Annotated in this window: 53 protein-coding genes and 6 pseudogenes (2 of these 59 only partly in view); 31 read left to right on the top strand and 28 right to left on the bottom strand. The window is 66.2% G+C overall.

Annotated features, from left to right (window positions below):
* On the bottom strand, positions 1-290 hold the 5' portion of the coding sequence (locus FHS55_RS03880; RefSeq protein WP_183188320.1) for a DUF3280 domain-containing protein. It extends 232 nt beyond the left edge of the window; the window shows 290 of its 522 coding nt (coding positions 1-290); its start codon is at positions 288-290; its stop codon lies off the left edge, out of view.
* Between the two features lie 254 nt (positions 291-544).
* Between FHS55_RS03880 and FHS55_RS03875 the strand changes: the two genes are divergently transcribed.
* The 6 genes from FHS55_RS03875 to FHS55_RS03850 all read left to right on the top strand — a co-directional run bounded on the left by FHS55_RS03875 (position 545) and on the right by FHS55_RS03850 (position 5,685).
* Complete coding sequence (locus FHS55_RS03875) at positions 545-1,771, top strand: ABC transporter substrate-binding protein (RefSeq protein ID WP_183188319.1); 1,227 nt, start codon at positions 545-547, stop codon at positions 1,769-1,771.
* 25 nt (positions 1,772-1,796) lie between these two features.
* The gene (locus tag FHS55_RS03870) at positions 1,797-2,783 is read left to right on the top strand and encodes a PQQ-dependent catabolism-associated beta-propeller protein (protein ID WP_183188318.1); all 987 of its coding nucleotides are present in this window, start codon (positions 1,797-1,799) and stop codon (positions 2,781-2,783) included.
* A gap of 48 nt (positions 2,784-2,831) precedes the next feature.
* Positions 2,832-3,269, top strand: a complete 438-nt coding sequence (locus FHS55_RS03865; protein ID WP_183188317.1) for a cupredoxin domain-containing protein — start codon at positions 2,832-2,834, stop codon at positions 3,267-3,269.
* Positions 3,270-3,346: 77 nt separating this feature from the next.
* Complete coding sequence (locus tag FHS55_RS03860) at positions 3,347-4,138, top strand: ABC transporter ATP-binding protein (protein WP_183188316.1); 792 nt, start codon at positions 3,347-3,349, stop codon at positions 4,136-4,138.
* Positions 4,138-4,980, top strand: coding sequence for an ABC transporter permease (locus tag FHS55_RS03855; protein WP_183188315.1), 843 nt, complete (start codon positions 4,138-4,140; stop codon positions 4,978-4,980). The genes FHS55_RS03860 and FHS55_RS03855 overlap by 1 nt, the downstream gene beginning before the upstream one ends.
* A gap of 84 nt (positions 4,981-5,064) precedes the next feature.
* The gene (locus FHS55_RS03850) at positions 5,065-5,685 is read left to right on the top strand and encodes a hypothetical protein (protein WP_183188314.1); all 621 of its coding nucleotides are present in this window, start codon (positions 5,065-5,067) and stop codon (positions 5,683-5,685) included.
* Positions 5,686-5,770: 85 nt separating this feature from the next.
* On the opposite strand, the gene FHS55_RS03845 is transcribed toward FHS55_RS03850, so the two are convergent.
* The 11 genes from FHS55_RS03845 to FHS55_RS03795 all read right to left on the bottom strand — a co-directional run bounded on the left by FHS55_RS03845 (position 5,771) and on the right by FHS55_RS03795 (position 15,896).
* Positions 5,771-6,388 carry a PQQ-dependent catabolism-associated CXXCW motif protein gene (locus tag FHS55_RS03845; protein ID WP_183188313.1) on the bottom strand — a complete coding sequence of 206 codons (618 nt, stop codon included), beginning with the start codon at positions 6,386-6,388 and terminating at the stop codon, positions 5,771-5,773.
* 32 nt (positions 6,389-6,420) lie between these two features.
* A complete protein-coding gene (locus tag FHS55_RS03840; RefSeq protein ID WP_246339798.1) occupies positions 6,421-7,278 on the bottom strand; it encodes a substrate-binding domain-containing protein in 858 nt (285 codons plus the stop codon).
* Position 7,279: 1 nt separating this feature from the next.
* Positions 7,280-7,882, bottom strand: coding sequence for a c-type cytochrome, methanol metabolism-related (locus tag FHS55_RS03835; RefSeq protein ID WP_183188311.1), 603 nt, complete (start codon positions 7,880-7,882; stop codon positions 7,280-7,282).
* 216 nt (positions 7,883-8,098) lie between these two features.
* On the bottom strand, positions 8,099-9,904 hold the full coding sequence (gene xoxF5 / locus FHS55_RS03830; protein WP_183188310.1) for a lanthanide-dependent methanol dehydrogenase XoxF5: 1,806 nt from the start codon (positions 9,902-9,904) through the stop codon (positions 8,099-8,101).
* 404 nt (positions 9,905-10,308) lie between these two features.
* Positions 10,309-11,283 carry a quinoprotein relay system zinc metallohydrolase 2 gene (locus FHS55_RS03825; protein WP_183188309.1) on the bottom strand — a complete coding sequence of 325 codons (975 nt, stop codon included), beginning with the start codon at positions 11,281-11,283 and terminating at the stop codon, positions 10,309-10,311.
* Between the two features lie 41 nt (positions 11,284-11,324).
* Positions 11,325-11,729: a c-type cytochrome gene (locus tag FHS55_RS03820; protein ID WP_183188308.1), complete on the bottom strand. Its 405-nt coding sequence runs from the start codon at positions 11,727-11,729 to the stop codon at positions 11,325-11,327.
* 385 nt (positions 11,730-12,114) lie between these two features.
* A complete protein-coding gene (locus FHS55_RS03815; protein ID WP_183188307.1) occupies positions 12,115-12,804 on the bottom strand; it encodes a TetR/AcrR family transcriptional regulator in 690 nt (229 codons plus the stop codon).
* 127 nt (positions 12,805-12,931) lie between these two features.
* The gene (locus FHS55_RS03810) at positions 12,932-13,768 is read right to left on the bottom strand and encodes a substrate-binding periplasmic protein (protein ID WP_183188306.1); all 837 of its coding nucleotides are present in this window, start codon (positions 13,766-13,768) and stop codon (positions 12,932-12,934) included.
* A gap of 39 nt (positions 13,769-13,807) precedes the next feature.
* Positions 13,808-14,464 carry an amino acid ABC transporter permease gene (locus FHS55_RS03805; RefSeq protein ID WP_183188305.1) on the bottom strand — a complete coding sequence of 219 codons (657 nt, stop codon included), beginning with the start codon at positions 14,462-14,464 and terminating at the stop codon, positions 13,808-13,810.
* Entirely contained in the window at positions 14,461-15,105 is a 645-nt protein-coding gene (locus tag FHS55_RS03800) for an amino acid ABC transporter permease (RefSeq protein WP_183188304.1), read from the bottom strand. The genes FHS55_RS03805 and FHS55_RS03800 overlap by 4 nt, the downstream gene beginning before the upstream one ends.
* Positions 15,102-15,896, bottom strand: coding sequence for an amino acid ABC transporter ATP-binding protein (locus FHS55_RS03795; protein ID WP_281379537.1), 795 nt, complete (start codon positions 15,894-15,896; stop codon positions 15,102-15,104). The genes FHS55_RS03800 and FHS55_RS03795 overlap by 4 nt, the downstream gene beginning before the upstream one ends.
* Positions 15,897-16,197: 301 nt before the next feature.
* Between FHS55_RS03795 and FHS55_RS03790 the strand changes: the two genes are divergently transcribed.
* Complete coding sequence (locus FHS55_RS03790) at positions 16,198-18,183, top strand: oxidoreductase (RefSeq protein WP_183188303.1); 1,986 nt, start codon at positions 16,198-16,200, stop codon at positions 18,181-18,183.
* Between the two features lie 2 nt (positions 18,184-18,185).
* Positions 18,186-19,193, top strand: a complete 1,008-nt coding sequence (locus tag FHS55_RS03785) for an Ldh family oxidoreductase (protein ID WP_183188302.1) — start codon at positions 18,186-18,188, stop codon at positions 19,191-19,193.
* A 6-nt stretch (positions 19,194-19,199) separates the two neighbouring features.
* On the opposite strand, the gene FHS55_RS03780 is transcribed toward FHS55_RS03785, so the two are convergent.
* Complete coding sequence (locus FHS55_RS03780; RefSeq protein WP_183188301.1) at positions 19,200-20,018, bottom strand: pyrroline-5-carboxylate reductase family protein; 819 nt, start codon at positions 20,016-20,018, stop codon at positions 19,200-19,202.
* Between the two features lie 155 nt (positions 20,019-20,173).
* Between FHS55_RS03780 and FHS55_RS03775 the strand changes: the two genes are divergently transcribed.
* Entirely contained in the window at positions 20,174-22,213 is a 2,040-nt protein-coding gene (locus tag FHS55_RS03775; RefSeq protein ID WP_183188300.1) for an NADH:flavin oxidoreductase, read from the top strand.
* Between the two features lie 56 nt (positions 22,214-22,269).
* Here FHS55_RS03775 and FHS55_RS03770 read toward each other — a convergent pair whose 3' ends face one another.
* Positions 22,270-22,845 carry a TetR/AcrR family transcriptional regulator gene (locus FHS55_RS03770; protein WP_183188299.1) on the bottom strand — a complete coding sequence of 192 codons (576 nt, stop codon included), beginning with the start codon at positions 22,843-22,845 and terminating at the stop codon, positions 22,270-22,272.
* A gap of 182 nt (positions 22,846-23,027) precedes the next feature.
* Between FHS55_RS03770 and FHS55_RS03765 the strand changes: the two genes are divergently transcribed.
* On the top strand, positions 23,028-24,260 hold the full coding sequence (locus FHS55_RS03765) for a YbfB/YjiJ family MFS transporter (RefSeq protein ID WP_183188298.1): 1,233 nt from the start codon (positions 23,028-23,030) through the stop codon (positions 24,258-24,260).
* 312 nt (positions 24,261-24,572) lie between these two features.
* A complete protein-coding gene (locus FHS55_RS03760; protein WP_183188297.1) occupies positions 24,573-25,391 on the top strand; it encodes a transglutaminase-like domain-containing protein in 819 nt (272 codons plus the stop codon).
* Positions 25,392-25,827: 436 nt separating this feature from the next.
* Here FHS55_RS03760 and FHS55_RS03755 read toward each other — a convergent pair.
* Positions 25,828-26,395, bottom strand: a pseudogene (locus FHS55_RS03755) (DDE-type integrase/transposase/recombinase); the annotation flags it as partial.
* Positions 26,396-26,536: 141 nt separating this feature from the next.
* Here FHS55_RS03755 and FHS55_RS03750 point away from each other — a divergent pair.
* From FHS55_RS03750 to FHS55_RS03710, 10 genes and pseudogenes are all read left to right on the top strand, one after another.
* A complete protein-coding gene (locus FHS55_RS03750; RefSeq protein WP_183188295.1) occupies positions 26,537-26,830 on the top strand; it encodes a DUF2285 domain-containing protein in 294 nt (97 codons plus the stop codon).
* 113 nt (positions 26,831-26,943) lie between these two features.
* Entirely contained in the window at positions 26,944-27,408 is a 465-nt protein-coding gene (locus FHS55_RS03745; RefSeq protein ID WP_183188294.1) for a GNAT family N-acetyltransferase, read from the top strand.
* Between the two features lie 146 nt (positions 27,409-27,554).
* Positions 27,555-27,959, top strand: a pseudogene (locus FHS55_RS03740) (conjugal transfer protein TraG); the annotation flags it as partial.
* Between the two features lie 101 nt (positions 27,960-28,060).
* Positions 28,061-28,785, top strand: a pseudogene (locus FHS55_RS03735) (transposase); the annotation flags it as partial.
* Positions 28,771-31,278: a Ti-type conjugative transfer relaxase TraA gene (traA, locus tag FHS55_RS03730; protein ID WP_246339865.1), complete on the top strand. Its 2,508-nt coding sequence runs from the start codon at positions 28,771-28,773 to the stop codon at positions 31,276-31,278. The pseudogene FHS55_RS03735 and the gene traA, both read left to right, overlap by 15 nt.
* Positions 31,248-31,450: pseudogene (locus tag FHS55_RS03725) on the top strand (helix-turn-helix transcriptional regulator). The gene traA and the pseudogene FHS55_RS03725 overlap by 31 nt, the downstream one beginning before the upstream one ends.
* A 50-nt stretch (positions 31,451-31,500) precedes the next feature.
* Complete coding sequence (locus FHS55_RS03720; protein WP_183188293.1) at positions 31,501-32,121, top strand: type IV toxin-antitoxin system AbiEi family antitoxin domain-containing protein; 621 nt, start codon at positions 31,501-31,503, stop codon at positions 32,119-32,121.
* Positions 32,114-32,718: pseudogene (locus FHS55_RS23345) on the top strand (nucleotidyl transferase AbiEii/AbiGii toxin family protein). The gene FHS55_RS03720 and the pseudogene FHS55_RS23345 overlap by 8 nt, the downstream one beginning before the upstream one ends.
* Before the next feature lie 12 nt (positions 32,719-32,730).
* On the top strand, positions 32,731-32,991 hold the full coding sequence (locus tag FHS55_RS23340) for a hypothetical protein (protein ID WP_246339793.1): 261 nt from the start codon (positions 32,731-32,733) through the stop codon (positions 32,989-32,991).
* A gap of 575 nt (positions 32,992-33,566) precedes the next feature.
* A complete protein-coding gene (locus FHS55_RS03710) occupies positions 33,567-34,226 on the top strand; it encodes an HAD family hydrolase (RefSeq protein WP_183188292.1) in 660 nt (219 codons plus the stop codon).
* Between the two features lie 6 nt (positions 34,227-34,232).
* Here FHS55_RS03710 and FHS55_RS03705 read toward each other — a convergent pair whose 3' ends face one another.
* The 7 genes from FHS55_RS03705 to FHS55_RS03675 form a co-directional block, all read right to left on the bottom strand.
* Complete coding sequence (locus FHS55_RS03705) at positions 34,233-35,003, bottom strand: SDR family NAD(P)-dependent oxidoreductase (RefSeq protein WP_183188291.1); 771 nt, start codon at positions 35,001-35,003, stop codon at positions 34,233-34,235.
* 13 nt (positions 35,004-35,016) lie between these two features.
* Positions 35,017-35,697, bottom strand: a complete 681-nt coding sequence (locus FHS55_RS03700; protein ID WP_183188290.1) for an ATP-binding cassette domain-containing protein — start codon at positions 35,695-35,697, stop codon at positions 35,017-35,019.
* Positions 35,669-36,508, bottom strand: a complete 840-nt coding sequence (locus FHS55_RS03695) for an ABC transporter ATP-binding protein (protein ID WP_183188289.1) — start codon at positions 36,506-36,508, stop codon at positions 35,669-35,671. The genes FHS55_RS03700 and FHS55_RS03695 overlap by 29 nt, the downstream gene beginning before the upstream one ends.
* Positions 36,502-37,536, bottom strand: a complete 1,035-nt coding sequence (locus tag FHS55_RS03690; protein WP_343055955.1) for a branched-chain amino acid ABC transporter permease — start codon at positions 37,534-37,536, stop codon at positions 36,502-36,504. The genes FHS55_RS03695 and FHS55_RS03690 overlap by 7 nt, the downstream gene beginning before the upstream one ends.
* A complete protein-coding gene (locus FHS55_RS03685; protein WP_018390235.1) occupies positions 37,526-38,467 on the bottom strand; it encodes a branched-chain amino acid ABC transporter permease in 942 nt (313 codons plus the stop codon). Before FHS55_RS03685 ends, FHS55_RS03690 begins: the two co-directional genes overlap by 11 nt.
* A gap of 147 nt (positions 38,468-38,614) precedes the next feature.
* Positions 38,615-39,721: a branched-chain amino acid ABC transporter substrate-binding protein gene (locus tag FHS55_RS03680; protein ID WP_183188288.1), complete on the bottom strand. Its 1,107-nt coding sequence runs from the start codon at positions 39,719-39,721 to the stop codon at positions 38,615-38,617.
* A 73-nt stretch (positions 39,722-39,794) separates the two neighbouring features.
* The gene (locus tag FHS55_RS03675; protein ID WP_246339792.1) at positions 39,795-40,442 is read right to left on the bottom strand and encodes a GntR family transcriptional regulator; all 648 of its coding nucleotides are present in this window, start codon (positions 40,440-40,442) and stop codon (positions 39,795-39,797) included.
* Between the two features lie 194 nt (positions 40,443-40,636).
* On the opposite strand from FHS55_RS03675, the gene FHS55_RS03670 reads away from it, so the two are divergent.
* Genes FHS55_RS03670 through FHS55_RS03625 form a run of 10 tightly spaced genes read left to right on the top strand, consistent with a single transcriptional unit; the run spans position 40,637 to position 49,932 of the window.
* A complete protein-coding gene (locus FHS55_RS03670) occupies positions 40,637-41,179 on the top strand; it encodes a cupin domain-containing protein (protein WP_183188286.1) in 543 nt (180 codons plus the stop codon).
* A gap of 46 nt (positions 41,180-41,225) precedes the next feature.
* Complete coding sequence (locus tag FHS55_RS03665; protein WP_183188285.1) at positions 41,226-41,978, top strand: SDR family oxidoreductase; 753 nt, start codon at positions 41,226-41,228, stop codon at positions 41,976-41,978.
* 4 nt (positions 41,979-41,982) lie between these two features.
* On the top strand, positions 41,983-42,768 hold the full coding sequence (locus tag FHS55_RS03660) for an aspartate dehydrogenase (protein ID WP_183188284.1): 786 nt from the start codon (positions 41,983-41,985) through the stop codon (positions 42,766-42,768).
* A gap of 14 nt (positions 42,769-42,782) precedes the next feature.
* Entirely contained in the window at positions 42,783-44,009 is a 1,227-nt protein-coding gene (locus tag FHS55_RS03655) for an NAD(P)/FAD-dependent oxidoreductase (RefSeq protein ID WP_183188283.1), read from the top strand.
* A gap of 15 nt (positions 44,010-44,024) precedes the next feature.
* Positions 44,025-45,026 (top strand): 4-hydroxyproline epimerase, encoded by a 1,002-nt coding sequence (locus FHS55_RS03650; protein ID WP_183188282.1) that lies wholly within the window; start codon positions 44,025-44,027, stop codon positions 45,024-45,026.
* 7 nt (positions 45,027-45,033) lie between these two features.
* A complete protein-coding gene (locus FHS55_RS03645; protein WP_183188281.1) occupies positions 45,034-45,348 on the top strand; it encodes an NIPSNAP family protein in 315 nt (104 codons plus the stop codon).
* Between the two features lie 12 nt (positions 45,349-45,360).
* Positions 45,361-47,163 carry a cobalamin-dependent protein gene (locus FHS55_RS03640; RefSeq protein ID WP_183188280.1) on the top strand — a complete coding sequence of 601 codons (1,803 nt, stop codon included), beginning with the start codon at positions 45,361-45,363 and terminating at the stop codon, positions 47,161-47,163.
* On the top strand, positions 47,160-48,068 hold the full coding sequence (locus FHS55_RS03635) for a dihydrodipicolinate synthase family protein (RefSeq protein ID WP_183188279.1): 909 nt from the start codon (positions 47,160-47,162) through the stop codon (positions 48,066-48,068). Before FHS55_RS03640 ends, FHS55_RS03635 begins: the two co-directional genes overlap by 4 nt.
* A gap of 10 nt (positions 48,069-48,078) precedes the next feature.
* Positions 48,079-49,128 (top strand): proline racemase family protein, encoded by a 1,050-nt coding sequence (locus FHS55_RS03630; RefSeq protein ID WP_183188278.1) that lies wholly within the window; start codon positions 48,079-48,081, stop codon positions 49,126-49,128.
* A 9-nt stretch (positions 49,129-49,137) separates the two neighbouring features.
* Complete coding sequence (locus FHS55_RS03625) at positions 49,138-49,932, top strand: alpha/beta fold hydrolase (RefSeq protein WP_183188277.1); 795 nt, start codon at positions 49,138-49,140, stop codon at positions 49,930-49,932.
* 275 nt (positions 49,933-50,207) lie between these two features.
* Here the strand turns inward: FHS55_RS03625 and FHS55_RS23335 are convergent.
* The 6 genes and pseudogenes from FHS55_RS23335 to guaB all read right to left on the bottom strand — a co-directional run.
* Positions 50,208-50,882: pseudogene (locus FHS55_RS23335) on the bottom strand (tyrosine-type recombinase/integrase).
* A 232-nt stretch (positions 50,883-51,114) separates the two neighbouring features.
* Complete coding sequence (locus FHS55_RS23225) at positions 51,115-51,507, bottom strand: Arm DNA-binding domain-containing protein (RefSeq protein WP_246339791.1); 393 nt, start codon at positions 51,505-51,507, stop codon at positions 51,115-51,117.
* Between the two features lie 220 nt (positions 51,508-51,727).
* Positions 51,728-53,299: a glutamine-hydrolyzing GMP synthase gene (gene guaA / locus FHS55_RS03615; RefSeq protein WP_183188633.1), complete on the bottom strand. Its 1,572-nt coding sequence runs from the start codon at positions 53,297-53,299 to the stop codon at positions 51,728-51,730.
* Between the two features lie 53 nt (positions 53,300-53,352).
* Complete coding sequence (locus FHS55_RS03610) at positions 53,353-54,678, bottom strand: RsmB/NOP family class I SAM-dependent RNA methyltransferase (protein WP_183188276.1); 1,326 nt, start codon at positions 54,676-54,678, stop codon at positions 53,353-53,355.
* A gap of 10 nt (positions 54,679-54,688) precedes the next feature.
* Positions 54,689-55,120: an MAPEG family protein gene (locus FHS55_RS03605; protein WP_183188275.1), complete on the bottom strand. Its 432-nt coding sequence runs from the start codon at positions 55,118-55,120 to the stop codon at positions 54,689-54,691.
* Positions 55,121-55,170: 50 nt separating this feature from the next.
* A protein-coding gene (guaB, locus tag FHS55_RS03600; protein WP_183188632.1) for an IMP dehydrogenase crosses the window boundary here: on the bottom strand, positions 55,171-55,900 show its end. Its footprint extends 761 nt past the window's final position; the window shows 730 of its 1,491 coding nt (coding positions 762-1,491); its start codon lies beyond the right edge, outside the window — the gene reads right to left on this strand; the stop codon is at positions 55,171-55,173.

The following is a 55,900-nucleotide window of genomic DNA, read 5'->3' as shown; positions in this document are numbered from 1 at the left end:
GCAAGTTCGCAGCTATTGCAATTGCGCAGCGGAGAGGCCTCCTCGATTTCGGCCTTCCGCGAGGCGAGATCCACCAGCTCATAGCCGGCTTTGGTCAGCCGCTCGCGCAGATCGGCCGAAATCAACGCGAGCCGGTGCGCCTCCTCCGGCTTGGGGCCGTTGAGGCTGGCCTCGCCGCTCGTGTCGAACAGCTCAAAGTCGAACACCGCCACGCGGGTCGCCGCCGCGCCGGCGCCGGTGAGACAGAGAAAGGCCCCCAGCACGGCGCCGATACGAGCAAGAGCGGACATGGCGGTTTCTCCCGGACGACGCGCTCAGCGGCACGCTGGCGTGATCATAGGCGCAACAATGGCACCTGCAACTGCCCGGGGAAAAGTTCCCGATATCAAGACATCGTGTGCCCGCCCAATATAGTCATGACCAATATAGCTTATTAGTTTCTTATGTTTTCTATTGTGTTGAATACTTAGATCTCATTGCTTAGTGTTCCGGTACGGCGACGGGCAACAGTTCCAACAAATAGAGCCGTGGGATGGAAATGCCGATGAGATTGAAAGCAGGCGCGACTGGCGCGGCGCTGCTGGCTATGGCTTGCCTCGCGCTTCCCGCCGTCGCGCAGGAGGCTGCCCCGCCGCTCGCCGCCCCCAAGGCAGCGGCGCCGATTGCGCCCGGGCAGACATTCAATATCGGCGTGGTCCGCCAGCTTCCCGAGCCGCCACCCTGGGTGGCGCCGCTGCAGATGCCGCCGGACGATCTCGGCATTGCCGGCGCCCAGCTGGGCCTGCGCGACAACCTCACCAGCGGGCGCTTCCTCAAGCTGGACTACAAGCTCACCAGCGAGACCGTGCCGACCGAGGGCGATCCCCTCGCCGCCGCGCAGAAGCTGGTCGAGGCGGGCAACCGCTTCATCCTGCTCGACGTGCCGCCCGACCAGTTGCTCCGCATCGCCGACGCGCTGAAGGACACCGACACCATCCTCGTCAATGTCGGGGCCACGGACGATCGGCTGCGACAGCAGGATTGCCGCGCCAACGTGTTCCACATCGCCCCGAGCCGGGCCATGCTGACGGATGCGCTGGCGCAGTTCCTCATCAGCAAGCGCTGGCGCAACTGGTTCCTGATGGTCGGGCGCACCGATAACGACAAGCTCTATGCCGACGCCGTGCGCCACTCCGCCACCAAGTTCGGGGCGAAGATCGTCGCGGAGAAGACCTGGGATTACGGGCCGGACGCGCGCGCCACCGCGCAGTCGGAAGTGCCGCGCGGCACGCAGGTGGGCGAATACGACATGCTGATCGTTGCCGACGAACTCGGCGAGTTCGGCGATATCCTGCCCTATAATACCTGGCTCTCGCGCCCCATCGCCGGCACGCAGGGGCTGATGCCGCTGTCCTGGCATCCGACCATGGAAAACTGGGGCGCCTCGCAGTTGCAGAGCCGGTTCTTCAAGCAGTCCGGCCGGCTGATGCAGCCGCTCGATTTCCAGATGTGGGAAGGCGTGTTCGCCATCGGCTCGGCCGGGCTGAAGACGCGCTCCAGCGATCCCGCCAAGGTGCGCGCGCAAATGCTCTCGCCCGATTACGACCTGCCGGTATTCAAAGGCGTCGCCGCCTCGTTCCGCCCATGGGACCACCAGTTGCGCCAGCCGATCCTGCTCACGCACGCCACCAATACCGTGACGCTCTCGCCGCAGCAGGGCTTCCTGCACCAGGTCACGCCGCTCGACACGCTGGGCGTCGACAAGCCCGAGACGCTCTGCAAATTCCAATAAAATCAAACGCTTCCAGGAGGAACTGATGAAACGCCAGACCTTGCTGTCCGCCAGCCTTGCCGCCCTCGCCGGGCTGGCGGTGGCAGACGCACTGCCGGCGCAGGCAAGCCCGCGGGCCTTTGTCTCGAACGAGCGCGACCACACGATGAGCGTGGTCGACATGGAGAGCCTCAAGGTCCTGCAGACGGTGAAGACCGGTCGCCGCCCGCGCGGCATCACCGCCAGCCCGGACGGCAAGCTGATCTATGTCTGCGCCTCCGACGACAATCGCGTCGAGGTCTATGATGCCGCGACGCTGAAGCTGGTGAAGACGCTGCGCTCGGGCCCGGACCCGGAACTGTTCGTGCTGCACCCCTCGGGCAATCCGCTCTATATCGCCAACGAAGACGACAATATGGTCACGGTGGTGAATGTCGAGAATAACGACCTGATCGCCGAGATCCCGGTCGGCGTCGAGCCGGAAGGCATGGGCATCAGCCCGGACGGCAAGTACATGGTCAACACCTCCGAGACCACCAACATGGCCCATGTGGTGGACACGGCAACCAACGAGATCATCGAGAACATCCTCGTCGATTCACGCCCGCGCATCGCCGAATTCTCCAAGGACGGCAAGCAGTTGTGGGTTTCCTCCGAGGTCGGCGGCACCGTCGCGGTGATCGACCCGGCGACCTGGAAGATCGTCAAGAAGATCTCCTTCAAGATCCCCGGCGTGAACAATGATGCGATCCAGCCGGTTGGCGTGCGCATCACCAAGGACGGCTCCAAGGCCTTCATCGCCCTCGGCCCGGCCAACCGGGTCGCCGTGGTGAACACCAAGACGCTCGAGGTGGAGAAATATCTGCTGGTCGGCCAGCGCGTCTGGCAGCTCGGCTTCACGCCGGACGAGAAGTTCCTGGTGTCGACCAATGGCAACTCCAACGACGTCTCGATCATCGATGTCGCCAGCGAGAAAGTCACCAAATCGGTGCCGGTCGGCCGCGCGCCGTGGGGCGTCGTCATCGTCCCCTGAGACGGCCATCACCACCTGACGAACACAACGATATCTGGAGGATACGCCATGAAGCTGCCTTTCGCCGCCGCCTTTGCCGCCACGCTGGCCGCCACGCTCACCCTCGCCGGGGCTGCCCACGCCAAGGGCGACCTCACCGTCAAGCCGACCGAACTGCCGGAACTGACCGTCGGCCTCGGCGATTCCGGCTATGGGGTGTCGCAGAAGAAATACGAGCTGGAGACCGGCAAGTCCTATTCGCTCTCCATCAAGTCGACCGGCAAGAAGGAATGCGCCTTCCAGTCACCCGGCCTGTTCCAGAACATCTTCCTGCGCAAGGTCGAGTCCGGCGAGGCGGAAGTGAAGGCTCTGGCGCTGACCGAGATCGAATTCGAGGAAGCCGGCGACGCCGAGATCTTCTTCGTGCCGATCAAGCCCGGTACCTTTGCCTGGTATTGCAAGGGCATGGAGGAGCGCGGCATGTCCGGGGAATTCATCGTCAAATGAGCCGTGCGTTCCCTTTCGCCTCATGATCCCACTATCCCCGGCTCCCCGCCGGGGATATTTTTCCGACCGGATGATCGATGACGGCTCCGCCGAACCCGGCTTCCCGCGCGCCCGCCGCTCTCCCGGCCCTCGCCGTGACCCATGTCACCCATGCCTTCGGCACCCGCAAGGCGCTGGACGATGTGAGCCTCACCGTGCCCGCCGGCAGCTTCACCGCCCTGCTCGGGCCGAACGGCGCCGGCAAGACCACGCTTTTCTCCCTCATCACCCGGCTCTACGATAATCGCACCGGCCGCATCGAGGTGCTGGGCGAGGATGTGCGCCGCCGCCCCGCTGCCGCGCTGAGCCAGCTTGGCGTGGTGTTCCAGGCGCGCACGCTCGACCTCGAACTCACCGTCGCGCAGAATCTCGTCTATCACGCCACCCTGCACGGCATCGGCTTTCGCGCCGGTCGCCGGCGGGCCCTGGAGGTGCTGCAGCGGGCCGGCCTCGCGGATCGGGCGGACGAGCGGGTGCGCAACCTCTCCGGCGGGCAGATGCGCCGCGTCGAGATCGCCCGCGCGCTGATGCATCGCCCGCATCTGCTGCTGCTCGACGAGCCGACCGTGGGGCTCGATATCGCCTCCCGCGCCGCGCTGGTCGCGCAGGTGCGCGAACTGGTGGCGCAGGAGGGCATCGGCGTGTTGTGGGCCACCCATATCATCGAGGAGATCGCGCCCGACGACCGCGTGGTGGTGCTCCATCGCGGGCGCATCCGCGCCGAGGGCAGCCATGCCGAGGTGCTGGCGCAGGCCGGCGCCCACACGATCGCCGACGCGTTCCTCCATCTCGTGCGCGAGCCCGAGCCGATCCCCGGGGTAAGCACGTGATGAACACCCCGCCCGGCGGATTCCGGCTCTCCCTGTCCGGCTATCTCGTGTGCATGGCCGGCATCTGCTGGCGCGAGGGACTGCGCTTTCTCAACCAACGCGGGCGCTTTCTCTCGGCCTTGGTGCGCCCGCTGGTGTGGCTGTTCATCTTCGCGGCCGGATTTCGCTCCGTGCTCGGCGTTTCCATCATTCCGCCGTATGAGACCTATGTGCTCTACGAGGTTTATGTGACGCCGGGCCTCGTGGCGATGATCCAGCTGTTCAACGGGCTGCAATCCTCCCTTTCCATGGTCTATGACCGGGAAGTGGGCGCGATGCGCATCCTGCTGGTGAGCCCCTACCCGCGCTGGTTCCTGCTCGTCTCCAAGCTGCTGGCGGGCATCCTGGTGTCGGTGCTGCAGGTCTATACTTTCCTCGCCGTGGCGTGGTTCTGGGAGGTGGAACTGCCGCCGGTCGGCTATGTCGCGGTGCTGCCGGCGCTGCTGCTCAGCGGCTTCATGCTCGGCGCCATGGGGCTGGTGATGTCCTCGGTGTTCCGGCAGATGGAGAATTTCGCGAGCGTGATGAATTTCGTCATCTTCCCGATGTTCTTTGCCTCCTCCGCGCTCTATCCGCTCTGGCGCGTTCAGGAGAGTAGCCTCGTGCTCTGGTGGATCTGCACCCTCAACCCGTTCACCTATGCGGTGGAACTCATTCGCTTCGCGCTCTATGGCCAGTTCGAGCCGTTTGCCGCACTGGTTGTTGCCCTATGTGCGCTGGTGTTTCTCGCCGCCGCCATCCTCGCCTATGATCCGTCCGCCGGCATGATGGCGCGGCGCGGCGGGCCCGAGGATGCCCGATGACATGCGCTCGACATGGCCCGACATGACGCCTGCACGATGAGCCCCACGTCCCGTATTCCCGCCGTGATTTCAAGGACACGTTCCATGCCGATGCCCCGCACGCTCCGTTTCGGTGCGCCGATCGCCCTCCTCCTCGCGGCCTCGCCGGCCTTTGCCGCCTCCTCGGCGGACCCGCTCTGGCCGTGCATCCAGCCGAAGGTGGCGACTCTTGCGGCCGGGCAGATGTGGGCCGGCCCGCCGATCGAGAACCTCAAATGGCGCGAGGATCGCCAGGTGGCCGATGTGGTGCCTCTGTTGATCGCCCGCCGCGTGCCGCTGGAGCAGGCGGATGCGCTGATCGGCGACTTCGCCCAGCAGGCCGGCGCGCAGAAGAAGGAGCGCCTGACGCTGCTCTTCGCCGGCGTGTTCGACGAGATCAACGCGCTGCGCACGCGCATCCTCACCGGCATCGAGCGCTATTCGAAGCACCAGATCGCGCTATCCGACCGGATCAAGGATGAGAGCCTGGCGCTGGCCAAGGCGAAGAAGGCCGCCACGACCGACGACGAGAAGGCCAAGGCCGCCGACATGGAAAAGCAGGTTCTGTGGGACACGCGCATCTATGACACGCGGGCGCAGGCCGTGACCGCCGTGTGCGAAAGCCCGGTGATCCTCGAACAGCGCGCCTTCGCCCTCGCGCGCACCATCCAGGGCGCGATGGAGTGATATCCGCCAGCGCGGGGGCGTCTTTCCAGCGCCCTCGCCCGGTTCGTCGTGACGGACGCCTATTCGGGGAGCCCACCGCCTACCCTCACTCGCGCGGCGTGGCCGGCTCCAGCGGCAGGCCCGCCTTGGCCCAGCCATCGGCGCCGGCCGGATACCAGGCGACACCGGTATAGCCATAGGCCAGCGCCCGCCGGGCGGCGTTCCACGACATCCAGCAATCGGTCATGCAATAGAACACCAGCACGGCGTCCTTGCGGTCGGCGCTGAGTTCCGTGAGGCTACGGCGGAAATAGGCATCCATTTCCGGGCTGAGGGCACCATAGCCAACATTGGGTAGCCAAACACTGCCCGGCAGGTGATCGCGCTTCTTGTCGCGCCAGATCGTGCCGGCGGGAAGGTTCGCCGGCTTCACGTCGCGCGGCATCACATCGACAAACAACGCGGCCTTGTCGCGCCACAATGCCTGCGCGGCGGGCGTGTCGAGCACGACGGCGCCCTTGAGCGTCGCCGGGGTGGGAGCGCGGTAAGCGTCCATCCGGTAATCACCCGGCTCGGCGATCGGCGGCGGAGCCGCCGGGCCGGCAAGGGGTGCCGGGCTCGGCTGCTGGCCGACGGCGGGGGAGAGAAACAGCAGCGCCAGGGCGAGCCCGGCCATGCCGAGCCAGGCGAGCCGTGCCAGAGGCGGTTCGGGGCGGGTGCTCATCGCGTCCTCGCTCTGTCTGCCGCCCCCTGCCCTCAAGGGGCCCGCTCAAGGGGCCGATTGCGGGAATCGAGCAGCGGCACGCCATAGTCCAGCAGGATGCGGTCAATCGCGTCCTGCTCGTTCTGGATGAAGGTGTTGAGCTGGTGCTTCCAGTTCAGCTCCCCGGGCCGGATCCCCAGCGTTATGCGATAGACCAGCGAGGGATCGCCCTTCTCCTTCACCAGCGGCATGACGCTCAGCGGCTTCGCCGACGCGCGCGCGTAGTAGCCGCCAATGGGTCCCCACAGGATACCGGCATCGATCGAGCCATCATTGATGTCGGCGATCATCGCCTCGGCCGGGCTTTCGAAGCGCCGGTCGACCATCAGCGAATAGGGCCGTGCCGCGCCCATCAGCCCGTTGCGAGCCAAGAGGTCGCCCGGCGGGGTGCCGGCCACGACACCGATCCGCCGGCCCTTGAGCCGGGGATCCTCCAGCGTGTCGACGCCCGCGAGGTCGCCGTCTCGGGGCGTGACGAGCACCCAGGCCGAGCGGTAGTAGGGGTTGGTGTTCAGCACCGGATCGCCGCCAGCGACATAGCCCATCACCAGATCGCAGCGCTTGGAGCCGAGCGTCATGCGATAGAAGCCGGTCGCCTGCGGAAACCAAGTGTAGTCGAGTGTGAGGCCGAGCTTCTGCGCGAGCAGCTCGGCGATCTTGTTCTCGAAGCCCTCGCCCTTCTCGTTGGTGAAAGGCAGGTTGGCGGGATCGGCACAGACCCGCAGCGTCGAGCGGTCCACAAGGTCGGAGACCTGTGCCCGGGCCGCGGACAGGCCGCCGAGGCCGAGGCCCGCGACGGCGGCGAGGCCCGCAAGCCCTCGAACGGCGAAACCCGCGAGCCGACCCATCATGTCAGCCCGGACGTCCGAAGCACTGGTTCTCATTGGCGGTATATGCCTTCGTCTTGTCCTCGCGCTTGCTCGGCCGCTCGCGGCCCAGCGTGCCGTCGGCACGGGCCTTGAGATAGACGTAGATGTCGTCGAGGTAGCACATCACGTTCTTGTTCTCGCCGAAGGCAGGCATCACCTGGTCCGCCGTGCCGACGCCGATGTTTTTCTTGCCGTTGACCACGGTTTCCATGAACTGGGCGTAGGTCAGGGTCTTCAGCGAATCCGCGAGCGCGGGAGCGTAGGAGGAGCCCATGCCGTCGGGGCCATGGCAGACATGGCACTCGGCATGGTAGCGGCGATAGCCGCTATAGGTGTACCAGTCCAGCGTGCCGTCGGGGGCGATATTGTAGGTCGGATCGCCGTCCGGCAGCGTGTACTTGCCCAGATCGTCCTTCTCCTTCGCCTCGGTGGCCGGCTTGGCGGCGGTGGCGCCGGCATCCTGCGCGTGCGAGGGGGCCGGCAGGACGAGGGCGGCGGACACCACGGCGCCGAGCACCAGGGCGGACAGGCGGGCGGATGCCGGCAGGATGCCGGAAACAAGCCATCCGCGAGCGGAATTCGTCATGAAATCAGTCTCCTGAAGCCCCCCGGCGGGGCGATAATCCGGATTCCGCGCCCCGGAGAGACGCGAAGTCGGGACCAAGAATTTTTCTAAGATTCTCATAAAGACAGGTATCCCGAGACGGCTGGGCCTGGCGTACCGGACAAACCGGCAGCCAGGCCCCTCGTCGTCAGGGAAGATGCGGGACCGGTGACGCCGGACCCGCCCTCCGTCATCCGCTCAGTTCGGCAGCGCGAACACCGTCAGCTGGCCACCCAGGTTGGTGTAGCTGGACAGCGCCGCATAGCCGCCCACCGCGCCAAGGCCCGCATTCGGGTCGGTCAGACCGGCCGCAAGGCCGATGCCTGCCCAGCCACCGACACCCGACAGGATGGCGATGTACTGCTTGCCCTTGTGCTCATAGGTGGTGACGTTGCCGATGATGCCCGACGGGGTCTTGAACTTGTAGAGTTCCTTGCCCGTCTTGCTGTCGACCGCCTTCAGGTAGCCTTCCAGCGTGCCGTAGAACACGACGTCGCCAGCCGTGGCGAGAGCGCCCGACCACACCGAGAACGGCTCGGGGAGCGACCACACGATCTTGCCCTTGGTGTTGTCCCAGGCGATGAAGTTGCCCATGCCGCCATGGCTGTTGGGGGCAGGATACATCGACAGGGTCGCACCGACATAGGGCTGACCGGCCGTATAGCTGACGCGGAACGGCTCGTAGTCCATGCAGACATGGTTGGTCGGCACGTAGAACAGGCCGGTCTTGGGCGAGAAGGCCGCCGGCTGCTGGTCCTTGGTACCCAGAGCCGCCGGGCAGATGCCCTTGGTGTTCACGTCCTCGCCCTGCTGGGCCGTCGAGTACTTGGACACAACCTGCGGACGACCGAAGGTCGGGCTGCTGCGGTCCATATCGACCTTGGTCGCCCAGTTGACGGCGGGGTCGTATTTCTCGGCCACCAGCAGGTCGCCCGTCACGCGGTCCAGCGTATAGCCGAAGCCGTTGCGGTCGAAATGGGTGAGGAGCTTGCGATCCTTGCCGTCCATCTTCTGATCCGTGAGGATCATCTCGTTGACGCCGTCATAGTCCCACTCGTCGTGGGGGGTCATCTGGTAGACCCACTTGGCGACGCCGGTATCGGCGTCACGCGCCCAGATGGTCATCGACCACTTGTTGTCGCCGGGACGCTGCGACGGGTTCCAGGTGGAGGGGTTGCCGGAGCCGTAATAGACGAGGTTGGTCTCGGGATCGTAGGAATACCAGCCCCAGGTACAGCCGCCGCCGATCTTCCACTGATCGCCTTCCCAGCTCTTCAGCGAGGAATCCTTGCCGACCGGCTTGCCGAGATCAGTAGTCTTCTCGGGATCGACCAGGATGTCGCTGTCGGGGCCGATGGAATAGCCGCGCCAGACCTGCTTGCCGGTCTTGGTATCATAGGCGGTGACGTGGCAACGCACGCCGAATTCGCCGCCCGAGATGCCGACGATGACCTTGTCCTTGACCGGCATGACGGTCGCGGTGTTGGTCTCGCCCTTCTTCGGATCGCCGTTGACCACCGACCACTTCTTGGCGCCGGTCTTGGCGTCGAGCGCGACGAGCGTGGTGTCGGCCTGATGCAGGAAGATCGTGCCGTCGGAATAGGCAAGGCCGCGGTTCACGGTATCGCAGCACATAACCGGAATGACGTTCGGGTCCTGCTTCGGCTCGTATTTCCAGAGGATACGGCCGTCATTGTTCAGGTCGAGCGCATAGACGATGTTGGGGAACGGCGTATGCACGTACATCACGTCGCCGATGATCAGCGGGCCACCTTCATGGCCGCGCAAAACACCGGTCGAGAACGTCCACGCGACCTGGAGCTTGCCGACATTGCCAGCATTGACTTCGTCGAGCTTCGAATAACGGGTATTGGCGTAGTCACCAGTCTGGATGCCCCATTGTTTGGGGTCCTTGATAATGTTCATCAGCCCATCATTGGCCATGGCGGGCCAAGCATAGGCGGCCGCAGCCGTAACGAATGCTGCTGCAAGAACCTTGCGCATGCCTTTCTCCTCCTGAACGATCCTCCGGAACCACCCTACGGGCGGCCCCCTCGCGGCTTGTTGCCGTTCTGAGCTTATGTTTTCGGCAGCGTGTCACGACCGGCTGGGGGAGAGGCAGCCGGATCTTCACGGGGGCCCTCGCCCCAAGCTGGCCTACGAACCGGATCAAGGGATTTCCCCTTGAAAGCCGTTGAAGCCGAAAACATAACGAAGGCTAATCCGAATTGCAGCAACGCGCAATAAGAACTCTTATGAGAAGGAAGTCTTATTATGATCTTCTCGCAATTGCGGTCAGGTATAAAATATACCAGATTATTTTTCGCAGTGCAGCATATGATGGAGCCAAGAAAAAGCAGTGATCTTTGTGCCTATCCGGCGGAGTGAACCATGCGGCAGCGCAGCATTCACTCCCATTCCAGCTCGTGATAGGCGGCGATCGCGTTGCGCGGGTTGAATTCGTCGAACAGCGCCCAGCCTCCGCTCTCCTCCTGCGCCACCGCCTGCGGCGCTTCGCTCATCGCCCCGCCACGGGCGATGAGGGCGCGCGCGTCGGCGAGGAGCCGGCCAAGGTAGCGCCGCTCGTCGATGCTGGCCTGCGGCCACGGCACCTGCGCGGGCCCATGGCCGGGCACGGCGCGCGCCGCCGCTTCGCCGTCAAGCTGTTGCAGCAGGGCGAGCCATCCCTTGAGGCTGCCGTCGAGAGTCGGAACATGGCCGATGAACAGCAGATCACCCATCACCCAGGTGTCCGTCGTCTTGTCGCGAATCGTCAGGTCATTGTCGGTATGGGCGGTCGGGCGGGCCTCCAGAAGCAGCACCCGGTCGCCGAGGTCGAGTTCCATCCTTTCGGTGACGAGGAGGTCGGGCAGGACGATTCGCGTGCCTGCCGCCATGTCCCCAAGCAGCCGGCGGGCCTGGTCGAGATAGGTGTCGGTGCGCACCGAGAGCGCTCGCGGCAGCTTGTAATGGCCGACGAAACGCACCCCCTCGCCCTCGAAAGCGGCATTGCCCAGCGTGTGGTCGGGGTGCATGTGGGTGTTGATGACGTAGCGGATCGGCCGATCCGTCGCCGCACGGGCCGCGGCGAGCATGCGCGCGCCGGCCAGCCGGCTGTTGCCGGTGTCGATGATCGCCGCCGCGTCACGGCCGACGACCAGCGTCATGTTGGCGATCGCGCCCTGGTTTTCCGGCGCCACCAGCGCATAAGGCGCCCGGTAGACGAGAATGCCGGGCGCCACTTCCTCGAGCGGCAGGGGCTCGGCCTCCCCCGGCGCGGCGCCCGCCGCAACGGGCGCGCGCGCATCCATCACCGCCCCCGACGCCAAGGCGGCGCCGAGGAGGAGAACGCGACGACGATCCGGCACGTCTTCGACCGACATGGTCGGGCCTCCGCTTCCCTCAAGGGGGAAGCAGCCTCCGGCTACTTCTTGGTGCCGTCGGCGTTGAAGGTGCTGAGATAGGCGATCAGGTCGAGGCGATCGGTCTCCTTGGGCAGACCGGCGAACACCATCTTGATGCCCGGCAGGTAAGCCTTCGGGTTTTCCAGGTATTTATCGAGAACCTCAACGGTCCACGTATCGCCCTTGGCGTTGTGCTCCTTGAGCGTGTCGGAATAGTTGAACCCTTCGATCGCGCCCATCTTGCGATCGACGATGCCGTTCAGCTCGGGACCGACCTTGTTCTTGGCGCCCTCGCCGATGGCGTGGCACGCCATGCACTTCTTGAAGACGTTGGCACCCTTTGCAGGGTCGCCCGCCGGGCTCTGGGCAAGGGCGGCCGTGGTGCCGAGCACAATGAGGGCGGCGGAAATGGCGAAGCGATTCATGGCGTCCTTCCAGGCAGAGATCGTTTGAACGCGCCGTCACACGCGGCGCTTGGCAAGTGGCTTAATCCTCAGTCGCGAGCATAGCGCGCTCGTTAGAATGATCCTAGGGCCAGAAAGGTCCAGTCCGCCGCGCCGATTTGACCCACGCACTTCGTCGCGGCGCCACGGGTCCGCCGCCGGCAAAGCGGCGTGGATTTTGGCGTGGATCCTATCGGGCATAGACCGGAGAGCGCGACGGGCGGCATCGCCAGGCAGTGCTTGCGGCGAAATATCCCACCCCTCGGCCGATGATCGCGCGGGCATCGGATCGTCCGGCGAGCGGAGCGCTCCCAAGGGTCTCCCGCCCGCCGGCACAGCGATGCCCGCCGGTCGCGGCGGAGGGCGCTCAGCGGGCGCCGGGCAAAACCCGCATGCCGGCCGATTCGACGGCCGGCGCGTCGGCAAGGAGATTGTGCCGCGCGAAGAAACGGTCGAGTTCGCGCGTCTCCGGCGTCTGGCCGGTATAGATCGCGACATAATCGGGAATTCGGCGCACGCGGGTGCTGATGTCCTCGTCCGACTTCATCGAGATATAGCCGATCTGGACGAGGTAAATGGTGCGTGCGTGCACATCGGCCGGCAGTGGTTCGAGGCCGAAGCGCATGAACATCTCGGCCAGCGCGGCGATCCGTGCCTCGTCCGCCCGGCGTACCTCGACGGCGATTTCGGGGGATTGCAGGGCCCAGCTGCGGATGGCGAATTCAAACTGCGAATCGAACAGCTCACGGTCGAGCCAGCAGTCGAACACGTTGAGCACCGCCTCGACGAGGGTCTCGGCATAGGCGCGCGAGCGGGCGACCAGATTGTCGGTATTCTTGGCCCGCCACCGGTCGACCAGCGCATCGAGCAGTTGCTCGCGGTCCTTGAAGAACCAGTAGAAGCTGGTCCGCGAGAGCTTGAGCTTACGAGCCAGGGGCTGGATGCGCACAGCCTCGACGCCGCCCTCCACCAGGCTGGCATAGGCGGTTTCCAGCCAGACTTCCGGTGAGCCTCTCCAACCCGTTTCGTTCAAAATGGGCACTCCGCACCTCGACATCTGCCGGCCCGGCGAGGGCCGGCAGAGCGTCCGTTTCGTTTGCCCGCCGGCAGGGCCGACGCGGTATGCGTACGGCTATTCCCAGCCGATCGAGGCCGCAAGTAGCGGCGGCCCCGATCGGAATCGTTCAATTCACGACGCGCGGCTCGCCCACGTCGGTGCCCGACGGATCAAGGCCGTTGGCCTTGAGAATCTCCTTGAGCTCGCCGCTCTTGTGCAGTTCCTGAATGGACGCGTCGAGCGCCTTGCCGAGATCGGCATTGGCCTTGGTGTAGAGAAGATTCGCCTGCGCGGCCTGGATCGAGGACTGCACGCGCGGGTCGGGCTCGGCCACCTTGATGATGATGCCGGCATAGCCGCCCTTCTTCTGGGCGTAGGCACCGGTGCCGAAGCTGTCGACGGCCACATCGATGCGGCCGGCCTCAAGGTCCTGCGCCAGGGCGACGGGGTTCTGGTAGAGCTTGAGGTTCGAGCCGAGCAGCTTCTGCAGATCCGCGACCCAGAGGAAGCCGGAGACGGTGCCGACCTTCTTGCCGACCAGATCCTCGACCTTGGAATAGCCGGTCTTGGAATAGATGCCCATCTGGTCGAGATAGGTCGGCCAGGACAGGCCCAGCACCTTGGCGCGCTCGGCGGTGCGGTACCAGTCGCCCGCGGCAAGGTCCGCCTTGCCCGAGAGCACGTACTGGATGGTGGCGGCGGGATCGACCACCGCGGCAACGACCGTCAGGCAGTTCTTCTCGGCGAACTTCTTGGCGATTTCGCCATCGACGCCGCCGATCTTGCCGTCCGAGGACGCGGTCGAGAAGGGCGGATATTCATAGATCGCCACCGTCAGCTTGCCATCGGCGACGGTCTTGAACGTGTGCGCGGGCGTGCAGGCCTGCGCGGCGACGGCCGACGCCGTGAGGGCGACGGTCAGGGCGGCCAGCCCAACGATGCTGCGGATGCGGAGAGTCGTCATTTCTTGTTATCCCTCTGGAACGTAGTTTGGGAACGCGGTTCAGGCATGGGCACCCAGTTTGCGCTCGAGAGCGCTGACTGCGATGGTCGCGGGAATGCAGATGGCGGCGTAGAGCAGGCCCGCCAGGACCAGGATCGGCATGTAGCGGAAAGTCGTGGAGCCGATCAGATAGGCCTGGCTGACAAGCTCCGGCAGCGCGATGGCGAAGCACAGCGAGGAGGCTTGCAGCATCAGGATCGAAAAGCCGAGCAGCGCGGGCACCGAGACCCGCAGCGCCTGCGGCAGGATCACGTAGCGCAGCGCGTCGAGATGGTTGAGGCCGATCGCCTCCGCCGCCTCCTTCTGGCCGTGCGGCACCGCTTCCAGCCCGGCACGGATGATCTCGCTGGTATAGGCGCCGGTGCACCAGGCCAGCGCGATCACCGCCGAGGAGAAGCTGTCGAGGGACAGCCCCGCATTGGGCAGGCCGAAATAGGTGAACTGCAAGAGGATGAGCGCCGGCGCGCCGCGCCCCACCTCCACCACCACGATGGCGATGCCGCGCATGGGCTTCGACCGGGACTGCACCGCCAGCGCCAGCAGGAGGCCGAGCGGAACACCGATGGCGAGCGAGACGCCCGTCACCTGCACGCTGACCATGAGGCCGTCCAGCATGGCCGGCAGGTGTTCGAGCCAGAAGTCGACCAGATCGTTCATCGGGCAACCCTCGCGCGCAGGTGCAGGTCCGCCCAGCGCGAGGCCCAGGCTATGGGCAGGCTGAGCAGGATGTAGAGCAGGCCGGCCACGGCGTAGACATCGAGCCCGCGGAACGTGCGCTGCGAGACATGCGAAGCCTCGAAGGCGATTTCATGCACGCCGATGGTGGAGGCGATGGCGGAATCCTTCAGCAACCCGATCGCGTAGCTCGCCGCCGAAGGCAGCGCCACCCGGAAAAGTTGCGGCCCGAGGACATCGAAGAAGCGGTGATAGGTGGAGAGCCCCAGCGCCATGGAGGCTTCCGACTGGCCCGAGTGAATGGCCGACATGGCGCCGCGATAGATCTCCGCCATGTTGGCCGCCGTGATCAGGCCGAGGCCGATCGCCGCCGCCTGGAACGGGTTGAGCGAGACATAGCCGGTGTCGAGGCCGAAAAAGATGAAGAACAGCCAGACGATCGGCGGGATGGCGCGCAGCGTCAGGATCAGCGTGTTCGCCACCATGCGCAGCACGACCAGCTTCGACATGCGCATCGCGCAGAGCGGAATGCCCAGCACGACGCCGATCAGCAGCGCCACGGCCGTGAGCGCGATGGTCCATGGCACGCCCGATACCATGGTAAGGAGCATGTCCTGCGTCATCGATCTTTCACCGCATGCAGGAAGCGCTGGGCGCGTTCGGTCTGGGGATTGCGCATCACCGTGCCGCTCGGGCCCTGCTCGACGATACGCCCGTCGGCCATGATGATGACGCGGTCCGAGACGTTCTCGGCGAAGCGCATCTCGTGGGTGACGACGATCATCGTCATGCCGCCCTCGGCCAGCTCGCGCATGACCGACAGCACCTCGAGGCCAAGTTCGGGATCGAGCGCCGAGGTCGGCTCGTCGAACAGCATGATCTGCGGATCGAGCGCCAGCGCCCGCGCGATGGCGATGCGCTGCTGCTGTCCGCCCGAGCAGCGGCTGGGAAATTGCTGCGCCTTGTCGGCAAGGCCGACGCGCGCCAGCAACTGCATGGACACCGCGTCCGCCTGCTCGCGCGTGCGGCCCATCACCCTCTCCTGCGCGAGGCTGACATTGCGCAGCACGGTGAGGTGCGGAAACAGGTTGAAGGACTGGAAGACCATGCCGATGCTGCGGCGCAGCACCATGAGCTCGCGTCGGGTCGGCGTGTGGCCGGCCTCGATGGTGGTGTCGCCGATCGTCACCCGGCCGGTGGTCGGCGGCTCCAGCTGGTTGATGCAGCGCAGCAGCGTGCTCTTGCCCGATCCGCTGGGGCCGATAATGGCCACGACCTCGCCGGCGGCGAGACTGAGATCGATGTCTTCGAGAACGACATGGGTGCCGAAGGTCTTGCCGACCGCGTCGAGGCGCAGCAGCGGCTGCTTCGGCGCGACGTCCGCCTGTGTGATCGAGGAAGAATTGAGGCTCATCGGCTCTCCCGGATACGACACCGCCCGATGCGGCTGAGTTCGGCTCACCAGCATGAATCGTGCCTCTCATGCCCGCCCGTCGCGGCGCGGCGACAGGCACCGCCCGAGCACTCATGCCTCTTTCGAGGCATGCCCGTCCAAGCGGCAATTCCCAGCAGGCTAGGCGAACTTCCCGACATCGCGCAAGCGTAGAATGTACGTGACAGTTGAAAAACTCGACACCAATGTATACTCGCGATCGGCTGCCGTTCCCGACTGTCCGCATCGCTCCACGCCGTGACGAACAGAGGGTCAGTTCACGATGGCAAGCCACTTCCCCAAAATGCTTGCACCAATCCGACTTCGCGGCAGAATGCTGCGGAACCGGGTGGTGTTCGGGGCGCATACGGCCAATATGGCGGAGGACGGCCTGCCGGGGCCGCGCCATGTCGGCTATTACGAGGAACGCGCGCGCGGCGGCGCGGCGATGATCGTGGTGGAGCCGGTGCCCGTGCATCAAGCGGCGGTTCTGACGCGGGGCAATTTCCGCCCCGGCGACGACGCCATCATCGAGCCTTTCAAGGCGGTGACGCAGGCCATCCAGCGCCATGGCGCGCTCGCCATCCAGCAACTCTACCATATCGGCAGCCACGGCGATTCCGACCTGTCCTATCATCCGCACTGGTCGCCCTCGGGCATGCCGAGCTACCATGACAGCGATGGCTCCCACGCGATGAGCGAGGCGGAGATCGAGGAGACGATCGACGGCTTCGTGCAGGCCGCCCGCCGCGCGCAGGCCTCCGGCTTCGACGGCGTGGAGGTCTGGGCCGCCTATCACGGCTTCGTCGACCAGTTCTGGACGCCCTGGTCCAACCGGCGCGAGGACAAGTGGGGCGGCTCGCTGGAGAACCGCACCCGCGTCTCGCGCGAGATCCTCACCCGCATCCGCGCGCTGTGCGGCGACGATTTCATCATCGGCCTCGCGGTCAATGACGAGCCGGATGTCGAGGTGGCGCTGCAGAAGCGCGACCTCGCCGAGATCATCCGCCTGCACGACGAGCAGCAGCTGATGGATTATGTGACCTGCGGCAGCGGCTCCTATTTCGACTTCTACAAGATCATCCCGACCTTCCAGTATCCGGAAAAGCTGGGCGTCGATCTCGCCAGCACGCTGAAGAAGGTGGTGAAGCACGCCCTCGTCACCGCCGAGAGCCATATCCGCACCCCCGACAATGCCGAGACGGTGATCGGCGAGGGCTCGGCCGATCTGGTTTCCATCGTGCGCGGACAGATCGCCGATCCGCACCTCGTCAACAAGGCGGCGGAGGGCCGGCCGGAGGATGTGCGCGGCTGCCTGTCCTGCAACCAGATGTGCTGGGGCCGGCGCTCGCGCGACTACTGGATCAGCTGCCTGATCAACCCCTCGGCCGGGCGCGAATTCGAGTGGGGCGGCGACCGCTTCACCCCCGCCGCGCGGCCGCGCCGGGTATTCGTGGTCGGTGGCGGGCCGGCCGGGCTGGAGGCCGCCCGCGCGGCGGCCGAGCGCGGCCATCGCGTGGTGCTGGCGGAAGCCTCCGACAAGCTGGGCGGCAATTTCCGCCTCGCGGGCCTGCAGCCGCGCCGCGCGCAGATCACCGACCTGATCGACTGGTACGAGCGCCAGCTCACCAAGCTGCAGGTGGAAGTGCGCCTCAACACCTATGTCGAAGCGGCCGACATCACCGCGGAGCAGGCCGACGTCGTCATCCTCGCCACCGGTTCGGTCGCGCCCGATACCGGCTTCCAGAAGGCGTTCCCGCAACTCGACACCATGCCCGGCTGGGAGCGCGGCAATGCCGTCTCGATCGAGGCAGTGATGGCGCGCCAGGCACGGCCCGGCAAGCGCGTGCTTCTGCTCGACGAGGCGGGCGGCTGGCGCGGCTGCGGCACGGCCTGGAAGCTCGCCGAGGACGGCCACGAGGTGACGCTGCTCACTCCCGACCCGATGGTGGGGCGCGAATTGCAGCGCACCGCCGCCGACGGGCCGCTGCGCCGCACGCTGGCCAAGCTCGGCGTGACCTTCGTGCTGGAATCCTCGATCCTCGAATGGCACGGCAACGGCGCAACGGTGATTTCCCACCTCGACGGCAGCCGGCGCTTCATCGAGGCGGACACGCTGGTGACGGCGACCACCAACATGGCCGCCGACTGGCTGGCGCGCGAGCTGCGCGAGGTGGGGCTGCCCTTCGTCGAGATCGGCGACGGCGCCGCCCCCCGGCAGGCGCCCTATGCCATTTATGAGGGCCGCAAGGCCGCGCTGGCGATCTAGCGATGACCGCGCTCCTCAGCCTCACCCCCGACGCCGCCGCCGCTTTCGCCCGTGCCGCCCTTGAGGCCGTCGGCGCCAGCCCGGCCATGGCGGAGGCACTCGCCGCCGCCACCGTGCGGGCCGAGGAGCGCGGACGCGCCTCGGTCGGCTTCGCCCACCTCACCGATTACGTGGAGAGCCTGAAGGCGGCGCGCATTATCGGCACCGCCGAACCCGTCATCTCCTTCCCTGCGCCGGCGCTGATCGAGGTGGACGTCGCGGGCGGTATCGCCCAGCTCGGTTTCGACCGCGCGTTCCGTGAACTCTCCCAGCGGGCGAAGGATCTCGGCGCCGCCAGCCTGGCGCTGCGCGGCAGCTTCACCACCGGCGAGCTCGGCGACTATGCGCTACGGCTCGCGGAGACGGGCCTTGTCGCGCTCGCCGCCACCAACGGGCCGCCGCTGATGAGCCCGCCCGGCGTCGCCCGGGCGGTCTATTGCACCAACCCGATCGCCTTCGCCGCGCCGGGCGCGCAAGGGCCGGCGCTGCTGGTCGACCAGGCCTCCAGCGCCACCGCCTTCGTGAATATCCGCGAGGCGGCCGCGCGCGGCGAGGCGATTCCCGCCGGCTGGGCGGTGGATGGCGACGGCGCGCCGACGCAGGATGCCACGGCGGCGCTCGGCGGCCATCTTCTGCCCTTCGGCGGCGCGCGCGGCGCCAATATCGCGTTGATCGTGGAGATCCTCGCGGCGGGGCTGACGGGGGCCAACTGGTCGCTCGATGCGCCGAGCTTCGTGGATGGTGCGCGTAGCCCGGGCGTCGGCCTGTTCGTGCTGGCCATCGCCCCGCGCGGGGCCGCCACCGACCTCGCCGGCCGGCTGACGCAGCAGATGGAGCGGCTGGCCGGGCTCGGGGTGCATATACCCGGCCAGGCCAAGCTGGCCCGACAGGCGCCGCCGGAGCGGCTGCGCCTGCGCGCCGAGGTGCTGGGGCGGATCGCCGCGCTGGCGGGCATCGCCGCCCCGTCCTGAGCGGCGTCAGAGCGCGCGGGCGGTGAGCGCACTCAACTCACGCGCCCGCGCCTCGGCCGCCGCGAGGCCGGCCGCCACCGCGTGGTCGAAGCCCTCCGCTCCGGCGGTCTCGATCAGCGCGGCGGTGGTGCCGCGATAGCCGGCCAGCGCCTCGATGATGTCACCCGGCGCCGCGCCCGGCGCCGCCAGCAGCCGGCTCGCGCCCGCCACGACGGAGGTGGCGGCGCGGCGGGCGACGGCGGGGTCGATGCCACGAGCCTCGGCATGAGCGATCATCGCGCGGGCGAGCAGGGCGGGATAGCCCGCGCCGGCCCCGGTGAAGCCGCAGAAATAGTCGATCTGGTCTTCCGACGGCACCTCGTCGGCCGCGCCGCAGCACGCGAACAGGCGCTGCACCAGCGCCCTGTCATCCGCGCTCACCTCCGCCGTCGCGTACCACGGCGTGTAGCATTGCCCGATCGTGGCGGCCGCATTGGGCATGGTGCGCACCACCTTGCGCGCACCGGTGTGGCGCATCAGCGTCGCGACATCCACCCCCGCCATGAGCGAGACCAGAGGCTTGTCGCCGACCGCGATGGCGACATGGGGCAGATGCTCCAGCCGCACCGACAGGAGGACGATGTCGCAGCCCTCGACCAGCGCCTGATTGTCCGCCGTCCACACCGCCTCCGGGATAGGCCCCGCCCCGGCGCGGTTGGACAGGATGAGGTTTTCCGGCCGGACCACGCCCTTCGCGAGAAATCCGCGCGCGAAGGCCGCCCCGAGCCAGCCGCTGCCACCGATGATCCCGACCCGCCTGTCGGTCGGCGCCTGCCCATCTTCCATCACTCTCTCCCCTGCTCGCTCAATCGCGCGCACTCGCGCAGCCCCGATTGAAGCCACGTTCGCACCGCCGCGAAATGTACGCTCCTGTTTGAAATATTGACACGGGTGTACAGGCGGCTAAGCTTTCAGTCTGTTACCTTTCCAGGCAGGCATGCATGTCCAACGATCCGCTGCTCCAACCCTTCCAGCTCAAGCACCTGACGCTTCGCAACCGGATCATGACGACCTCGCATGAACCGGCCTATGCCGAGGACGGCATGCCGAAGGAGCGCTACCGCGCCTATCATGTCGAGCGGGCCAAGGGCGGCATCGCGCTCACCATGACGGCGGGTTCCGCCTCTGTGTCGAAGGACAGCCCGCCCGCCTTCGGCAATGTGCTGGTCTACAAGGACGAGGTGGTGCCGTGGATGCGCGACCTCGCCGATGCCTGCCACGAGCACGGCACGGCGGTGATGATCCAGATCACGCATCTGGGCCGTCGCACGCGCTGGGACAAGGGCGACTGGCTGCCGGTCATCGCCCCCTCGCGGGCCCGCGAACCCGCGCACCGCGCCTTCCCCAAGCGCATCGAGGACTGGGACATCGAGCGCGTCATCAAGGATTTCGCCGACGCGGCGGAGCGCATGAAGGTGGCGGGGCTCGATGGCATCGAGATCGAGGCCTATGGCCACCTCGCGCAGCAATTCTGGTCGCCGGCGACCAATGACCTCGACGCCCCCTATGGCGGCTCGCTCGACAACCGGCTGCGCTTCACCCTGGAGACGCTGCAGGCCATCCGCGACCGGGTCGGCCCGAATTTCATCGTCGGCGTGCGCTACACGGCCGACGAGGGCGACATGAAGGAGGGCATGGGCCGCGAGGAAGGCATGGAGGTCTCGCGCCGTCTGAAGGCGAGCGGGCTGGTCGACTTCCTCAACATCATCCGCGGCCATATCGACACCGATGCCGCCCTCACCGACGTCATCCCGATCCAGGGCATGCCCAGCGCGCCGCATCTCGATTTCGCCGGCGAGATCCGCGCCGAGACGCGCTGGCCGATCTTCCACGCCGCGCGCGTGCCGGATGTGCCCACCGCCCGCCACGCCATCGCGGCCGGCAAGGTGGACATGATCGGCATGACCCGCGCCCACCTCACCGACCCGCATATCGTGCGCAAGATCATCGCCGGGCGGGAGGACGACATCCGCCCCTGCGTCGGCGCCAATTACTGCCTCGACCGCATATACCAGGGCGGCGCCGCCTTCTGCATCCATAACGGCGCCAGCGGGCGCGAGGAGACGATGCCGCACGACATTCCGCGCGCGGATACGCCGCGCAGGATCGTCGTGGTCGGGGCCGGCCCGGGCGGGCTGGAGGCGGCGCGCGTGGGCGCGGCGCGCGGGCATGAGGTGGTGGTGTTCGAGGCCGCGTCGACCGCCGGCGGGCAGGTGCGCCTCACCGCGCAGAACAAGCGCCGGCGCGAGATGATCTCGATCATCGACTGGCGCCTCGCCCAGTGCGAGGCGGGCGGCGTGTCGCTCAACTTCAACACCTGGGCGGAGGCCGACACGGTGCTGGCGCAGAAGCCGGACGTCGTCATCATCGCCACCGGCGGGCTGCCGCACACCGATGTGCTCTCCGCCGGCAACGACCTCGTCGTCTCCGCCTGGGACATCATCTCCGGCGACGTGAAGCCCGGGCGCAACGTGCTGGTGTTCGACGATGCCGGCGACAATGTCGGCCTGCAGGCGGCCGAGGTGATCGCCGCAGCCGGCGGCAAGGTGGAGATCATGACGCCCGACCGCACCTTCGCCCCCGAGGTGATGGGCATGAACCTCGTGCCCTATATGCGCGCGCTGCAGAAGCACGATGTGACCTTCACCGTCACCTGGCGGCTGGAAGCGGCGGAGCGGGCGGGCAATGCCATCAAGGCCATCGTCGGCTCGGATTATGGCGGGGTACGGCAGGAGCGGATCGTCGACCAGATCGTCATCAATCACGGCATCGTGCCGCTCGACGACCTGTATTTCGAGTTGAAGCCGCTCTCGCGCAACAAGGGCGCGGTGGATTACGACGCGCTGATCGAGGGGCGCCCGCAGACCCGCGACGACAATCCCGACGGCGCCTTCCAGCTTTTCCGCATCGGCGACGCGGTATCCTCGCGAAATACCCACGCGGCGATCTACGACGCGCTGCGGCTCGTCAAGGACCTCTGAACCCACGACCCACCACCCGCGGCCAGGCGACCGGGCTTGCCTGCCCGGTCGCGGGATCAGACCTGCGCCTCCTTCAGCAGCAGGCCGACCAGCGCGTCGGCGCCGGCTTGCAGCCGGGCGGGATCGTCCTGGATCCGCTCCATCACCACGAGCCCGCGTGTGTGGGTGACGATGAGGTCCGCCGCCATCTCCACCGGCAGGCGCAGTTCCGAGGCGGCGGGGGCGAGCCGCTCGACCAGCAAGGCCTGGAGATCGCTCATCTGCTGGCGCAGCGCCGCGCGGATGGCCGGGCTGCCGGCTTCCTCGTCGATCGCCGTCTTGGTGGTGAGGCAGCCCCGGCGGTCCGTGCGGATATAGCCGATGCTGAACGCGAACAGTCCGCTCAGCGCCACGCGCAGGTCCGGCGGCGCGAGGGCACGCTGCACGCCCTCGATATAGCGCGCCTGATAGCGGCGATAGGCGGCGATGAACAGCGCTTCCTTGCCGCCATAGGCATTGTAGAGCGAGCCGCGCTGCACGCCGCTCGCCTGCGCCAGCTCCTGCATGGAGGTGGCCGCGAAGCCCTTGCGCCAGAACTGGGCGAGCGCATCCGCCAGCAGGCGCTCCTCGTCGAATTGCCGGACCCCGGCCATGCGCGCCTCCCCTCCTCCGAAATTCCACACGCCCGGACGCCCGGACGCCTCGTGCGAGCCACTAACACCATCGCATGATTGACACTCATGTCAAATTTAACAATACCGTCAAATATGACAATGGTGTCAAAGATGGCGCCGCCCACAGGGGCGCTCCGCCGGCATCTGCGAGAGACGTCCCCATGACCACCCGCACCGCCTCCGGGGAGCCCCGGCCCGCCAAGGAACCCTTGCCCTGGGCCGCCGTGCTGGCCGGCTTCTGCGCCAGCATGATCGGCATCGGCCTCGCCCGCTTCGCCTATACCCCGCTCATTCCCCCGCTCATCGAGGCCGGCTGGTTCACCGCGGACCGGGTGATCTATCTCGGCGCCGCCAATCTGGCGGGCTATCTGATCGGCGCCATCATCGCCCGCGCGCTCGGCCACCGCTTCGGCAATGTCGCGGTGCTCAAGGTGATGATGCTGCTCACCGCGCTGTCCTTCCTCGCCTGCGCCTTCCCGCTCTCCGAGGCATGGTTCTTCGGCTGGCGGCTCATCTCGGGCGTGACGGGCGGCACGATCATGGTGCTGGTGGCGGCGGCGCTCCTGCCGCACGTTCCGCCCGCACGGCGCGGGCTGGCCGGCGGGGCGATCTTTCTCGGCATCGGCCTCGGCATTGCCACCTCGGGAACCGTCGTTCCCTTGCTGCTGCACTGGGGCCTCCGGGCGACCTGGCTGGGCCTCGCCGCCCTGTCATTCGCCCTCATCGCCCTGAGCTGGGCCGGCTGGCCCCGCAACAGTCCGGCGCCTGGACTCCCCAGCCCCGCGACGGCGGAGCCCCGCCCCGCCCTGGCGCTGAAGGTGCTCTATGGCCAATACGGGCTCATGGCGGTGGGGCTGGTGCCGACCATGGTGTTTCTGGCGGATTATGTGGCGCGTGGGCTGGGACAGGGCGCGCATGTCGGCGCGCTGATCTGGGTGGTCTATGGCATCGGCGCCATTCTTGGACCGGTGGTCTATGGCCAGATGGGCGACAAGCTTGGCTCGGCGCGGGCGCTGCGCCTTCTGCTGGGTGTGCAGGCCCTCGCGCTCGGCACCCTGCTATTCGACCAGCATCTGGCGGCTGTCGCCATCGCCACGCTGGTGATCGGCACCTTTCCGCCCGGCATCGTGCCGCTAGTGCTGCACAAGATGCATCACCTGCTGCCCGGCGATCACGCCGCCCAGGCGAGCGCCTGGAGCCGGGCAACCATCATCTTCGCCAGCTTCCAGGCACTGGCGGGCTATGGCTATTCCTATCTCTTCGCCTCATCCGGCGGCAGCTACCGGCTGCTCTTCGGCTATGGCGCCCTCGCGCTGGTGCTGGCGATCCTCGCGGATGGCATGCTGGAATATGTGATCCGCCGCCGGCCGCGGGCGGGGTCTCTCTCCACGTAGGGCCTTGCGCACGTTTCGGGCCGCGCTCGATCCTGCCAATATGGCCGTACTCGTGCCCGTGTCGTCGCGTTCCGAGCCCGGCATTCACCTGTTGTTGCGGGGCCCCGTTCCTCACCTTCCGCGCCGCGGACAGAGCAGGACGGCCGCGTGGAAGCTGCGGAGGGCCGTTCCAGCTACGTCGTTACCGATAAAGGCGCGCGGGATGCAGTTTTCGATGGCCCGCCTCGGGTTTATCCAGACGGCCGGCACCTGTGTCTGTATCGTGACACAAGCCGATGTCCGGCAAACCGATCGACGCTCCAGGAACCCTTCATGCTCATTCGCTACGGTTACGAGATCACGCTGAACTGCCAGCAGCCCACAGCGCTCGTCTGCCTTCTGTCCGTGCATGAGGATCGCGCCGCCGATATCCGGGCGCCCGAAACCGTTCTCACCACCCCGCAGGTCGCCACATCGACCTATCTCGACCTGTTCGGCAACCGCTGCCTGCGGCTGGTGGCGCCGGCGGGCGACCTGACGATCTGGGGCGATGCCACCATCGAGGATGACGGCCGGCTGGACGGGGTGTTTCCCGATGCGCGGGAAATGCCGGTGCCGGAACTACCCGATGCCTGCCTGACCTATCTCATGGGCAGCCGCTATTGCGAAACCGACCGCCTCAGCCAGACGGCGTGGGACCTGTTCGGCACGCTGGCGCCGGGCTGGGGACGGGTACAGGCGATCTGCGATTTCGTCCATAACCACATCCGCTTCGACTACATGCAGGCGCGTTCCACGCGCTCGGCCTTCGAGACCTATCACGAGCGCGTCGGCGTCTGCCGCGACTTCGCCCATCTCGCCGTCACCTTCTGCCGCTGCCTCAACATTCCCGCGCGCTACGTCAACGGCCATCTCGGCGATATCGGCGTGCCGGTGGTCGACCCGATGGATTTCAGCGCCTGGATCGAGGTGTTCCTCGACGGCGCCTGGCACACGTTCGACCCGCGCAACAACGTGCGGCGGATCGGCCGCATCGTCGTCGCCCGCGGCCGCGATGCCGCCGACATCCCGCTGGTCAACTCGTTCGGCCCCCATGTGCTGAAGTCGTTCCGGGTGTGGACCTACGAGGTGCAGGGCGTGCCGCCGATGTAGGGCAAGCGGGAAGGCGGGCCAGGCGGCGGCGAACGGCCGGGCACGCGGACGTCATTCCATGCACCCCGCAGGCGGAAATGGTCGACAAGTCTCCACCCACCAGCGGATAGCGTGGCAGAGCCAGACCTGTTCTACGGCGCCCGGTCGCAGGATCGCAGCAATCTACCAAGCACGTGGGTTTGCCTGAACGGCGGATTCAATCGGTCGTCGCAACACCGAAACCAGGGAGGTTGCGATGGGCATTGGAAGGCGACGATCCGATCGGCCTGGAAGACGCCCGTTGCCATCGCCGGGGCGGCCGCCGGAGGCTGGACGAGCTGAACTCCAACAGTTCTGATGGGGCATTGCGAAGGGGATGACCTACGACTTTTGACTGACCCTGTCCCGGAAAGACCTCTGGCCAGAACGAGAGATCCGGCGCGTCATCCTCAGGGGTTAACCCGGCCGATGAAGCAAATTCGGCCGGGGTCAGGCCCCTCTGGGATGTGTGAGGTCGGCTCTCGTGGAAGTCCCAGCGCCACGGCGTCGATCTTGGCCCTGGTGTCGTCCAATGACAAGAGCCAGTGGGTTTTGAGGCATTCATCGCGCAGCCGGCCGTTGAACGATTCCACAAAGGCATTGTCGGTCGGCTTGCCGGGCCTGCTGAAGTCCAGCATCACCCGGTTGATATACGCCCAATGGCCGAACGCTCGGGCAATGAATTCCGGCCCATTGTCCACCCGGATCTTGGCCCGCGGTGATCCGCGTAGGAACAGCACACGATCGAGCACGTCGACGACCTGCTCGCCCCGGATGCCCTGGTCGACATGGATCGCCAAGCATTCGCGTGTATAGGCATCAACCACGGTCCGGGCGCGAAAGCGCTTTCCGTTGAGCAGCGCGTCGGACACGAAGTCCATCGCCCAGATCTCGTTCGGCCGAGAGGCCAAGGGCCGTTCCGCCCGGCGCGCCGCCATGACGTGCTGGAGCGGGCGTTTCGCCCGCAAATTCAATCCGTCCAGTCGATTGCGCAGCTCCGATGGCCCGAGGCCGCCGTACAATTGCTTCCAGCGGTAGAACGTCGCTTCCGACAAGCGACTGCATCACGAAGGAAGCAAAGTGAGGTATTCAAGATCCCGAACCGGGATGGCGGAAGGAGGACGGACATGCGCGTCAAACTCGATCCCGATGTCGATGACCTGGCTCCCATGGAGCCGGACGTGCCCCTCTATGACGAGGCGCATTTCGTCACCTATCTGCGCCTGCTGGATGCCGAGACGGACGGCGCTGATTGGACGGAGATGGCGCGGATCGTGTTGCATCGCGATCCGGTCGCGGAAGCGGGCCGGACTCGAACGTACTGGGAAAGTCATCTCGCACGCGCGCAGTGGATGAACAAGATCGGCTATCGAATGATACTGGAACAGTTTGCGGAAGAGGCGCGATCTACACTGTCTTAATTGCCGAGAAAGATTTGTTCGTTATGTCGCGGCCAAAAAAAACAGCCCCCCCCCCCGCACTGACGGAATAGATTTATATTCATGGCGCGGTTACAATTCGAGAGGCGCCTTAATTGGCTTATTACATCGTATCGACGCATGACCATCCCGAACTCGTGCCAGTGACCGGTCACTGGCGCTGGCAAGGCTTTTTCGAAGAACAGGGCGTCGATTTGCAGGAGGTGCTCCGTTACGAGCGCGTGCGTGCGTCCAATCGCGGGGGCCTTCCTCGCACCTTTGTTCTTTTGGAGGATCGCCAACCTCTTGGAATGGTCACGCTGGCGCAGGACGATCTGGATATCAGACCAAACCTAAATCCCTGGTTGGCCGATTTATATGTTGCCGAGCCGTTCCGAGGACGCGGGCACGGTTTGCGCCTCGTTCAGGGATTGGAAGCCGAAGCCAGGGAGACGGGGATTGCCCGGCTATGGCTGTTCACAACCAACGCGGCCATGCTCTATGCCAAAGCAGGTTGGATTGCTGTCGAAACGGTTGCATGGCGGTGCGGTGCGATCACGATCATGAAGCGCGATCTGTAAATCCGCGGCACACGGCACTGACCCGTTCGATTTCCACGCCATGGTATCCGGCAGCACGCTCGCTGTTCTTTCCTGTTGCCTATCGGCAATCGGCAAACCGCCTGTTCTCTGATCGGCTCCGTCTTTTTTTGCCGATTGGAGCCTCTATGTCGGGAAGCCGTGTCCTCTGGGGCCAGATCCCATCGTCGTCGCCATCGTGCTGGCTGCGATATGGGGCGCGACAGAGTGGATGGCGTGGCGGCTCGGGTTTCAGGCACAGTTAGGCGCGCCGTGGTTCGAGCTTGACGGCTGGCCTATCGACTATCCGCCGATCTTCTTCTGGTGGTGGTATGCCTACGACGCCTATGTGCCGTCGATCTTCATTCAGGGGGCGTTCATCGCCGCTTCGGGCGGTTTCCTCTCCATCGCCGTGGCCATCAGCCTCTCGGTCTGACGAGCGCGCGAGGCGAAGAGTGTCGCCACCTACGGCTCGCTGCGCTGGGCTTCGCCCGAAGAGGTGAAGGCAGCCGGGCCGCTCGGCCGGCGATCGCGACTATCGACGCCACGACGGACGGAGCATGTGCTGTGATCTTGATCCGATGCCCGAAAACTGGACCGTTTGAAGCTGGAGTTTTTCGCGCCAAAATCCCTTGGCTGGGAGGAGCGGAAGACGATGAAGGCATCGAAATTTTCGGACGCGCAGAAGGCGTTCATCCGGAAGCAGGGTGCGGACGGCGTGCCGGTGGCGGACATCTGCCGGCGGGCCGGGATCAGCCCGGCGCCCTACTTCAGCTGGAAGAAGAAGTATGAGGGGCTCGCCCCGCTCGAGATGAGGCGGCTGAAGCAGCTCGAGGACGAGAACACGAAGCTGAGAAAGCTCGTCGCGGACCTCTCGCTCGACCGTGAGATGCTGCAGGACGTCATTCGCCGAAAAATCTGAGGCCTGGTCGCAAGCGCGAGCTCGTCGGCAGGATGTGTGGCGAGTGGCAGGTGTCGATCCGCCGGGCCTGTGCGGCCCTGGAGTTCGATCGGTCCACCTACCACTACATATCCTGCCGACCCGACCAGGCCCCGTTGGCGGCCCGCATCAAGACGATCTGTGAAACCCGTGTCCGCTATGGCTACAGACGCGTGCAGGTGCTGCTGCGTCGGGAGGGTCGGGCGGTCAACCAGAGGCGAACCCGGCGGATTTACAACGAGTTAGGCCTCCAGCTGCGCAATAAGACACCGAAGCGTCGGGTGAAGGCGAAGTTGCGGGAGGATCGGGCGCCTGCCACTCGGCCGAACGATGTCTGGGCAATGGACTTCGTCCACGACCAGCTCGCCACCGGCCGCAAGATCCGCGTGCTGACGGTCGTCGACACCTTCTCGCGCTTTTCACCGTTGGTCGATCCGCAGAGCCAGATCGGCGCGCCCGCGCAGCGGATCGAAGCGGAAGGGATCGAGACAGCCGATCGGGCGGAGCTTCACCGGGAGATCGCGCACGGCAATGGTGCGCGCATCCTCGCCGATCCGGCACTGGCACTGGACGCCATCACCCACCAGCAATCGACCTTTACCCGGCGCGACATAGCGCGGTTTGCACACCGCCACAGCGACGGCATCGAGCAGTTCCACGAGGTGATGGGCGCGATGGGCCGCGCACCCGATCTCGTCGAGCTCGGCAAGGACGGCCGCGGCGAGGATCGCTTCACCACGCATCAGATGATCGAGGCCGAGCAGCGCCTGCACAGGGCTGCCGGGCTCATGGCGGAGCGCGAGCGCCATGCGGTGAAGGATGCCGACAGGAACGCGGCGCTGGCGCGCGCCGAGGAGCGCGGGCTTGTTCTCTCCGGCGAGCAGGCTGACGCGCTGTCGCACATCACCGGCACCGGCGATCTCGGTATCGTCGTCGGTTATGCCGGGACGGGGAAGAGCGCCATGCTGGGCGTCGCGCGCGAGGCCTGGGAGGCGGCGGGCCTGGAGGTTCGCGGCGTTGCCCTGTCCGGCATCGCGGCGGAGAATCTGGAGAGCGGATCGGGCATTGCGTCGCGCACCATCGCCAGCCTGGAACATGGCTGGGGGCAAGGCCGGGATCGGCTCACCTCACGCGATGTTCTGGTGATCGACGAGGCCGGCATGGTCGGCACGCGCCAGCTGGAGCGCGTGCTGTCCCATGCCGCCGATGTTGGCGCCAAGGTCGTGCTGGTCGGCGACCCGCAGCAGCTGCAATCGATCGAGGCGGGCGCCGCCTTCCGCTCGCTCGTCGAGCGCCATGGCGGCGCCGAGATCAGCGAGGTGCGCCGCCAGCGCGCGGACTGGCAGCGCGACGCCACGCGCGATCTGGCGACCGGCCGGATCGGCGAGGCCATCCAGGCCAATGAGACCAAGGAGATGGTGCATGCCGCTGTGACACGGGAACAGGCCCGCGGCGAACTGATCGACCGCTGGGACCGCGACCGCCAGACCGCGCCGGACCGCAGCCGTATCATCCTCACCCACACCAATGACGAGGTGCGCGCGCTCAACCAGGCCGCCCGCGAGCGCATGCGGGAGGCCGGCGGGCTCAGTGAGGAGGTTCGCGTCACCGTGGAGCGCGGGGCGCGCTCCTTCGCTCGCGGCGATCGCGTGATGTTCCTACAGAACGAGCGCGGGCTCGGGGTGAAGAATGGCACGCTCGGCACCCTCGAGGAGGTCAGCGCGCAGTCCATGTCGGTGCGTACGGATGATGGCCGCTCCGTTGCCTTCGACTTGAAGGACTACGACCGTATCGATCATGGCTATGCCGCCACCATCCACAAGGCGCAGGGCATGACGGTCGACCGCACCCATGTGCTGGCGACGCCGGGCCTGGATGCTCATTCCAGCTATGTCGCGCTGTCGCGCCACCGCGACGGGATGGAGCTGCACTATGGCCGCGACGACTTCGCGGATGGGGACCGGCTGGTGCGCGCCCTGTCGCGTGACCGGGCCAAGGACATGGTGTCGGACTATGCGCGCTCCGATCCGGCGCAGGCCTATGCCGAGCGCCGCGGCATCACCTTCCGCCAGCGTGTAATGGAGATCCTCACGACGATCGTGCCCGAGCATGTCCGTGAGCGCATTGGCGACATGATAGAGGCCGTGCGCTCACCCGCAGATGTACACAGGCGCTTGAGCGGGCAGCACCGGACAGGAAGGTGGCGGAAGACCCAGAGGACGCGTTGCGCGGTGCCCGCAGACGGGCGCTTGTCCGCCACGCCCGCGCGTCCGATGCCGTCATTGAAGCCAAACGACAGGGCCTTGCGCCTTCCGTCGAGCAACGGCGCGAGCTTGGCGCGGCAAGGCGCGCCTTCAATGAGGTGCGGCCCTACGGTTGGCAGGATGCGGAAGCCGCCTACAGCAAGGATAACAGCCTCGCGCGCGAAGCAGGCTCCGGCAGTATCGGCCGCGCCGTCCGCGCCCTCCAGCTTGAAACGGAAATCCGCACCGGCCCGGAGCGCCGTGCCGATCGCTTCGTTGAGCGCTGGCAGAAGCTCAGCCGCGCCAGCGAGCGCAGATACAGGGACGGTGACTACTCGGGTTACCATAGCGCTCGAGCCCAGATGGGCGACATGGCGCGGAGCCTGGAGCGCGATCCCCAACTCGAATCCCTGCTCGCCGCTCGCAAGAAGGAACTCGGCATCAGCCTCAACACAGGCCGCAGTCTTGGCCGTGAACTGGCCCACAGCCACGGCATCGACTTCGACCGGAGCCGTAGCCTTGGTCTCTAGATCCGTCCGATGTGCCGCCGCCGGTTCGCCACGCCACACCGGCGCCCTTCATCCTCTTGCCGGCAGGCGGCTCCGTGCCTCGTCTTGCGCAGGCGCCCTCAGGCGCATCCAGCAGCAGGCACCATCGCCATGCAGACACCAGAGCGTATCATCCGCCTGAAAACGTCCTCGCCCGCACCGGCCTGTCCCGCTCCACCATCTACCGCAAGATCGCCGAGGGTACCTTCCCCGCCCAGCTCAGGATCAGCACCAACGGTGCAGGCTGGCGCGAGTCCGAAATCAACCGCTGGATCGCGGATCCGCCCCGGTGGCGGGTGGGGGAGATGGGATGATTTGTGACAAAACCTCTGATAAAACTGGGACTGGTTGGAGGATTTGTCACATGCCCTCGGCCCAAGAAACGCAAAAGGTGAAGCTCAGAAACCTGCTCAATGCGCGCAGCATGATGCATGCGCATGAACTGCGCGAGGCCGGCATCAGCGCACAGACGATCTCACGCGCTGTCGAGCAAGGTGACATCGAGCGCATCTCGCGCGGAGTTTATCAAAAGCGTGGCGCGGAGGTCGAAGAGAACCAGATCCTCGCTGAAGCCGCCATGCGCGTCCCCAAAGGCGTGGTCGCTCTGGTGTCGGCGCTCGCCTTTTATGGACTGACCGATCAAATGCCACGGCGCATCTGGATGGCGATCGGGACGAGCGATTGGGCGCCCGTCCAGTCCTATCCCCCACTGCGCATGGTTCGCTTTACGGAACCCTATCTACGACAGGGCATCGAACATCATGCAATCGCTGGCCTAGACGTCCCGGTGTATTCCATCTTGAAGACTCTCGCCGATCTATTCCGAAACCCGAGACTGGTCGACCGATCGGTCGCCGTCGAAGGCCTGCGCGTCGCCATCCAGCAACGAAAGGTAACTCCGAGCGCAATCGCCCAGGCCGCGCAGGCCGGCGGTGCATGGAAGGTGATGCAACCCTATCTCGAGGCGCTCACTTCCAATGGCTAAAGCACCGACGAATATGGCGAAATCGGTGAAGGACCGGCTGCTCGATATCGCCCGCAAGGAAGGCCGTGCATTCGATATCCTGCTGGTGCGGTTTGCGCTTGAACGGCTGCTCTACCGCCTGTCGATCTCGGCGCATCGCGACCGTTTCGTCCTGAAAGGCGGCATGCTGGTCACGGTCTGGGTGACCGACGACAATCGGGGGACGCGCGACGCGGACTTTCTCGGACACGGGGACGCCGATCCGAACCGCCTGATTGCCGATTTCCGGCAGATCATGACGATCGAGAGCGACGATGGACTCCGCTTCGATATCGATACGCTCGCTGCAACGGTCATTCGAGAAGAGATGGAGTACGGCGGTATTCGGCTCAAGGCCGCTGCTTATCTCGAAAGAACGCGTATCCCTGTCACCATTGATATCGGCTTTGGAGACGCCATGGCCGATGCGACGTAGCGCCTCAACTATCCGACTCTGTTGGATTTCCCCGCTCCGCTGTTCGTTCTTATCCGCCCGCCAGGGTGATCGCGGAGAAGTTCCAGGCTATGGTGGCACTTGGCGTCCTCAACGGACGCATGAAGGACTATTACGACCTGTGAGCGATCCCGCGTGTGATCAACATCGCCGATGACGATCTGGATGCGGCCATTCGCGCGACGTTCGAGCGCCGGCGGACGCCGATCCCGAGAGGGCGCCCACCCGGCCTCTCGGCCGAGATGTTCGGCGACGAAGGCAAGCAGCGGCAATGGCGCGCTTACGCTGCGTCGCTCGAACTCGACGGTGTTACCCTGGAATCGATCATCGAAGGCATTTGGGATTTGGTCGGTTCGTCATGCGCGCGGATTGTTGCGAAAAACGGGAATGAGACATGACCTCGGCCAATCTCCCAGCGGGGGGCGGTTTAAAGTTATGCGGATCCGCGTCCGTTAGGTTGGCAAAGTCCGCCTGTGGCAAACCCTCGCGCGTCTTCGCCTTGATACAACCCCTCGAACTCTGATGGCCGAAAGCCGTGGTTCTGTATCAGGCGGCCGGATTGACGGATCAGGTTATGCTGACATCCAGCGAGCCTTCGCCAGGACGCCATACGTTGACCTGGCCCTCGTGGCTAAAGAGGTGCCGCGCGGCAATTCATACCCGCGAAGCTCTTCCGACCGGCTCGCAGCGTGGGGGAGGCGATATAGGGGACGCACGAGCGCTCCTGGCGCCAACTCTAGATGTATTGGAACTCTGGGTCGCCTGGGCGGCTTTTGCTGCGGTCCAGGCAGCTATAGAGCTTAGCGGCCGTTTCGACAGTCCCGTTAGCGGACCCGGGTGCTCGGAGGCCGTAGCCTGTGCGAGCGCGGGATCAATGCGTTCCTGTGAGGATCAATTCCGGGCGAACAGGGCAGAGCTTGCCAGCATCGCGACCGACGCCGGCCAACGATGATCTGAGGCAGGGAGACGTTTTATGGACTCAAATCCCTCACCGCATGTCAAAGCGCTTATTTTAGATTTTGATGGGGTCATCCTCGATTCAGCTGGCGTCAAGACACAAGCTTTCGCCCACTGCTATGTGGGCGAAGGCGCCGGCAAGATCGCCGCAGTCGTCGACTATCAGCAGCGGCACGGAGGCATTGGGCGACGCGAAAAGTTCGTCCATTTCGAGCGCAGCCTCTTCGGCCGGCCGGCCGACCCGGACTCGCTGGATGCGTTGTGCAAACGGTTCGCCGCTTTCATCGAGACCGCCATGCTGGAGGTGCCGTTCATTCCGGGAGCGCGGGAAACCTTGCGGGCGCTGCACGGCCGGGTTCCACTTCATCTCGTCTCCGGAATGCCGGAGGACGAACTGATCGCGGTGCTGGCGCAGCGCGGGCTCACGCCGTTCTTCGTGTCGGTCGCCGGCGCGCCCAAACACAAGCAGGAAGAGTTCCGCCGAATCCTCGATGTGGAGGGCCTCGCACCGGAAGAAGCGCTGGCGGTAGGCGATTCCACCACCGAGTTCGAGGCCGCGCGCCACCTCGGCATTCCATTCGTCGCCATCGTTGCGGAGGGCGCCCCGGACTTCTTTCCGCCCGACGTGCCACGGCTCGCCGATCTTTCGGGCTTTCCCGCTCTCGTCGCCCGATGAGGGGGGTCAGTTCATCCACAAGCCGCCAGTGACATTGATCGCCTGCCCGGTCATGTACGAGGATTCATCCGAGGCGAGGAAGGCGACGACGCGGGCAATGTCGTCGGGCGCGCCGACGCGGCCGAGCGGTATCAGGTGCTCGCGTTCCTTGGCGGTGGGCAGGCCCTGTTCGCGCGACAACCGGTCGGCGTCGTCGCGCATCTTCGTGCCGACGATGGAGCCAGGGCAGACGGCGTTCACGTTGATGCCAAGCGGCGCGACCTCGGCGGCCAGCGCCTGGGTGAACACGATCACCGCCGCCTTCGAGGCGGAATAGGCAGCATAATTGGGCTTGCCAATCTTGCCGAACCACGAGGCGATGTTGACGATCCGCCCGTTTCGGCGGGCGATCATGTCCGGCAGCACCGACCGCGCGACATGGAAGACGCTGTCGGTGTTGATGGCGAACATGCGCCGCCAGGCGGCGGGCTCGATGTCCACCACCTTGCCGACGCCGGTGATGGCGGCGTTGTTGATTGCGATGTCGATAGGCCCGAGCGCGGTCTTGATCTCCTCGACCGCCGCCGCCACCGCGTCGGCATCGGCCACATCTACGCCGCGCACCAGCGCCCGGCGCCCGGCCGCCCGAACCATCGCCGCCGTTTCCTCGGCCCCGGCCAGGTCGAGGTCGAGAATGGCGACGTCGCATCCCTCCTGCGCAAGGCGGGTGGCGATGCCGCGGCCGATGCCGACCGCCCCGCCGGTGACGAGGGCGATACGCCCGTCGAGCTTGTACATGATGCTGACCGCCTTACTGTGCGCCGTGGCTGTCGAGGCCCGGCAGATAGATGTCCTTGATACGGGGGTCTGCCGCGATCTTCGCGGCGGGGCCCGAGCATTGCAGCGCACCATGCTCCAGCGCGTAGACGAAATCGGCTACCTCGAAGGACAGGTCGATGTTCTGCTCGACGAGAATGATCGACACCCCGCTCTCGGCCAGCTTGAGCACGATCTCGAAGATCTGGTGGATGATGATCGGCGCGAGGCCGAGCGAGGGCTCGTCGAGCAGCAGAAGCTCCGGGCTGCCCATCAGCGCGCGGCCGATCGCCACCATCTGCTGCTGGCCGCCCGAGAGCCGCCCGGCCGACTGGTGGCGCCGCTCGCCGAGGATCGGGAACAGCCGGTAGACCTGGTCGCGCAGCTCGGCGAAGCTCTTGCCGCGGCCGGCGATGTAGCCGGTGACGAGGTTCTCCTCGACCGAGAGCTGAAAGACCCGCCGCCCTTCCGGGCAATGGCCGACGCCGCGCCGGACCATCTGGTGCGGCTTGAGCCCGACGACATCCTCGCCCTTGAAGCGGATGGTCCCGCTTGTGGCGCGGTTCAGCCCGCTGATGGTGCGCAGCAGCGTGGTCTTGCCCGCGCCATTGGGGCCGATGAGGCAGACGATCTCGCCCGGCATCACCTTAAGGCTGATGCCATGTAAGACCTTCACCCTCCCGTATCCGGACTCGATTGCGTCGACCGCGAGCAGCGGCCTCGATGTCCCTGATGGCTCCTGGCTGGCCAAGATACGCCTCCTGCACTTCGGTGTTGGCCCGGATTTCGGCGGCATTTCCCTGCGCGAGCACCTGCCCGCGATTCATCACCACGATGGTGTCGGAGATGGACATGATGAGCTTCATGTCGTGCTCGATCAGCACCATGGCGAGGTCGGGGGCGCGCAAAGCGAGGATGTGCTGCTTGAGCAGCTCGGTCTCGCCATGATTGAGCCCGGCGGCCGGCTCGTCGAGCAGCAGCACGCGGGGCCCGGCGACCACGGCGCGGGCGAGTTCGACCAGCTTCTGCTGGCCATAGGCAAGGCTTCCCGCCTGCTGCTCGGCATGGGCGGCGAGGCCGAGGCGCTCCAGCACCGCGTGGCAACGCGCGCGCCGTTCCTCGGCCGCCGCCCGGCCAGTGAGGCCGAACGTGTCGGCGACGAGCCGCCCCACCTTCGGCGGCACCAGCGCCACTTCGAGGTTCTTCACCACGCTCATGCCGTCGAACAGGCGGATGTTCTGGTAGGTTCGCGCCAGCCCGGCATGGGCGATGCGGTGCTTGGGAAGTCGCTGCAGCTCGACGCCGTCGACCAGAATGCGGCCGGAACTGACGCCATAGGAGCCGGCCGCCATGTTGACGAGGGTCGACTTGCCGGCCCCGTTCGGCCCTATCACCGCGGTGATGATGCCCGGCTTCACCTTGAAGGACACATCGTCGATCGCCTTGAGCGCGCCGAACTGCTTGGTGACGTGGTCGAAGGTCAGCATTTGCCGCCTCCCAGCCGGCGCATCAGCCAGCTTGGTCCGAAGGCGCGGCTGATGATGCCGCGCGGCCGGGCGAGGATGATGATGACGAGCGCCATGCCGTAGAGCAGCAGCCGGTAGTCGGCATAAGCGCGCAGAAGTTCCGGGATGAGGATCAAAAGGGTCGCGCCCAGCAGCGCGCCAAACGGGTTGCCGAGGCCGCCGATCACGATCACCAGCACGATGATGAGAGATTCCCAGAAGGTGAAGCTCTCCGGGCTGACGAAGCGCTGCATGGCGGCGAAGACGACGCCGCAGCCCCCGCCGATGAATGCGCTGAGCGCGAAGGCCACCAGCTTCACCCGCGTCGTGTCGATGCCGCAGCCGCGCGCCGCGTCCTGATCCTCGCGCACGGCCGACAGCGCCGTGCCGAGCGCGCTCTCCTGGATACGCCAGACGAACAAGAACACCACCACCAGCATCGCCACGAGCAGATAGAGGAAATCCTCCGGCGTGCTCAGCGTCCAGCCGAACAGATGCGCCTCATCGATGCGGGCGATCCCCTGCGGGCCGTTGGTCACCCCATCGAGATTGTTCATCAGCACGCGGATGATCTCGCCGAAGCCGAGCGTAACGATGGCGAGATAGTCGCCGCGCAGCCGCAGCACCGGAATGCCGAGCAATATGCCGGCAAGGCCGGCGAGGCTCGCGCCGATCAGCAGCACCAGCGCGAAAGGCAGGTGGATGTCGAACTGGCCGGAGGCGAGCAGCGCCCAGGAGTAGGCGCCGATGGCGTAGAAGGCGACGTAGCCGAGGTCGAGCAGCCCGGCATAGCCGACGATGATGTTCAGCCCCAGGCCGAGGATGGCATAGAGCAGGATCATGTCGAGGATGCGCAGCGGATAGGCCGGCAGGAATTGGCCGGCGATCAGTGCCAGCACCGGCACCAGCGCCATGGCGAGCGCCCCCGGCCAGACCCGCATCGTGCGGACAGGGGCCGGGCCCAGCGCGCCGGCCGCCGCTCCGCCTGTGTTCGGTGCGTCAGAAGTCACTCTTGTACACTCTGGTTTCTTCGCTGACATGCTCGCCGAGCAGGCCGGCGGGGCGAAATAGCAGGATCAGGACAAGGACGGAGAAGGCGAAGATGTCGCGGTATTCCGTGCCGATGACGCCGCCGGTCAGCACCGGCATCCAGGCGGTGCCGAAGGTCTCGATGGCGCCGAGCAGGAACCCGCCCAGCACCGCGCCGGGAATGGAGCCGATGCCCCCGAGAATGGCGGCGGTGAACGCCTTCATCCCGATGACGAAGCCCATGGTGAAGGTCGCCACGCCATAGAAGGAGGAATAAAGGATACCGGCAACGGCGCCCAGGCCGGGGCCTATGAAGAAGATCAGCGAGATCGCCATGTTCGGGTTGATGCCGACCAGCGAGGCGGTCTCCGCGTTCTCGGCCACCGCCCGAATGCGAACGCCGAGATTGGTGCGGTTCACGAACAGCTCCAGCCCAATCATCAGCACCACGGCGACGAGGAAGATGGTGATCTGCTTGTAACTGACGACGGCGCCGAAGACGTCGATCACCCCCGACGGCAGGAAGGAGGGGTAGATCATCGGCCGCCGGCCGCCGATCAGCATCACCGCGTTCTGGATCACCACTGCCATGCCGAGGGCCGAGAGCATCGGCGCGAGGCGCGAGGTGCCGCGCAGCGGGCGGTATGCGACGATCTCGACGCTGACGCCGGCAAGGCCGACGAGCACGAAGGTAATGAGGCCCACGAGCAGACCGCCCGTTGGGTGACCGGCAATGCCGAGCGCGCCGGCAAGGGCGAGGCCGATGAAGGCGCCAGCGGTGAACAGCTCGCTATGGGCGAAGTTGATGAGGCGCAGCACGCCATAGACCATGGTGTATCCGAGCGCGATGAGCGCGTAGATCGACCCGACGGTGAGGGCGTTGATCGTCTGCTGGAGAATGAGGGCGCCCATGTCAGCCTTTCGGTCCGTTGCTTGCGGTAGCGGGCGGAAAGAGGTCCGGCGCAGCGCGCGAGGGGGCGCAGACGCCGGACCAGGAGGCTTCTCGATACGGGAGGGGGCCGTTCGATGAAGCTAGCTCCGTTCTGGGTGGATGGTGCGTTACTGGACCAGCGCGAACTTGCCGCCCTTGACCGCGTAGAGGAACAAGAAGGGCTTCTGCAGTTCGCCTGCCGGCGTGAAGGCGACGTGACCGACGAGGCCGTCAAAGTCGCTCTTGGCGATCTCGGTGACGATACCGGCGCGGGTGAGCGGGGTCGGCGCCTTCTTCATCGCCTCGATAATGATGGTGGCCTCGACATAGCCATAGGCCGAGTACGGGCCGGGATCCTCGCCGAAGGCGGCCTTGTAGTCAGTTGCGAACTTCTGCAGGGCGGGAGAGGAATCGTAGGGCGGGGCCTGGAAGGAGACGACGGTGCCTTCCGAAGCGGGCCCGGCGCCCGCGATGAAGTCCGGGGTGAAGGCGCTGTCGGCGGCGAAGAAGGTCGCTTTGATGCCGAGCTCGCGAGCCTGCTTAACGAACAGGCCGACCGCCGGCATCACGCCGCCGAAATAGACCACGTCCGGATTCTCGGCGCGGATGGAGGAAAGCAGGGCACTGAAATCGACGTCGGTCTGAGCGATGCCGGAGAAGGACGTGATCGTGCCGCCTCCCTTGGTGAAGTTCTCGCGAAACACTTCGGCGACGCCCTGGCCGAAGGCCTGCTTGTCGTGAACCACGGCGGCCTTCTTGGCGCCGAGCTTGGCCAGAGCGTAGTCGGCCGGGGCCGCGCCCTGCGACAGGTCGTTGGCGATGGGCCGGAAAAGGTTCTTGTAGCCGGCCTTGGTGACCTTAGGGTTCGAGGCGTTGGTCACCTGCGGCATGCCGCAGCGATTGTAGACATCGGATGACGGGATGGTCACGCCGCTGTTGAAATTGGCGACCACGGCGAGCATGCCGGCCTCGTCGCAATGCTTCTGCGCGATCAGCGTGCCCTGCTTAGGATCGCCGCCATCGTCATCGCGCACCAGGACCAGCTTCTGGCCGTGCACGCCGCCCGCCGCATTGGCTTGCCGAACGGCGAGTTCCATGCCGTTCTGCCAGGTGGTGCCGAAAAGCGCCTCGGCGTTGGTGGTCGGCCCCGCCGTGCCGATGAGAATATCGGCCCGGGCGGCTCCCGTCAGCGCGGCCACGGCAACGGCAGCGTAGAGTATGCTCTTGATACGCATGTCAGTTCCCTTCTCTCTGGGGTCCGTTCCGGACCGTTGCGCAGGGTGCCAACATGGGCCGGCAGCCTGGTCGTTAAGCGATGTCGCGCGCCTTTCCGAGCCGGCCTTCGGCCAGCGACATGATGAGGTTGCGCGAGACGCGCTGGATGTGCGCCCGTAGCGTGTCGACGGCCCGGCGGATGTCGCCGAGCCGGGCGAAGGCGATGAGAGCGCGGTGGTCGGACAGCTCGCGTTCCACGTCTTCCGCAACCGCGATCTGCAGGTTCACGTAACGGTTGGCGTTGTCATGCACGGTCCGCAGCAGCTTCAGCGCGATCAGATGGCCGCTGGGGCGATAGAGTGTTTCGTGGAAGCGCCAGTTCAGTTCGCCCCAGTTTTCCACGCTGCCGCTCGCCATGGCCTCGTCGGTGACGGCCTCGGCAAGGGCGAAATCCTCTTCCGTCAACCGCGGGATGGCCACCTCGAACAGCCAGGTTTCCATGCGCATGCGGATTTCGAACAGTTCCTCGATCTCCTCCAGCGACAGCGAGGACACGACCGTCCCCTTGTGCAGTTCCGATACGACGAGGCCCTCCGCCTCCAGCTGGCGGATCGCCTCCCGCAGCGGAACGCGGGAAACCCCCAGCTCACTGGCTAGCTTCTCCTGGCGCAGGGGTGCGCCTTCGGGCAGCTGGCCGACAATGATCTGTCGTCGCAATTCGGTGACGATTTGGTCCGTCAACGACTGGCGACCTATTTTCACAACCATCCGACTGGCTCCACATTGAATACGATATTCAATTGATCTGGATCAACAAGAACATTTAGTAGGCACTAATGCAGCAAACATGCCTATTTTTTCATCTTTTATTCTCCTTTCTGAGTGCCTAGGCTGAATATTGTATTCAATCATAACCCGGCGAGCGGAGCAGTCACATGTCGGAACAGGCGGGCCAATCAGCTCAGGCAGACGCGACCTCTCATCTCGGCGATGTGCTCGTGAAACAGCCGGGCGAGGAAGTCAGCTACTGGCAGCCAGTACCGGCCAATGGCCATATCGACGTGATCTTCGCCCCGCATCTCGTACCGATGGAATTTCCCATAGGTTTCGGAACCCAGACCGTCCCGCCGGGTGGCTATGTGCGCGAGCATGCCCATGACCGGAATGAGGAAGTGATCTTCGTGATCCGTGGCAAGGGTCGTGCCGTGGTCGACGGCGAGAGCCATGTGATGCAGCCGGGCTCCGCCTTCTTCATCGGCCGCAACCGGCGCCACATGTTTATCAACGAAGGTACCGAGGACATCCTCTGGACCTGGCTGATCGTGCCGAACGGGCTGGAGGACTTCTTCCGCCTGATCGGCCGTCCCCGCCAGCCGGGCGAACCGACGCCCGAGCCGTTTCCGCGGCCTGAAAACGTGCTGCAGATCGAGCGCGACACCGTGTTCGCAGCGCAGCCGGACGACCAGCGCCAGCCTTGAGCCGGCGCCGCGTGCGCTCGTGCCCTTCCCGACGATCGAGGAATCCATGCGTCTCAAAGACAAGGTCGCCATCATCACTGGCTCTGCCGCCGGCATCGGTGAATCGGCGGCAGAACTGTTCGTGCGGGAAGGTGCCCGCGTCCTCCTGGCGGACCGTAACGGCGAGGGGGTCGCGCAGGTCGCCGAACGCCTCGGTCCCAATGCCGCCGCCATCGCCGTCGACGTCAGCCGCAGTGACGAGGTGAAGCGCATGGTGGAGTGCGCCGTGGAGCGATTCGGCCGGCTCGACATCCTCGCCAACAATGCTGGCTACGGCATCCCCGGTACGGTTGTAAATACCGAGGAGGACGCCTGGGATGCACTTATGGCGGTCAACCTCAAGGGCGTCTTCCTGTGCTGCAAGCATGCGATCCCTGTCATGGCGGCGCAGGGCGGCGGCACTATCGTCAACACCGCTTCCAACGTCGCCACCGTCGGCATCTTCGACCGCGCGGCCTATGTCGCCTCCAAGGGCGGCGTCGCCGCGCTCACCAAGGCAATGGCGCTCGACCATGCCGAGCAGAACATCCGGGTGAACTGCGTGGCGCCCGGCGTCACCTGGTCGAGCTATTTCGACAGGATGGTCGCCGGCCATCCCGACCCCGAGAGCTTCAAGGCCAAGCTCAAGGCGCGCTCGCCGATCAATCGCTGGGCGCAGCCGGTGGAGATTGCCAACGCCATCCTCTGGCTCGCCTCGGATGAAGCCTCCTTCGCCACCGGTGCCATGTTCACCGTCGATGGCGGCATGTCGGCCTGGTGAGGTGATGGGCGCGGCGCGGGACATCGCTCTCATCGGTTTCGGTGCCATCGGCCAGGCGCTGGCCGCCGACCTAGGCCGCGACCCAGCCTATCGCCTTTCGGTGCTGACGCATGACGGAACGAAGGTTTCCTCCCCCATCTGCGCCTTGTCCGATGTCGAGGCGCTGATCGCCGCCCGGCCGGCGCTGGTCGTCGAGGCGGCCGGCCAGGGCGCCGTAGCGCAATATGGCCCCCAGCTGCTGAGCGCCGGCATCAGCCTCGTCATCGCCTCCACCGGCGCGCTGGCCGATGATGCGTTGCTGCAGCGGCTTGTCGGCGCCGCGCAGGCAAGCGGCGCCCGGCTCATCGTCCCGGCCGGCGCCATTGGCGGGCTCGACTATCTAACCGCGGTGGCGGGCGTCAAGGGCACGACGGTGCGCTATATCTCCCGCAAGCCGCCGGCAGCGTGGAGCACCGAGCTCGCGGCGCTCGGCCACGCGCCGGAGCGCCTTGCCTCGGCGGTCGTCCTGTTCGAGGGAACCGCGGGGGAAGCGGCGCGCCGCTACCCGCGTAACCTCAATGCCGGGCTCGCGGTGGCGCTGGCCGCCGGCCCGGCACGGGTGAGCGTGCAGGTGATCGCCGACCCGGCCGTCAGCGCCAACACGCACGAGATCGAGGTCAAGAGCCCGGCGGGCAGCGCCACGCTGAGCTTTTCCAATCGGCCCTCACCCGACAATCCCAAGACCTCCGCCGTCACCGCGCTGAGCCTCGCCCAGGCGGTGCGGCGCCACTTCGCTTCCCTGGTCATCTGAGAGAGCCGCCCGCCATGTCGCGCATTCTCGTCATCGGCGCCGGCATTGTCGGCCTCTCCTGTGCCCGGGCGCTACGCGCGGAGGGCCACGAGGTGAGCGTGCTGGACCGCGATCCGGCAGGGGACAAGTGCTCATTCGGGAACGCCGCCGGCATCGGGGTCACCGAGATAATTCCTGCTTCCGTTCCTGGCCTCGCCCGGAAGGTGCCCGGCTGGCTGGCCGATCCGCTGGGTCCGCTATCGATGCGCCCCGGCCACTTCCCCAAGCTGGTGCCCTGGCTGCTGCGCTTCCTGAAGGAGGGGCGTTGGGATCGCGTGGAGGCGATTGCCGCCTCGCTCGCCACCTTGTCGGCCCGCACCTATGACGATCTTCTGCCGTTGCTCGTCGAGCTTGACCTCATGGGCGACCTGCACCGCGTCGGCGCGCTGTGGGTGTACGAGACGCGCGCGGGTTTTGAGGCGGACAGACGCTTCCATGACCTGCGCCGCCGGCACGGCCTCGTTTGCGACGAGATGGACGGCGCCGCCGCACAAGCTCTGGAGCCGGCGCTGGCGAGCACGATCCGCCACGCCATCATGACCCCGCAATGGTCACATGTCGCCGATCCCAAACGCATCGTCGATCGCCTGCGCACCCATCTTGAGGCGCGCGGCGTAGCGATGCTCCAGGGCGAGGTTGCCGGTATCGCCGGGCGCGACGTGCAAACACAGGACGGCCGGCGCCTCGCCTTCGAGCGGCTGGTGATCGCCGCCGGTGCCTGGTCCGGCCGACTCGCCCGGCAGATCGGCGACCGGGCGCTGATCGAGAGCGAGCGCGGCTACAACACTACGCTTCCTACCCCGGGCGTATCCCTCACGCGCGAGGTGATCTTCGCCGAGCGTGCCTTCGTCGCCACGCCGATCGAGGCGGGGCTGCGCATTGGCGGCGCGGCGGAATTCGCCGGACTGGAGGCCGCGCCGAACTATGCGCGCTCCGACGCGCTCGCTCAGCTGGGCCGCCGCTTCCTGCCGGGACTGAACATCGAGGGCGGCACGCGCTGGATGGGGCATCGCCCGACCACGGCGGATTCGCTGCCGGTCATCGGCCGCTCGCCGCGGCGTGACGATGTTTTCTATGCCTTCGGCCACGGCCATACCGGGCTCACCTTCGGTCCGACGACGGGGCGGCTGATCGCTGAATTGGTTGGCGGCCGTCCGCCCGCCGTGGACGTCGCTCCCTTTGCCATCCAACGCTTCAACTGAAACGCGGAGCCCGCGATGAACCCGCACACCTTTCTCTGCGTCGACGCCCATACCTGCGGCAACCCGGTGCGCGTGGTGGCCGGCGGCGCGCCGCTGCTGCCCAACGTGTCAATGGCGGAGAAACGGCAGATCTTCCTGCGTGACCATGATTGGGTGCGCAGGGCGCTGATGTTTGAGCCGCGCGGCCACGACGTGATGTCCGGCTCGATCCTCTATCCGCCCTCGCGGGACGATTGCGACCTGGGCGTACTGTTCATCGAGGTCTCGGGCTGCCTGCCGATGTGCGGTCACGGCACCATCGGCACCGTCACCGTCGCGCTCGAACAGGGCTTCGTGGTGCCGAAGGTAGAGGGCCGGCTGGCGCTGGAAGTACCCGCCGGGCGGGTGGAGGTCGAATACACACGCAACGGCCGTTTTATCGATCAGGTCCGGCTGTTCAACATTGCTAGCTACCTGCATGCCGAGGGGGTGAAGGTCGACGTTCCGGGAATCGGCGAACTCGTCGTTGATGTGTCCTATGGCGGCAATTTCTACGCCATCGTCGAGCCCCAGAAGAACTGGGCCGGTCTCGACGGCATGAAGGCCGAGGACATCCTCAGATTGAGCCCGGCGGTCCGCGCGGCTGTGCAGGCAGCGGTGGCCCCGGTGCATCCGGAGGACCCGCGCATCAATGGCGTCAGCCACGTCATGTGGGCGGACGGGCCCAGGCACGCCGAGGCTGACGGCCGCAACGCGGTGTTCTATGGCGACAAGGGCATCGACCGCTCGCCCTGCGGCACCGGTACCTCCTCGCGCATGGCCCAGCGTGTGGCGAAGGGCCTTTTGAATGTTGGTGACTCGTTCGTGCATGAGAGCGTCATCGGTACGCTGTTCCATGGGCGGGTGGAGAGCGCCGCCGAGGTCGCAGGCCGTCCGGCCATCCGCCCCAGCATTGGCGGCTGGGCCCGCGTCTACGGCCACAACACCATCACCGTGGACGAGCGCGACCCGCTGGCTTTCGGCTTCCAGTTGGCGTGAGGCAGCGATGATCCTCGAAGAGCGCGACTACCACATCGTGCCGGGCCGGATGGGCGATTTCCTCAATGCCTATGAGACGCTCGGCCTCGACATCCAGAAGCGTTTTCTCGGCACGTTCATTGGCCATTTCGTCACCGAGATCGGCGAACTGAACCATGTTGTCGCGCTGTGGCGCTATGACAGCATGGCTGATCGCGAGGCGCGCCGGGCGCTGATGCTCGCCCATCCCCCATGGCTGGACTATCTCGCTGCCATCAAGGGCATGATCCAGAGCCAGCAGACGCGCATACTCGCCCCCACCGCGCTCTCGCCTATGCGCTGACCGAGGCCGCTGATGACCGCGCCGCTCCCCTCCCACGACCAACTGGTTCCACCGACGCTTCAGCCGGGCGGGGAACTCGTTGCCGCGGGGCGCGCGCTGGCACGGGACTGGACGGTCGGCCGTAACGCCTTCCTCAACGCGCAGGGCGTCGCCAGCGAAGCCGAATACAAGCGTCGCGAGGCACTAGCCGGACGCGTCATGCAGCACGCCCATATCGGCTTCCGCAGCGTGGAGCGCACCGTCGCCGCGATCGCCGAAGTTCACGCCGCCTGCGCCCGGCACGGCGCTCGGGTGGACCGCTTCGGCATCACCCTCGATATGTCGATGGGCTACCCGCCGCACATGCGGAAGGGCAGCCGACGCGGCACCGGCATCGTGCTGGAAGGGGCAGAGAGCTTCGCCTGCATCACCAACGCCGCGCCCGCCGCCGCGCATTTCGGCGACTTCATGCTGGGTCTGCCGGGGGCACTGGAAAACACCAAGGGCGCTCTGGCCGCCGGCGCCACCGCCATCGGCAATCTCGGCCAGTACTTTACCTTCCGCCTCCCGGATTGGGACGACGATGTTGCCACCACCCACGCCACCGTCACCGCGCTTGGCCTTATCGCCGTGCAGCCGGTCGAGGTGCTGGTGCATTCCAATCTCGACGATGGATTCGCAGGACTGTTCGCCGATATGAGTTCGGCGCTGGGCATGGTGCTGGTGGAAAAGCACATCGTCGAGACGCTGATCGGCGCTCGGCTGTCGCACTGCTTCGGCCACCACTTCACCGCGCCGCTTGTGCGCATGGCGTTCCATGCCGCGCTGGCACAGGTGACCGACACGCCGGGCACCATGATCTTCGGCAACACGGTGAGCTACAAATCCACGCCCGCCGGCAATTATGCCAGCCTGGCGAGCTACCTTCAGGCCGACATCTGGGCGCTCGGACGCCGGCCGACAGGCCACGCGGTCAATCCGGTGCCGGTGACCGAGAATGAGCGCATCCCCGATATTGACGAGATCATCGACGCGCAGCTCTTCGCCCATCGCCTCGCCGCGCACGCCGCCGGTTCTGCGTCGCTGATCGACCGCGCCCCGATCGACGCGCTGGCCGATCGGCTGGTGGAGGGCGGACGGCTGTTCGCCTCGCGGGTGCTGGCTGGCCTCGCGGAAGCCGGCATCGACACCGTCGATCCAGCGCAGATGATGCTCGCCCTGCGCCGCATCGGCCCTAAGCGGCTGGAAGCCGCCTTCGGCGCCGGCGTGCCGGAGGCGACGGCGTGGAGCGGGCGCCGCCCGGTGGTGCAGGCCGAATGGGTGGACGAACTGGAGCACGCCGCCCGTAACTGGGCCGGCCGGGTGCCCGTTGAAGCCGCCTCGCGCATCGCCGCGCGCGGCTTCACCGCCTGCGTCGCTTCCAGCGACGTGCATGAGCACGGCAAGAACCTCGTTGAGCGCACCCTCGGCCATCTGGGCATCGCGACGGTCGACGGCGGCACCTCGGTCGATGCCGACGACCTCGTCGCGGCCGCGCTGGCCGCCGGCGCGGACATCATTGCCATCAGCACCTATAATGGTATCGCACTGCGCTACGCCCGCGAGGTGACCCAAGCGCTCACTCGCGCCGGAGCCAGCATCCCGGTCTGCATCGGCGGGCGGCTCAACCAGGTTCCCGAGGACTCGAATTCGGGTCTGCCGATCGACGTCACCGCCGACATCGCCGCTCTTGGGGTCGTGCCCTGCCTCACCCCCATCGCACTGATCGATCACCTCACTGCACTCATCGACCAACCCGCCGCTACCCGTTCTGTCTTCCGAAAGGACACGCGATGACCCGCTGGACCGGAGTCTTTCCTGCCGTCACCACCAAGCTCAAGGAGGACGAAAGCCTTGATCTCGCGGCCACTCAGGCCAGCATCGACCGCCTGATCAAAAACGGCGTGTCCGGTGTCATCGTGCTGCCGATGCTGGGAGAAAACGCTTCGCTCACCGCCGCGGAGCGCGAAAGCGTCATACTCGCCGCCAAGGAAGTGGTAGCGGGCCGGGTGCCGCTGCTCTCGGGGCTCGCCCATGTCGGCATGACGGAGGCTCTGGCCTCCGCTCGCCATTATGAGAAACTGGGGGCGCAGGGGCTGATGGCCTTCCCGTCTATCGCCTACAAGAGCGATCCGCGCGAGACGGCGGCCTGGTACCGCACGCTCGGCACGGGCTGCGGCCTGCCAATCATGATCTATAACAACCCGATCGCCTACGGTGTCGACGTCACGCCGGCCATCCTCAACGACCTCGCCGATGTGAAGAACATCGTCTGCGTGAAGGAGGAGACCGGTAATATCCGCCGCGTGACTGACCTCTATAATGAATGCGGCGACCGCTTCTCGGTGTTCTGCGGCGTCGACGACCTGCTGCTGGAGAGCGCGGCACTCGGCGTCACCGGCTGGGTGTCGGGCATGACGAATGCCTGGCCGGCGGAGTGCGTCGAGCTATTCGAACTGTGCATGGCCGGCCGCTACGACGAGGCGCGCAGGCTCTACCGCATCCTCACCCCCGCCTTCCATCTCGATACCGACGTCAAGCTGGTGCAGTACATCAAGATGGCGGAGAAGGTCGTCTACGGCGCGCCGGAATGGGTGCGCGCGCCGCGCCTGCCGCTGATCGGCACGGAGCGCGAGCGGGTGCTCGGCGTGCTTGAGGCGACGGTCAGCGCACTCGCCGCTACCCCACGTTCGGCAAGCTGAGGAGAGCCCGATGCGTTTCAGCCGGATGATCACCGTTGTCGGGGCGCACGCTGCCGGCGAACTCAACGAGGTCATCACCGGGGGCGTGCGCGACGTGCCCGGCAAGACCATGTTCGAGAAGATGCAATATGTGCAGACGCATCGCGACGAGTTGCGCCGGTTTCTACTGAACGAGCCGCGCGGGCGGGTCTCGCAATGCGTCAATCTGGTTCTGCCGCCGACGACGCCAGAAGCCGATGCCGGCTTCGTCATCATTGAATCCGACTATTATGTGCCGATGTCCGGCACCAACACCATCTGCACCGTCACCGTGCTGCTGGAGACGGGTATCATTCCGATGCAGGAACCGGTCACCAATCTGGTGCTGGAAGCGCCCGCCGGGCTGGTGAAAGTCTCGGCGGAGTGTCGTGACGGCAAGTGCGTGAACGTGACATTCGACAACGTTCCCGGCTTTGCCTTCGCGCTGGACCGCGAGGTCGACGTGCCTGGGCTCGGCCGCATCACTGTAGATGTCGGCTATGGCGGCATGATCTACGCCATCGTCGACGCGGCCGCGCTCGGCTTCCGGCTTGAACTGAGGGAGGCGGCGCAACTCGTCGAAGTGGGCGAGCGCATCAAGGCGGCGGCTGCCGAGCAGATTCCCTGCGTGCACCCGGAAAACCCAGATATCCACACCATCAACCAGACCCTGTTCGCCGGGCCGCTGGAGCGAGATGACCAAGGTCTCGTCTCGAAGAATACGGTCATTGTCTCGCCGGGCCGGCACGATCGCTCACCTTGCGGGACCGGCACCTGCGCGCGGATGGCGGTGCTGCACGCCAAGGGACAGCTACAGGTGGGAGAGCGCTTTCTGCATCGCTCGCTCATCGGCACGGAGTTCGTCGGACGGTTGCGCGGCACCACTGAGCTCGGCGACCTGCCGGCCGTGCTGCCGACGATCACCGGGCCGGGCTGGATCACCGCCTTCCACCAATATGTGCTCGACCCGACGGACCCGTTTCCGGACGGCTTCCGGCTGGGCGATACCTGGCCGGGGTATACCGGCGAGCAGCCGATCTGAGGACGGGCCATGCCGCTGCTGACGACTTCGGACGGCTGCCGCGTGCATTACGAGGTGCGTGGCACGGGCGGCCCCGCCGTGGTGTTGATCCCGGGTCTCGGCGGTGACGGGCACTTCTGGGACCCGGTCGCAGAGCGGCTGGAAGCCCGCTTCCGGCTCCTGATTGTCGATCATCGCGGTGCCGGGCGCAGCGACCGGCCGGAGGGGCCGTATACGATCGGGCGTATCGCCCGCGACGTGCTGGAGATCATGGATGAAGAGCGCTGCGCGCGGGCGCATCTTGTCGGCCATTCCACCGGCGGCGCCGTCGTCCAGACTCTTGCCATCGACAGCCCCGAGAGAGCGGACCGCCTCGTCATCTCGGGCAGCTGGCCGGGCCCGGATGCACGGTTCCGAACCCTGTTTGAGGCGCGGCTCGCCCTTCTGGAGGCCGGCCGGCCGGACATTTATCAGGCCCTCACCCATGTTCTGGGCTATGATGCGGAATGGATCGCCGCCCATGGGGCGGAGCTCGACGCGGCAGTTCGGCGGGCGGGGCAGACACTGGCGCCGCTTTCGGTCGCGATCGCCCGCATACGCATGCTGCTGGCCTTCGACCGGGTGGCGGAACTCGGCGGCATACGGGCGCCAACGCTGATCCTGGGCGCGCGCGACGACGAGATGATCCTCTTCGCCCAGTCCGAGCGCATCGCCCGCTTCATCCCGGGCGCGATGCTCGCCGCGTTCGATGGGGGACATTTCTACCCGCGCACGCGGGCAGACCTCTTCGCCCAGCAGGTCGTGGGTTTTCTTGTGCCCGCTTAGCGCCTCCTGAACCAGATGACGGCGCGTCTCCGCGGAAAAGGGTCGATTGACCTCGATAGTCCGCGATGGATCGAAATATTTTTCGAGCCAATTTTCCTTTTGAATCAATACGTTGCATTTTGACGATCTCGAAAGCGGGCTTGGCCCTTCTGAGGTATAAAAATCTCATTTATTTCAACAGCTTACGTTGCATGTCCATCGACGAGTGGGAAGCACCTCGTTCAGAGATCATCATCCAATGCGTCATCGTGGACCTCGGCGGCGCGCTGCTTTGCTTAGGCGATTAAGTCTTTAGCGGATTCGCCGCGCACCCAAGCGTCGAGCACATCGGCCCAGCACTGAAGCATGATCTTCCGCTCGGCGAGGTAGCGGTTCACGTTGTAGACAGCGGCGATCCGGTTCCGGGGCGCATGGGCCAGACTCATCTCGATCCAGCGATCATCGAACTTGGCGCGATTCAGGCCCGTCGAGAATGTGCGGCGCAGGTCGTGAACACCAAAGGCCCGAAAATCCGGATGTTCCTCACGGATGCGCTCCACGACCGTATCGATCACACGGTTGAGCGTGGCGTTGCTGATCGGCGTGTCGCCATCTTAACGGCCGGGATGCAGGTATCGGCTGACGCCGAACATGGTGCGGAACGCCGTCGGAATATCGAGCGCCTGATCGCTCAGCGGGACGATATGCGCCTTGCCGGTCTTCATGCGCTCGGCCGGGATCGTCCAGCGCGCGGCGGCGAAGTCGATTTCCTTCCAGGTGGGGTCGATAAACTCCGACTTGCAAACGCCGGTCAGCAGGACGAACTTCACTGCTGAGCGCAGCGTGGGCGCCGCTGCCACATGATCCAGGGCCGTCAGGACCGCGCGGACCTCGGACGGCGACAGCGCACGCTCGCGCGGCTCGAAGGTGGCGATGGCGCTGGTGCGGATCGACTCGGCCGGATTGCTCATGTCCAGCCGGCTTCCCTGAGCATGGCGGAACACCAGCAACACGACCTCGCGGACATGCACGGCGACGGCCGGCCCGCGCTTCTCCTTGACCTCGTCGCACAGATGTTTGAGGCGTTGCGGCGTCACCTCCCCGAGCTTGAGCTTCGACAACTCTCCAGCGATGGCGCGATCATAGACGGATCGACGCATCGACAGGGTGCTGTCAGCCAGTTTCTCGGCCCCCGACTTGGGATCAGCTGTGTGCTTGAAATAGGCTTCCGCCCACCCGCCGAACGTGAAGGCTTCCGCTGACGCTGTGCGCTTTTCGACCTTGGCCTTCGACGGCGACTCGCCCCGCTCGACCTGACGCCGAGCCCGCGCCAGCAGCGACCTCGCTCGCCTCCGCAAGCGACACCTCCATTCCGAATTCCAGCGCATCGGGCGCCCGTGTCAGTTTGCGCGCCGCCTCGGCGCCAAAGCGGCCGATGGTCAACACCTCCTGCCGCCCATTCACCCTGTACTGACACCGGAACGAAATGACCCCGGTCGGCGTGACGGCCGCGTGCATCCCGTCGCGGTCCGTCACCTTGTAGAGCTTGGCCTTCGGCTTCAGATTTTTCAGTTCTTTATCAGTGAGTTCGCCCATAAATCCGCATCCGGTCGGGGGGCCAACGGATACCATCAACAGGCCTGTTGGTACCGGAAGCCCGTTTCTCGACCATTCTGCGCCATACAAACCTCGGCACCAACAAAGTGGTCCGGCTGGGGTGACATGCAGTGATGCGGGGTAGGTAGAAAAATCGTTGTTAGCCAGAGTGTTGGTGCGATTTTCGGCACGGCGCGGGACGGTCTGAAACCACCCTAGTTCACTCCCACTCGATGGTCCCCGGCGGCTTCGACGTTATGTCGTAGACCACCCGGTTGACGCCCTTTACCTCATTGACGATGCGGGTGGCGACGCGGCCGAGGAAGGCCATGTCGAAGGGGTAGAAATCCGCCGTCATGCCATCCACCGACGTCACGGCGCGCAGGCCGACCACATAGTCATAGGTGCGGTAATCGCCCATCACGCCCACGGTCTTCACCGGCAGGATCACCGCGAAGGCCTGCCAGATCTCGTCATAGAGACCACCGCGGCGGATTTCCTCGAGATAGATCTCGTCGGCGAGGCGCAGGATGTCGAGCTTCTCGCGGGTGATCTCGCCGGGGCAGCGGATGGCGAGGCCCGGCCCCGGGAAGGGGTGGCGGCCGACGAAGATGTCCGGCAGGCCGAGTTCGCGGCCGAGCGCGCGCACCTCGTCCTTGAACAGTTCGCGCAGCGGCTCGACCAGCTTCATGTTCATGCGCGCGGGCAGGCCGCCGACATTGTGGTGGCTCTTGATCGTCACCGAGGGACCGCCCGTGAAGCTCACGCTCTCGATCACATCGGGGTAGAGCGTGCCTTGGGCGAGGAACTGCGCGCCGCCGATCTTGCGGGCTTCTTCCTCGAACACGTCGATGAACAGCTTGCCGATGGTCTTGCGCTTCACCTCGGGGTCGGTGACGCCTTCCAGCGCGCCGAGGAACATCTCGGAGGCATCCACATGCACCAGCGGGATGTTGTAATAGTCGCGGAACAGGGTGACGACCTTCTCCGCCTCGCCGAGCCGCAACAGCCCGTGGTCGACGAACACACAGGTCAGCTGGTCGCCGATCGCCTCATGGATCAGCACCGCCGCCACAGAAGAATCGACCCCGCCCGACAGGCCGCAGATCACCTTTCCATCACCGACCTGCTCGCGGATGCGGCGGATCGATTCCTCGCGATAGGCCTTCATGCCCCAGTCGCCGCGCGCGCCGGAAATGGTGCGCACGAAATTGCGGATCAGCGCGGCGCCATGGGGCGTGTGCACCACTTCGGGGTGGAACATGGTGGTATAGATGCGCCGCGCCTCGTTCACCGCGATGGCGAAGGGCGCGTTCTCGGAGGTCGCCACCACCTCGAAGCCGTCCGGCAGGCGGGTGACGCGGTCGCCATGGCTCATCCACACGGGATAGCGGCTGCCGACCTCCCACACGCCTTCATACAGCGCGCTCGGCTTGTTGACGGTGACTTCGGCGCGGCCGAATTCGGCGGCATGCCCGCCTTCGACATCGCCGCCGAGTTGCAGCGCGCAGGTCTGCTGGCCATAGCAGATGGCGAAGATCGGCACGCCGGCGTCGAACGCCTCCTGCGGCGCGCGCGGGCTGCCCTCGTCGATGACAGAGGCCGGGCCGCCGGAGAAGATGATGCCGACGGGATGGAGCCGGCGCACCGCCTCGGCCGCGCTCTGGTAGGGCACGATTTCCGAATAGACGCCTTCCTCGCGAACGCGGCGAGCGATGAGCTGCGTCACCTGCGAGCCGAAATCGATGATGAGGATGGTGTCGTGATGGGCGGGGGCGTCGGTCTCGGTCATGATCGGCTCTATCGTCTCGCGGGCGGCGTTCTCGGGTTCGTTCATATCAGGGATCAGGCCTCGCGCACCAACAGGGCGATGAAGAAGCCATCGGTGCGGGTGCGGCGCGGCGTCAGCAGAAGCCCTTCCGGGCGCTCCAGCGAAGCCTCGCGCAGCGCGATTCCACGTTCGCCCAGCGCCAGCACGGCCTCGGCCGGCGGGATCGCGCGGAAGGCGGGGTGGCGGGCGGTGAAGGCGCGGATCTGGTCGACATTCTCCGCGTCGAGCAGCGAGCAGGTGATGTAGGCGAGGCGCCCGCCCGGCTTCACGAAACGGGCGGCCTCGTCGAGAATCTCCACCTGTTCCTTCACCCGCTCGGCCAGCGCGCCGGGGCGCATGCGCCATTTCGCATCCGGGTTGCGCCGCCAGGTGCCGGTGCCGGTGCAGGGCGCATCGACCAGCACGAGGTCCATGCGGGATTCGAGGTCCTTGAGCACGTCGACGCGGCCGGGGCCCCGCCCCTTGGGCGAGCGCACCTGCACATTATGCGCGCCGGCCCGCTGCACCCGCTCGTGGATCGGCGCGAGGCGGCGCAGGTCGTCGTCATAGGCATAGAGCTGGCCGACGCCGTCCATCAGCGCGGCAAGCGCGAGCGTCTTGCCCCCGCCCCCGGCGCACAGGTCCAGAACCTGCCCGCCGCGCGGCGGAGCGGCGAGGATGGCGGCGAGCTGCGAGCCCTCGTCCTGGATTTCCACCAGCCCCTTGATATAGGCCGGCTCGACCGTGAGCGGGGGCGCCTTGCCATCCGCCTCCAGCTCGAGGCGCAGCGCGAGCGGCGACCACTCGCCGACCGAGGGCGAGAGGTGGGAGAGCTGCGGCAGCGCCTTGTCGAGCGCGCCTTTCAGCGTGTTGACGCGCAAATCGAGCGGGGCGCGCTCGGCCAGCGCCTCGCCCTCCGCGACCCGCGCCTCGCCGAACACGGCGGCCAGCGCGGCATCGAGCCATTGCGGATAATCGCCGCGCACATGGGCGGGGGCGTCGTCGAGCGAGGCCGCGACAAGGTGCGCCCGCTCTTCCTCGCTCAGCGGCTCGGGGGCGAAACGCCCGCCGTCGCACAGGGCGGCGATGGCATCCACCTCCAGGCCGCGCCCGCGCCGCAGCATGCCGAGCAGCAGCGCGCGCGGGCTTTCCTCGCCTTCCGTGGCGCCCATGATCCAGCCGGCGGAAGCGCGGTGGCGCAGCGTGTCATAGACCAGCGAGGACAAGGCGGCCCTGTCGCCGGAGCCGGCGAAGCGGTGCGCGCGCCCCCAGTCCTTCAGCACGTCGGCCGCGGGACGGCGCTCGGCGAGAACGGTGCCGAGCACCTCGATGGCAGCGGATATGCGGGCGGAAGGTATCATGGGGTCCTCGTCACGGCAGCGCCGGCGATAGGAGAATGCCGAAGCCGAAGCGGATCCACAGGATCAGCAGCAGCACCACGCCGGCGGCGAAGGCAGGAAAGCGCAGGCGGATGTCGTTGCTGGTCACATGCACCAGCGCGTGGACGGCTCGGCTGATGACGAACAGCCAGGCGAGCAGCACCATCAGCCCGTCCGCCTGCCGCGTCACCAGCGCCAGCGCCATGACGACATAGAACAGCACCGGCAGCTCGAACTGGTTGCGGAAGCAGTTGCCCGCCTGCCGCACGCGGTCCGGCCACGCGGTGTCGTCCAGCACCGCCCGCTCCCGGTCCAGCTGGCCGGCGCGGATAACGGCAAAGCGCACGAATCCGAGCCGCGCCAGCACCACGAAGGTGAGCGCGACCTGAATGAGGACGGGAAGCAGAATGGCGGTGACGGTCACGGCGCCGGGCCTCCTTGTCGCGCGGACGGATCAGGACGACGGGCGGGGGCTCACGCCCCGCCCGGATAGTTCGGACTCTCGCGGGTGATGGTCACGTCGTGGACATGGCTCTCGCGCAGCGAGGCGCCGGAGATGCGCACGAACTGCGCCTTCTCGCGGAACTCCTCCAGCGTGCCGCCGCCGACATAGCCCATCGCGGCGCGCAGGCCGCCGGCCAGCTGGTGCAGCACGCCGCCCACCGGGCCCTTATAGGCCACCTGCCCCTCGATGCCTTCCGGCACGAGCTTGAGCGTGTCCTTCACCTCGGCCTGGAAATAGCGGTCGGCCGAGCCACGCGCCATGGCGCCCACCGAGCCCATGCCGCGATAGGACTTATAGGAGCGGCCCTGGTAGAGATAGACCTCGCCCGGGCTCTCGTCGGTGCCGGCGAGCAGCGAGCCGATCATCGCGCAATCGGCGCCGGCGGCCAGCGCCTTTGCGAGATCGCCCGAGAACTTGATGCCACCATCGGCGATCACCGGGATGTCGCTCTGGCGGGCCACTTCCACCGCGTCGAGGATGGCGGTGAGCTGGGGCACGCCGACGCCGGCGACGATGCGGGTGGTGCAGATGGAGCCCGGGCCGATGCCGACCTTCACCGCGTCCGCGCCGGCATCGATCAATGCCCGCGCGCCCTCGCCCGTGGCGATGTTGCCGGCCAGGATCTGCACCTTGTTGGAGAGCTGCTTGATGCGGCTCACCTGATCCAGCACCTTGCGCGAATGGCCGTGCGCGGTATCG

It is taken from the genome of Ancylobacter tetraedralis (assembly GCF_014195655.1).
Taxonomy (GTDB): Bacteria; Pseudomonadota; Alphaproteobacteria; order Rhizobiales; family Xanthobacteraceae; genus Ancylobacter; species Ancylobacter tetraedralis.
Note: the sequence above shows the minus strand (reverse complement) of the source record. Positions and strands in the feature narration are given on the sequence as shown.

Excerpts from the sequence above, each read along its gene's own strand:
- FHS55_RS03850 (WP_183188314.1), top strand. The coding sequence starts at position 5,065 with ATGCCGATGCCCCGCACGCTCCGTTTCGGTGCGCCGATCGCCCTCCTC.
- FHS55_RS03760 (WP_183188297.1), top strand. The coding sequence starts at position 24,573 with ATGCTCATTCGCTACGGTTACGAGATCACGCTGAACTGCCAGCAGCCC.
- FHS55_RS03775 (WP_183188300.1), top strand. The coding sequence starts at position 20,174 with ATGTCCAACGATCCGCTGCTCCAACCCTTCCAGCTCAAGCACCTGACG.
- FHS55_RS03795 (WP_281379537.1), bottom strand. The coding sequence starts at position 15,896 with ATGAGCCTCAATTCTTCCTCGATCACACAGGCGGACGTCGCGCCGAAG.
- guaA (WP_183188633.1), bottom strand. The coding sequence starts at position 53,299 with ATGACCGAGACCGACGCCCCCGCCCATCACGACACCATCCTCATCATC.
- FHS55_RS03810 (WP_183188306.1), bottom strand. The coding sequence starts at position 13,768 with ATGACGACTCTCCGCATCCGCAGCATCGTTGGGCTGGCCGCCCTGACC.
- FHS55_RS03840 (WP_246339798.1), bottom strand. The coding sequence starts at position 7,278 with ATGATGGGTCGGCTCGCGGGTTTCGCCGTTCGAGGGCTTGCGGGCCTC.
- FHS55_RS03820 (WP_183188308.1), bottom strand. The coding sequence starts at position 11,729 with ATGAATCGCTTCGCCATTTCCGCCGCCCTCATTGTGCTCGGCACCACG.
- FHS55_RS03785 (WP_183188302.1), top strand. The coding sequence starts at position 18,186 with ATGACCGCGCTCCTCAGCCTCACCCCCGACGCCGCCGCCGCTTTCGCC.
- FHS55_RS03855 (WP_183188315.1), top strand. The coding sequence starts at position 4,138 with ATGAACACCCCGCCCGGCGGATTCCGGCTCTCCCTGTCCGGCTATCTC.
- FHS55_RS03660 (WP_183188284.1), top strand. The coding sequence starts at position 41,983 with ATGGGCGCGGCGCGGGACATCGCTCTCATCGGTTTCGGTGCCATCGGC.
- FHS55_RS03875 (WP_183188319.1), top strand. The coding sequence starts at position 545 with ATGAGATTGAAAGCAGGCGCGACTGGCGCGGCGCTGCTGGCTATGGCT.
- FHS55_RS03750 (WP_183188295.1), top strand. The coding sequence starts at position 26,537 with ATGCGCGTCAAACTCGATCCCGATGTCGATGACCTGGCTCCCATGGAG.
- FHS55_RS03720 (WP_183188293.1), top strand. The coding sequence starts at position 31,501 with ATGCCCTCGGCCCAAGAAACGCAAAAGGTGAAGCTCAGAAACCTGCTC.
- FHS55_RS03825 (WP_183188309.1), bottom strand. The coding sequence starts at position 11,283 with ATGTCGGTCGAAGACGTGCCGGATCGTCGTCGCGTTCTCCTCCTCGGC.
- FHS55_RS03765 (WP_183188298.1), top strand. The coding sequence starts at position 23,028 with ATGACCACCCGCACCGCCTCCGGGGAGCCCCGGCCCGCCAAGGAACCC.
- FHS55_RS03625 (WP_183188277.1), top strand. The coding sequence starts at position 49,138 with ATGCCGCTGCTGACGACTTCGGACGGCTGCCGCGTGCATTACGAGGTG.
- FHS55_RS23225 (WP_246339791.1), bottom strand. The coding sequence starts at position 51,507 with ATGGGCGAACTCACTGATAAAGAACTGAAAAATCTGAAGCCGAAGGCC.
- FHS55_RS03630 (WP_183188278.1), top strand. The coding sequence starts at position 48,079 with ATGCGTTTCAGCCGGATGATCACCGTTGTCGGGGCGCACGCTGCCGGC.
- FHS55_RS03705 (WP_183188291.1), bottom strand. The coding sequence starts at position 35,003 with ATGTACAAGCTCGACGGGCGTATCGCCCTCGTCACCGGCGGGGCGGTC.
- FHS55_RS03635 (WP_183188279.1), top strand. The coding sequence starts at position 47,160 with ATGACCCGCTGGACCGGAGTCTTTCCTGCCGTCACCACCAAGCTCAAG.
- FHS55_RS03650 (WP_183188282.1), top strand. The coding sequence starts at position 44,025 with ATGAACCCGCACACCTTTCTCTGCGTCGACGCCCATACCTGCGGCAAC.
- FHS55_RS03665 (WP_183188285.1), top strand. The coding sequence starts at position 41,226 with ATGCGTCTCAAAGACAAGGTCGCCATCATCACTGGCTCTGCCGCCGGC.
- FHS55_RS03640 (WP_183188280.1), top strand. The coding sequence starts at position 45,361 with ATGACCGCGCCGCTCCCCTCCCACGACCAACTGGTTCCACCGACGCTT.
- FHS55_RS03845 (WP_183188313.1), bottom strand. The coding sequence starts at position 6,388 with ATGAGCACCCGCCCCGAACCGCCTCTGGCACGGCTCGCCTGGCTCGGC.
- FHS55_RS03695 (WP_183188289.1), bottom strand. The coding sequence starts at position 36,508 with ATGCTGACCTTCGACCACGTCACCAAGCAGTTCGGCGCGCTCAAGGCG.
- FHS55_RS03670 (WP_183188286.1), top strand. The coding sequence starts at position 40,637 with ATGTCGGAACAGGCGGGCCAATCAGCTCAGGCAGACGCGACCTCTCAT.
- FHS55_RS03655 (WP_183188283.1), top strand. The coding sequence starts at position 42,783 with ATGTCGCGCATTCTCGTCATCGGCGCCGGCATTGTCGGCCTCTCCTGT.
- xoxF5 (WP_183188310.1), bottom strand. The coding sequence starts at position 9,904 with ATGCGCAAGGTTCTTGCAGCAGCATTCGTTACGGCTGCGGCCGCCTAT.
- FHS55_RS03685 (WP_018390235.1), bottom strand. The coding sequence starts at position 38,467 with ATGGGCGCCCTCATTCTCCAGCAGACGATCAACGCCCTCACCGTCGGG.
- FHS55_RS03680 (WP_183188288.1), bottom strand. The coding sequence starts at position 39,721 with ATGCGTATCAAGAGCATACTCTACGCTGCCGTTGCCGTGGCCGCGCTG.
- FHS55_RS03800 (WP_183188304.1), bottom strand. The coding sequence starts at position 15,105 with ATGACGCAGGACATGCTCCTTACCATGGTATCGGGCGTGCCATGGACC.
- FHS55_RS03645 (WP_183188281.1), top strand. The coding sequence starts at position 45,034 with ATGATCCTCGAAGAGCGCGACTACCACATCGTGCCGGGCCGGATGGGC.
- FHS55_RS03860 (WP_183188316.1), top strand. The coding sequence starts at position 3,347 with ATGACGGCTCCGCCGAACCCGGCTTCCCGCGCGCCCGCCGCTCTCCCG.
- FHS55_RS03865 (WP_183188317.1), top strand. The coding sequence starts at position 2,832 with ATGAAGCTGCCTTTCGCCGCCGCCTTTGCCGCCACGCTGGCCGCCACG.
- FHS55_RS03610 (WP_183188276.1), bottom strand. The coding sequence starts at position 54,678 with ATGATACCTTCCGCCCGCATATCCGCTGCCATCGAGGTGCTCGGCACC.
- FHS55_RS03815 (WP_183188307.1), bottom strand. The coding sequence starts at position 12,804 with ATGTCGAGGTGCGGAGTGCCCATTTTGAACGAAACGGGTTGGAGAGGC.
- FHS55_RS03710 (WP_183188292.1), top strand. The coding sequence starts at position 33,567 with ATGGACTCAAATCCCTCACCGCATGTCAAAGCGCTTATTTTAGATTTT.
- FHS55_RS03835 (WP_183188311.1), bottom strand. The coding sequence starts at position 7,882 with ATGACGAATTCCGCTCGCGGATGGCTTGTTTCCGGCATCCTGCCGGCA.
- FHS55_RS03780 (WP_183188301.1), bottom strand. The coding sequence starts at position 20,018 with ATGGAAGATGGGCAGGCGCCGACCGACAGGCGGGTCGGGATCATCGGT.
- FHS55_RS03790 (WP_183188303.1), top strand. The coding sequence starts at position 16,198 with ATGGCAAGCCACTTCCCCAAAATGCTTGCACCAATCCGACTTCGCGGC.
- FHS55_RS03870 (WP_183188318.1), top strand. The coding sequence starts at position 1,797 with ATGAAACGCCAGACCTTGCTGTCCGCCAGCCTTGCCGCCCTCGCCGGG.
- FHS55_RS03805 (WP_183188305.1), bottom strand. The coding sequence starts at position 14,464 with ATGAACGATCTGGTCGACTTCTGGCTCGAACACCTGCCGGCCATGCTG.
- FHS55_RS03770 (WP_183188299.1), bottom strand. The coding sequence starts at position 22,845 with ATGGCCGGGGTCCGGCAATTCGACGAGGAGCGCCTGCTGGCGGATGCG.